Origin of the sequence: Devosia nitrariae, from assembly GCF_030160115.1 — a bacterium.
Taxonomy (GTDB): Bacteria; Pseudomonadota; Alphaproteobacteria; order Rhizobiales; family Devosiaceae; genus Devosia; species Devosia nitrariae.
In genome coordinates, this window is sequence record NZ_BSNS01000034.1 from 1 (window position 1) to 56524 (window position 56524).

A 56524-nucleotide genomic window follows, 5' to 3' on the forward strand; every position below is an offset into this window, starting at 1 on the left:
CAGCCAGTAGATCGGCAGCATCAGGAAGATGATGTAGACGGTCGGGACGAGCCAGCGGGCGGTCTTCATCTCAACTCTCCTCGGTCCGCATCATCAGCGTGTAGAAGATCCAGCTCACCGCGAGAACGATCAGGAAATAGACCAGCGAGGTGGCTGCCGCCGGACCGAGATCGAACTGCCCCAGAGCCGTCTTCACCAGATCGATGGACAGCAGAGTGGTCGAACTCCCAGGCCCGCCGCCGGTCAGCACCGACGGTTCGGTGTAAATCATGAAGCTATCCATGAAGCGCAGCAGCACGGCGATGGTGAGCACCCGCTTCATCTTGGGCAGCTGGATGTAGCGGAAGACCGCCCAAGGCTTGGCGCCGTCGATCTTGGCCGCCTGGTAGTAAGCCTCGGGGATCGAGACCAACCCGGCATAGGCCAGCAGCACCACCAGCGACGTCCAGTGCCAGACATCCATGGCGATGAGCGTGACCCAGGCCGAGACCGGCTGGCGCGTGTAGTTGTAGTCGATGCCCATGGAATTGAGGGTATGGCCGAGCAGGCCGATATCGGGCAGCGCCATGATGTTCCACATGGCGCCGACGACGTTCCAGGGTATCAGCAGCGGCAGCGCCATCAGCACCAGGCACACCGACACCCATGTGCCACGCCTGGGCATTGTGAGCGCGATGGCGACACCGAGCGGGATTTCGATCAGCAGGATGGTGCCGGTGAAGAACAGCTGCCGGCCGAGGGCGCCGTGAAAGCGCGGATCGCGCAGCACCTGCTCGAACCAGGTGACGCCGGACCAGAAGAAGGTGTTGTCGCCGAAGGTTTCCTGAACGGAATAGTTGACGACGGTCATCAGCGGAATCAGGGCGTTGAACGCAACGAGAAGCACCACGGGCGTAACCAGGAGCCAGGCACGGTTGTCGGCTGTCTTGTTCATCGCCCTGCTCCTCCGATCAGCCAACCGTCGCGGTAGAGCCGAGTCTGGCCGGGCGCGAAGCCGAGATTGACGGCTCCCGACGGGATCGGTTCGCCCTCGTCGACCAGCAGTTTTATGCTGTGCCCGCGGCTCTCGGTATCGATGATGCGGTAGCGGCCTGCATCGGCGACGTTGGTGACCGTGGCCGGAATGCCCGTGGGCGCGAAGCGCACGAATTCCGGGCGGATGCCGAGTTCGACGACGCCCTCGGCGGCGGCAACCGGATTAGCGACCTCGACGGGCTGGCCGCCAAACAGCGCCGTACCATTCTCGATCTTGGCGGGCAGCACGTTCATTCCAGGGGAGCCGATGAAGTGGCCGACAAAGGTGTGCTGTGGCTGCTCAAACAATTCGACGGGCGTACCGATCTGCACCACCTCACCAGCATTCATCACCACCACCTGGTCGGCGAAGGTCAACGCTTCGGTCTGGTCGTGGGTCACATAGATCATGGTGGTACGCACACGCTGGTGCAGTTCGCGCAGCTTTGAGCGCAACACCCATTTGAGATGCGGATCGATCACCGTCAGCGGCTCGTCGAACATCACCAGATTGACGTCGGGGCGGACCAGCCCCCGGGCCAGCGAGATCTTCTGCTTGCCGTCGGCGGTGAGGCCCGCCGCACGCTGCCGAAGCATCGGGGTCAATTCGGTGAGTTCCGCGATCTCGGCCACACGAGGAGCAATCTCGGCTTCGGCCATGCCGCGATTGCGCAGGGGGAAGGCGATATTGTCGTAGACGCTCATCGTGTCGTAGACGACGGGGAACTGGAACACCTGCGCGATGTTGCGTGCTTCGGGAGAGAGTCCGGTGACGTCGCGATCATCGAACAGGATGCGTCCCCGCGTGGGGCGGAGCAACCCGGACATGATGTTGAGCAGCGTGGTCTTGCCGCAGCCGGACGGCCCGAGCAGCGCGAAGGCACCGCCATCTGCCCATTCGAGATCGAGACGCCGCACAGCCCACTCGACGTCACCCTCGGCAGGGTCGAAATAGGTGTGGGCGAGATCTTCCAGCGTGATCCTGGCCATCAGACACCGCCTTTCACGCGCACGCCATCGGGGGTGAACATCATCGCCTGCCCCAGATCGGCGAAGAAGGTGCCCGTGGAGCCGACCGCGACACGATGCACGCCATGCGACTGGCTGACCCAGGTATCGTTCGGCAGCTCGAAATGGATGACGCTTTCGGAGCCCGAGATCTCGGTCACCAGCACATTCCCGGTCAGCGGCGTATCCGTCTCGCGCCGCCGCTTGATGGCCACGTTGTGCGGCCGCAGAGCCAGCATATAGTCGCCGTCGGCGGCGCTGGCGAGCGGGCCTGGGATTGGCCAGTCGAGGCCTCCCGGCGCCAGCAACCGATGGCCGGCCTTGCGCACCGCGATGGTGTTGATCGGCGGTTCGGAAAAGATGGCTGCGCTCTCGAGGTTCGCCGGCTGGCGATAGACGGTGCCGGTCGGACCGAATTGCCGCACCCGACCCTTGGCCAGCGCCGCCGTGTGGCCGCCGAGCAGGAGTGCCTCGGACGGTTCGGTCGTCGCGTAGACCACAGTGCAGCCGCGACCCGACAGCAGCTTGGGCAGTTCGTCGCGCAGTTCCTCGCGCAGCTTGAAATCCAGATTTGCCAGTGGCTCGTCGAGCAGCACGAGGTCGGCATCCTTGACCAAAGCACGGGCGAGCGCGGTGCGCTGCTGCTGCCCGCCGGAAAGCTCGGATGGCCGGCGGTTGAGCATCGGCGTCAGCCGCAAGAGGTCGGACACGGCCAGCACGCGCGACTTGATCTCTGCGCCATTGACGCCGGCGACCCGCAGGGGCGATGCAATATTCTCGAACACGTCGAAATTCGGGTAGTTGATGAACTGCTGGTAGACCATCGAGACGTTGCGCTGCTGCACCGGCACGCCGGTGACGTTCCTGCCGCGGAACCAGACTTCGCCCTCGGTGGGTCGCTGCAGTCCCGCCATCAGTTGCATCAGCGTCGTCTTGCCGGCGAGCGTCGTACCGAGAAGGATGTTGAACCCCTCATCCTCTAGCGTGAGATCGGTCGGGAAGATGTGGACTTCGTTGCCCACCACCTTCGACACGTTGCGCAGTTCTAACGACATGCAGGAGCTCGCTGGCGGCGGAAGGTTGAAACGCGGCCCCGGAACAACACGCGTCCCGGAGCCGCCACCCTGGGAGGACGCTACTGGTTTTCGGTCCAGCGCTTGACGAGCTCGTCATAGGCTATGGTCTCGCCCGGCGGCTTCTCGTTCTCGAGAGCGGCGTGTGGGCCACCCTCCTTGCCGAGCCATTCGGCCGGATCGACCTCCGGATTCAATCGCGGCCCGCAGCCGCCATAGGTGTTGTTGGCCTCGTCGGCGGCCTGCATGCGGGCCATGGTGGTGTCCATCTCGGCGGCCAGGCGGTCCATGGCTTCCTGGGCCGTGAACGCACCGGAGTTCACGTCACCGATCTGCTGCCACCAGAGCTGGGCAAGCTTGGGATAGTCCGGCACGTTGACCCCCGTCGGGCTCCACAGCACCCGGTCGGGCGAGCGGTAGAATTCGACCCAGCCGCCCAGCTTCGGGGCCCGCTCGGTGAAGCTCTCATGCCGGATGTCGCTGTCGCGGACGATGGTGAGCCCGGTATGGGCCTTCTTCAACGAAACCGTCTTGGAGACGACGAACTGGGCATAGAGCCAAGCGGCGGCCATGCGGTCGGGAGGCGTCGACTTGAACAGCGTCCAGCTGCCTACGTCCTGGTAACCGAGCTTCTGACCATCCTGCCAGTACGGCCCGTGCGGCGACGGCGCCATCTTCCAGAGCGGCGTGCCTTCTTCGTCGACAGTGTTGTTGCCCTCGCTCTGGGGCTTGACCATGTCGGCGAGGAAGGCTGTGTACCAGAAGATCTGCTGGGCCACATTGCCCTGCGCCAGTGCCGGGAGCGACTGGTAGAAGTCATAGTCGGCGGCGCCCGGCGGAGCGTAGGCGCGTAGCCACTCGTCCCATTTGCGGATGGCATAGACCGAGGCCGGTCCGTTGGTTTCGCCGCCGCGGCTGACCGACGCGCCCTGCGGATTGCAGCTGCCCTCCTCCATGCGGATGCCCCATTCGTCGATGGGCCGGCCGTTGGGCAGCCCCGGCGATCCGGAGCCGGCCATCGACAGCCAGGCGTCGGTCATGCGCCAGCCGAGGTCGGGCGCGCGCTTGCCGTAATCCATGTGGCCGTAGATTCGTACGCCGTCGATTTCACGGACGTCCTCGGAGAAGAACTGAGCGATGTCCTCATAGGCCGACCAGTTCACGGGCACGCCGAGCTCGTAGCCGTACTTGGCCTGGAACTGCTCCTTCAGGTCCTCCCGCTCGAACCAGTCGGCGCGGAACCAGTAGAGGTTGGCAAACTGCTGGTCGGGCAGCTGCCACACCTTGCCGTCGGGACCGGTGGTGAAGGAGATGCCCATGAAGTCGTCGAGGTCGAGCATCGGGTCGGTGACCTCGGCGCCGTCGCCTTCCATATAATCGGTGAGGTTCACCGCGCTCTGCAGCCGCGAATGCGTCCCGATCAGGTCGGAATCGTTGACATAGGCGTCATAGAGATTCCGATTGGTCTGCATCTGGGTCTGGACGGCCTGCACGACCTCGCCCTCGCCGAGAATCTGGTGGTTCACCCTGATGCCGGTAATCTCTTCGAACGCCCGCGTCAGGACCTGAGCTTCATATTCGTGCGTCGGAATACCCTCACTCAGCACGTTGATTTCCATGCCGGCATAGGGCTCGGCAGCCTCGATGAACCACTGCATCTGCTCCAGTTGCTCGTCGCGCGACAGCGTCGACGGCTGGAACTCACTGTCAATCCATTTCTCCGCGGCCGCCATGTCGGCGACCGCCGGTGCCGCATACGTCATCACGGCCGCAGTCGCGACCGTGACCAACAGGTTGGTCTTCATTAGGATATCCCTCCCTGAACATCGACGCTCCTCAAGCGTCGTCAGCCTCTTCCTCTAGAAGCTGTTAACCACCATCAAGTGAAAAAAAACGAACGTCAAGTGAAAATATGACTATCGAAGTGAAGCCACTCTTGTATACATATGAACTCAAACAGGAGGATTGACGTGGACCGACTGACGCCACGTCAGGCAGACATTCTGGCGCTGGCCCGGCAGCACGGGCGTGTCGATGTCGATGGGCTGGCACTGCATTTTACCGTTACGCCGCAGACGATCCGCAAGGATCTCAATGAGCTGTGCGACCGGCGGCTACTCAACCGCATGCATGGCGGAGCCACCTACCCCTCCGGCGTCGCCAATTACGGCTACGAGGCGAGGCGCATGCTGGCGGCCGACGGCAAACGCCGCATCGGTCTGAAAGCGGCGGATCTGATCCCCGACCACGCCTCCATCATCATCAATATCGGCACCACCACCGAGCAGGTGGCCATGGCACTCCGCCGCCATGAGGGCATCATGGCGGTGACCAACAACATCAATGCCGCCAACATCCTGCGCGAGGTGCAGAGCGCCGAAGTCGTCATTGCCGGCGGGCTGGTGCGGCATTCGGATGGCGGCGTCGTCGGCGAGGCCGCGGTGGATTTCATCCGCCAGTTCCGGGTCGACTATGCGATCATCGGCGCTTCGGCGATCGATGCCGACGGAACGCTGCTGGACTTCGATTTCCGTGAAGTGAAAGTTGCTCAGGCAATCATCGAAACCGCCCGCGAAACCATCCTGGTCGCCGACGCCATGAAGTTCTCCCGCAAGGCGCCGGTGCGCATCGGGCACCTGGAGCAGATCGACGTCTTCGTCACCGATGAACCGCCACCGCCGGAGATTACCGAAATCTGCCTGGCGGCGGGTGTCAGATTGGAGATCGCCGCCGAAACAAGTGCAGAGCAATCCGTGGCATGACCAAAGCCGGTCGGAACGGGTCTACGACGTCCTGGTGATCGGCGGCGGAACGGCACCGACATCGCCTGCGACGGACCTGTGTGCGGACCGTATGCGAGGTTGAATGCCGCTACAGGTCAGCGGGTTGAGCCGCGCCGCACCAGTTCGGCGTCAACGACGATTTTGCGAGACGGGCTGGTCGGCAGCTCAATGTATTCAAGCAAGAGGTCAGCGGCCAAATCGATCATCGTAGATACTGGCTGGCGAACAGTGGTCAGATCGTAGGCGGCGCCGCCGGCAAGCTGGATGTCGTCGAAACCGGCAACGGCCAACTGATGCGGCACCGCAAACCCAAGTTCACCACGGGCCACATCGAGGGCGGCCATGGCCATCAGGTCGTTACCACAATAAATGGCATCGATCGGCTCGGCCGATGACAGCAGCCTGCGCGCCCCCCGCAGAGCGTCGGTGTAGACGAAGTTTCCGGTAGCCACGGACGACAGGATCGCTCCCCGCTCGCTCAGGCCCTGCTGGAATCCCTCATGCCGCAGCCGATTGGATGTCGAGTCCGGGTGCCCGGATAAATAGGCGAGCCTTCGGCAGCCGCCATCGGCCATAAGGTGGCCCATCCGGCGGGAGATTTCGAAGCTGTCGACGCTGACCGATCCGATCGGCGCGACCGGATCGCCGCTGGTGGTGGATATGCCCGGGCTGAATACCAGTACCAGGGGTATCCCGAGCCCGACATATTTGGCCGCCGTGTCCGGTGACAAGTCATTGGTCAGGAACATGCAACCATCGACGCGATACTCGATCATCCCCGGGAGCGCCGATTGCAGATCGCTCTCGGCGTCGCCGGAGTAGATGAAGCTCTTGAGCCCCTCGCGCTGCAGCCGGCGGGCGAGGCGCTCGAGCGCCACGGCAAGGAACGGATTTTCCAGGCCGCCGGTGATCACCCCGATTATGCCGCTGCGGCGCGTGATCATGCCCCTTACCAGGGCGTTTCGGTGATAGCCGAGCTTTTCGGCAGCACTCAGAACCTTCTGGCGCGTCTCTGCCGAGACGCTGGCGCCTTCGGTCAGTGTACGCGATACGGCCGAGCGGGAGACGCCAGCCAACCGGGCGACGTCGAGCGCAGTAACCCGACGCGGACGAGGAGCGGGACTCGACTTCGGGCTCATGCCACTGCGATTGCGCCGGTTATCAGGCCCGTCGCTTCTTCGGGCGTGGTGTCGGCGATGGGTTTGTCCGCGACCTTGCGTCCGCGGCGCAGCACGACCAGTCGGTCGGCGACGGCAAACACGTCCGGCATGCGGTGGCTGATCAGGACTACGGTTATGCCCCTGTCGCGCAAACGTTTGATCAGATCGAGAACCGTGCCGACCTGTCGCACACTGATCGCGGCCGTTGGTTCGTCCATGAGCACGATCCTGGCGTCAGAAAGGCGGGTACGGGCAATTGCCACCGCCTGGCGCTGGCCGCCCGACATCAGACGCACCTTGTCGTTCGGCCGGGTTTCGGATTGCAATTCCGAGAACAACTCGGCCGCGCGCCGCGCCATGGCGCGGTAGTCGAGTATGCTAAATGGCCCTATCCGGCGCCTGAGCTCGCGCCCGAGGAACACATTGTCGGCGGCCGTCAGATTGTCGCAAAGCGCGAGGTCCTGATGGACGACCTCGATGCCGCTCTGTCGTGCACCGGCGCTGCTGGCAAACCGCACACGCTCCCCAGCGAGGATAACCTCGCCCGCGCTCGGTTGGAAATTTCCTGCAATTATCCGCACGAGCGTCGACTTGCCCGCACCATTGTCGCCCATCAACCCGACGACCTCACCCTGCCCCAGCTGGACATCGATGCCCTCCAGCGCCTGGATGGCGCCGAAGTGTTTGGAAATGTTTTTGAGTTCGAGAATGGGAGGTTTCATTGGGCTTGCCTGCGGCGCACCGCGAACTGGTCGAGAGTCACCGCCGCCACGAGAGTAATTCCGATGACGATCTGCTGGATGAAGGAGGAGACGTTGAGCAGCACCAGGCCATTGGTGAGCACGCCGAGCAATAGCGCTCCGATAACGGTGCCCACAATACTGCCGACACCACCAAAAAGACTGGTGCCCCCGATGACGACAGCGGCGATGACGGTCAACTCGAGACCGCTGCCGGCGACGGCCTCGGCGGAATTGAGCCGGGCGGAGAGCAAAAACCCCGCCAACCCGCACGCGAACCCGCTGATGACGTAGGTGATGAAGACGACACGCCTCGTCGGCACTCCATTGAGGTCCGCCGCTCGCTCATTGCCGCCTGTCGCATAGACGTGCTTGCCGAAGACGGTGTAAGTGAGCACGAAATGAGCAATCAGGGCGGCACCTAAGAAAATGACGACCGGCACGGGCACCATGCCGATCCGTCCTTGTCCCCACCAGGCATAGTCGGCCGAGAAACCTGAAATCGGGCCGCCGCCGGAAAACAGCAGCGCCGCCCCTCGGAATGCCGTCAACCCTCCCAGGGTTACGACGAAGGGCGGCACCTTCAGCCGCGTGATCGCCAAACCCTGCACTGCGCCCCCCAACATGCCGGCGGCGAGCGCCGCAAGGACCACCAGGAACAAGGGATTGGCGGCCGTCGCCGCGCCCCCGAGGGCGAAGCGGTCGTCCAACCCGCCTTTGGCGACATATGCCCCAACCAGCCCCGACAGTGCCAGCAACGACCCGACGGAGAGATCGATCCCCTTGGTCAGGATCACGAACGTCATTCCAATGGCGACGAGGCCGGAAATCGAAACCTGACGAAGAATGTTGAAGACGTTGAGCGGGTGGGCAAAGCGCGGTTCAAGGGCGGTGAACACCGCAATCAGCAACAGCAGGAACAGTGGAGCCGCGTAACGTGCGGCGAACTCGGCGGGGTCGAATCTGCCTACGCGCAAAATGGTATCGGGCATCGGTGACATCGCGTCCTCGAGAGGAGGGCCCGCACTTGCCGGGCCCTCACATGTGTCGGCAACTAGATCTCATCGAGCCGTTCAGCCTCGTCGATATTCGCCTCGGTGATGGCGATGGGCTCGAGCAGTATGAGCTCCTCCGGCTGCTTGCCATCGCGCAGGAACTCCACGAGCGCTTGCAATGCCGTGCTGCTCTGGCCGCCCGGGAATTGCTCGATAGTGGCGGCCAGACCTCCATCACGCACCGAGGCCAACGCTTCGGGCAGGGCGTCGAAGCCGATGATCGGAATGTCCAGCCCCCGCTCCTGGGTGACTTGAATGGCACCGAGGGCCATATCGTCATTGGCCGCCACGATGACGTCCGGCGGTGTGCTCATTCCGGCCAGGAGCGCTTCGGTCACCGAGGCACCTTCCGCGCGCGCAAAATTGGCGGTCTGTTCGGCGACGAACTCGTAACGGTCGGAGACGGGATCGAGCACGTTGTGCAGGCCTTGGTTGCGATCAATGGCTGGGCTGGCGCCGGGCTGGCCCTGCAAGTTGATGATGCGCGCGCCGTCCGGGAACATTTCCATGATCAGGCGACCCTGGGCCTCCCCACCGAGCACGTTATCGGCGCCGACATGAGCGAGAATACCCGGAACGCCCTCCACGCGCCGGTCGATGGTCACGACGGGAATGCCCGCATCAACCGCCTGCTGGAGGGCCGGCGCCATCGCCACGGCATCGAGCGGACTGATGATAATACCATCGACGCCGCGGATGATCGCCGCTTCGACATCGGCGGTCTGTTTGGTCGTCTGGTTCTGACCGTCGGTTTCGATCAGCTCGATGCCGCCTATGCTCTCAGCCTCCTGGCGCAGAGCATTCTGCATGTGAACGAAAAATGGGAACTCCAGCGCCGGCATCGACGATGTGATCGTCAGATCCTGAGCCTGAGCGGCGCCAGCGCCTCCCATCAACGCGGCCAGGAGCACGCCGGAAAACAGAAACTTCGAGCGGAACAACGTCATGACTTCTCCTCCTCCGAAGGCGCCGGTTAGGCAATTTTCTGATGGGCGCCACAACGATATTTCCCGAGAAAACCCCATGCTTTCTCGCATTGCACATGTGTGCAATGAACCCTAACGCGGCTTCGAGCAGGGGGTCAATGCAGCCCTCACTCGCTGGTCCTGCGACTGACGGCTGGTGGCCGGTGCCGCCGGTCGGATTCAGAAGCCGGGTCGTCATTTGCGATTTGCGCAAGCGCCGGCAGGCTGGATAAAGCTTTGACGCCGGCGACGGAAGATGACGAGGAACAATCTTGAAGATCATGTGTCTCAACGCATGGGGCGGGCGGCTCCCCGACCGCCTTCTGCCCTATCTGGAAACCGTTGCTCCCGATGTCCTCTGCCTGCAGGAGGTGGTGGCAACGCCCGCTTCCCCCCGGCCCTGGCTCACCTATCGCGATGGCGACCACGTGCTGGAGCAGCGCGCTGATCTTATGGGCGAAGTCGCCGCGGCCCTGCCGCAGCACAGAGCGATGTTCTGCCCGGCCTCCCGGGGCGCCCTCTGGGACGGCGCCGAGCCGGTCTGGTCGCAATTCGGCATCGCCACCTTTGTGCGCGCTTCGCTCGCGGTCGTCGGGCAGGCCCAGGCGTTCGTCCACGGCGCCTTCTCGCCCGACGACTTCGGCGAGCACCCGCGTCCGCGCAGCGCCCATGCCGTGCGCGTCCATGAGTTCGAGACCGGCCGCACCGTCTCCATCGCCCACATGCACGGGCTGCGCATTCCGGGCGACAAATCCGATTCGCCCGAGCGCCTGGCCCAGGCCAGGCGGTTCGCAGACCTCATCGCCCGCACCGCCGAAGATGGTGACCTCGTCGTTGCCTGCGGCGATTTCAACGTCGAGCCGCAAAGCCAAACCTTCGAGATCCTGGCCGAGCTCGGCCTCACGGACCTCGTCACCACGCGCCGTTTTTCCGGTACACGCACCTCGTTCTATGAAAAAACCGGGCGCTTTGCCGACTACATGCTGGTCGGCGCCGACACAAGGGTTGCCCGCTTCGACGTCGTCGAACAGCCGGAAGTCTCCGACCACCGCCCCCTGCTGCTCGAGATCTGAACAGGCGGTGATGTTGCACCAACCGCCTTTAAATGGTTCAGAGGCCTACAAGAAGTAATAGTCGCCGTCGCCAATCTGGGTCGGGCCGTCTGCCATCTGCACCATTATGAGCCCGTCATTGCCGGGATTGTCGGGGTCTGTCACCTTGTAGATCTGCAGCAGCTGATTGTCGCTGGCATAACGATCGAAGGTCAGCGTTGCATCTCCGCCGAAGCCCAATAGGCTGATGAAGTCCTGCTCGCCGGAACCGGAATGACCGGCCCCATGGAAATCGATGATGTGATCGAAACGACCGTTCGACTGCCGCGGATCGGCGATATCGCCGGCTGCGAAAATGAATGTGTCATTGTCCGCGCCGCCCTGCATGCGGTCCACGCCCTGGCCGCCGGTGAGCTTGTCCCGTCCCCGTTCGCCGCGCAGTAGATCGTTGCCGGCACCGCCATTGAGGGAGTCGTTGTATCGGCTGCCTGTCAGATCGTCGTCGCCGCCCCTCGCTGCTACAAGCACGGCATGATCGCTCGTCTGGTAGCGCACGATGTCGACGCCATTGGTGAGCGACATGTACTCGGGTCCGGCCATGGAGCCGCCGACCGTGATGGTGATCGTTGACAGGTTGCTGTTGCCCTGGCCGTCCGTCGCCATGACCGTGAACGTATCGGTGCCGACGAACCCGGACTGCGGACGATAGTCGAACAGATTGCCGCTGAGAAACGACGCGTGATAGTGGACGCTGCCGAGATAGTCGCCTTCCGGAAATGGGTAGTGATTGCCGTCGAACCGGGTGTCGAGCTCGACAGTGCCGTAGTCGGGCCCATCGACAATGGTAAAGCTCAAAAAGTCGAAGTCTGCGTCGGTCGCTAGGAATTCGACATCGAGCACCGACTGTCCCCCTGCCAAGACCACGTTGAGATCGGAGAGGACCGGCGCGGTGTTGACAAACGTATCGGGCAACTCAACGCCGTCCTCGACGATGATCTGATGCTCGCCATACTGCGTGTTCTGGCCGCTGCCATAGGGAGTGGCGCCTTTATACGTCACCACGAAATCGTCAGAGGATTCGGCGGTTACCGAAACGACGTCCAGGGACAGGAAGGCCGCCTCGGCATGGACGGTGCGGATGAAATTACCGTCGTTGTCGAAGAGGTAGGTATCGAGCTCGGAAACTGTTTCAATCCTGCCGTGGTGGGTGAAGCCGGTGATGGCAAAGAAGCCGTCGAACACGTCGACCGATTCCAGTGTTACCCAGCCATAGAAAAAGTCCGGCAGGGCTCCGATGGGATCGGAAACGTCGCCTTGCGCATCGGTCAAGGTGAAGGAGTAGGCGACATGCGGTCCGCCTCCCTCCAAGACAGTCAGTTCGCTGCCATTGCTGAGCGTCGGCATCATGATCCTCTTAACTTCATAGGGGGAGGAGGGCATGGGCACGTTGTGCGAGGCAGGCTACCAAGACACGTAGAGGCCTCCGATGGCGATGCTCAAACAGGGTGTTCAAAGCATGAAGATTGGACCCCTGATTGCGCAGACCTCATCACACTGAAACCGTCTGGCCGAGTTGATCGGCTAATCCCTGAGGATAGAGAGCTATGCCGTCCGGCAGGTGATGGGGATCGAACCACCGCGCGGTCCAGACGCTCATGTCGTTTTCAACGAGATCGACTGCATCCCGCTTGTAATAGGATTCGTCGTGCAGCCGGACCGGAGCGGCAAAGATATACTCGTGACCTACCGCACCTTCATGCACAAAGAGATTTTCGAGCGCGATCCAGGGACCAAGGATGGTGGTGCCGCAATGGAGTTCCTCCTCGAATTCGCGCTCAAGGGCCTGTTCCCGTGTCTCGCCGAATTCGACCGTGCCGCCGGGCGGGCGGATACCCTTGACCTGCCCGTTGTCCTGCTTCACCTCCGCCGCCAGAATCCTGCCCCCATTCCAGATGAGGCCGAGGACTTTTACGCGGATCTTTTCGGGTGGTCTCCACATGGACATGTGACCTCAAGGGATGGTTCGGTCGGTGGGATCCGATCAGCCGGCGTCGACTACCTCGCTACGGCCAAAGGGCGGATGCGGCGCCAGCCCCCGTTCGGCGGTGGACATGGCATTCAGGCTGAACTGGAACCTCTGCCGGCCGAAGGCCGTCCAGTCGATCGTTTCGCTGAGCTTGAGCAGGCCCCAGGCCTTGGCGGCCTTCGGCGGATGCGGCCAGCTTTCTGACAGCGATTGGAGCGTCACATGCGGAATGGCGTCAACGATGGTCAGACTATTCCAATGCACGTGTCCGGACACGCAGATCATGGGCATGCGGGCTTCGCGCAGAGCGGCCTGAATCGGCTCGAGTTCAGGGTAGATCGAGATGCCGTAGTTGGCGTGGAAGTAATAATTGCTGCGCTGCGACTGCCCCGACAGGGGAACGTGCGACACGACGAGCGTAGGCTTTACTGCCTGCCGTACGTGATCGGCAAGCCAATCGAGGTCCCCGTCGGCGAGGCGGAAGGTGTCGCCCTCGGGTAGCCGGTGGATGCGCGTGTCCGCCCGCCATACCAGCACCTGCCAGGAGCCGAGGTCCACAACTTCATGGCCCATTGACTGGTCGAGGATCGCTTCATTCTCCGCAACGCTGAGGAAATCGCGGTCGTGATTGCCGCAGAGGTGCCGGATCGGCACCCGTATAGACGCAAACGCAGCGGCGACCTCGTGCTCCAGCATCAGGTCCGTATCGTGGCTGCGGTCGGCGATGCGGTCGCCGAGATCGATCACCAGATCAGGCTGTTCGGCCGCCACGAACTCGGCGAATTGCGCAAAAAGCTGCAGCGCCTGCGAACTCTTCTTGGTCAGGACATCCTCGCCGTGGTGGATATCGGCAATGAAGGCGATGCGGGGCACGGGCTTGCGTCCTCCTGAAGGCGGCATGCGGGCGTGAGTAGCCCGGCGCGGCCGGCGCGACAAGTGCGAGGTCGCCGTATTGTGCGTCGTTGCACCCCGATCCGCAGGATGCTCAAGCCTAATGCATGCGATCCAGGAAGCGATCCGTTCGATAATTCACGGAACACCTGGGCGATTGGCCTTGGCTTTCGGTGAAAATGTCGCAATAACAAGGAGTTGCAAGTGACCCAACCGATTCGGGGCGCAGCAGGCGCACTGCGTTTTTCTCGAGGAGCCGCAGATGATCAGGACTTCAGGAAAGCAGACCCTGCGTTGGGCTGCCGTCGCCGGTGCGATCGCGGTTTCGGCCGGCGCGGCTCAAGGGCAATCGGGGGTGCCGCTGCTGCGCGTCTATATTGACCAGCCTTATTTCTACGATGTCCTCGCCGAGGGCGTGAGAGAGGAGGGTGAAACCGCCTATGCGCTTGATGTCGTCCTCGAGGGCAAAGAGGTCGGCCGCTCCGAGGTTGTCTACGACTGCGCAAGCGGCGACTATGAGGAAACCGAGATCGATGCGTGGACCGGTGGGGCCAAGGATTTCCTGCCCGCCGCACTCCTGAGCTTTGCGCAGCGCTACTGCTGAGCCTGTTGCCGACGCACAACAGGGGGCGGCAAGCCGAAGACCGTCACATAAACCGGCCACAATTTACCCTGACAAGCGTAGGTGTGCTGAAGCATGGCCCCGGCCGGCGTGCGGACCGCCGGAGCGTTGCCCAGCACCGAGAATTTACCTTTACGCTACCAATTGAAGTGTTTCCTCTCCGGTGTCCCATGGGCTAAGGACGGGCGAACGCAACCGCATCAGGGCTCTTCATATGGATTTTCGCATCTCTCCCGACGACCGCGTAGGCGGGCAGCAGAACCAGCGTGCCGCAAAGAGCGCGCCGGGGCGCAAGGGAGAGCGTGTGGAACCGACGCTGGGCGCGGGGGTGGGCCAGTTCGTTGATGACGAGCGTTCAGGCGGCGTTCCGGGTAAACCGCAAAAGCCTTCCCGACCGCAAAAGCGCGGGCGCGCCAAGCCGGCCAAGGCTGCCAAGCCGAGGAGGAAGCGGCGGGGCGCTGGCGGTTTCATCGTCGGCCTCTTCTACTGGGCGTTCGTTGCCTGCCTCTGGGGCGGAATCGCCGCCATGGGAATCGTGGTCTATTACGGCATGCAGCTGCCCTCGTCCGATACTTGGGCGGTGCCGGACCGGCCGCCCAATATCCGCGTAGTGGCCGCCGACGGACGGCTGATCTCCAATCGCGGCAAGACCGGCGGTGAAGCCATCGGCTACAGCGAGCTGCCCTGGTACGTGCCGGCGGCCTTCATCTCGGCCGAAGACCGGCGCTTCATGCACCACTTCGGTGTCGACCCCCTCGGCCTGGCGGCTGTCCTCATCGAAAGCGTCCAGGCGCGCGGCGTCACCCGCGGGGCCTCGACCATCACCCAGCAGGTGGCCAAGAACCTGTTCCTCTCGCCCGACCAGACGCTCGGGCGCAAGGTGCAGGAGGCGGTGCTCGCCGTCTGGCTCGAGCAGAACTACACCAAGCAGGAAATCCTCGAGCTCTATATGAACCGCGTCTATTTCGGCGCGGGCGCGACCGGCATCGAGGCGGCGGCGCAGACCTATTTCGGCGTTTCGGCGCGCAATCTCTCGCTCGGCCAGGCGGCAATGCTTGCCGGCATCCTGCCCGCGCCCTCGGCCTACAACCCCAAGAACGACCAGCAGCAGGCCATCCAGCGACAGCGCCTGACGCTCAACGCCATGGTGCGTGACGGCTTCATCACCCGCGAAGAGGCCGACGCGGCGGCCGTCGATCCGGACAAGTCGATTCCGACGCGGATTGCCGGCGCCGAATACTATGTGGCCGACTGGGTCGAGAGCCTGATGAACGCCTATCTTGGCGAGGTGCACGAGGACGTGGTCGTCCACACCACCATCGATTGGGATCTGCAGAAGCAGGCCGAGTTCATCGTCAAGGAGTTCGTTGCCGAGGAAGGTCCCAAACGCGGCTTCACCCAGGGCGCGCTGGTCTCCATGGATACGACCGGCACCATCAGGGCGCTGGTCGGCGGCGTCGACTATACGCAAAGCCAATACAACCGCGCCGTCACCTCCCGCCGCCAGCCCGGTTCTGCCTTCAAGCCGTTCGTCTATGTGGCGGCCATGGAAAAAGGCTACACTCCCGAGACGGTCGCCGAGGACGCACGCTTCGACTACAATGGGTGGAGCCCGCGCAACTCGACCAACAAATACGTCGGTCTCGTCACACTGCGGCAGGGTCTTGCCTATTCGCTCAACACCGTTGCCGGGCGGCTGGCCATCGACGTGACGCCGCAGGCGGTGATCGATGTTGCCAACCGCCTCGGCATCTCGGCACAACTGCCCGCGGTACCCTCTATCGCGCTCGGCACCGCCGAGGTTTCGCTGCTCGAGCTGACGGCGGCCTATGCGCCTTTTGCCAATGGCGGCATCGGCGTCATCCCGAACGTCATCACGCGCATCGAGACCAAGGACGGCGAGGTGCTCTATGAAGCGTCCGACGCTGGCCCGGGACGCGTGCTCGCGCCCGAGGTCGTGGCCGAAATGAACGACATGCTGAAGACCGCGGTGGAAGTGGGCACCGGGCGCGGCGCCAATCTCGGCGGCTGGCCGTTCGCCGGCAAGACCGGCACCAGCCAGGAAGCCAAGGACGCACTGTTCGTCGGCTATACCGCCAAGATGGTCACCGGCGTCTGGCTCGGCAATGACGACAATGAGGGCACTCGCCTCTCGGGCGGCAACGTGCCGGTCGCCATCTGGTCGGAATTCATGACCAAGGCGCATGCGGGCATGGAGGTCGCGGACATACCGGGGTACGATTCGGCCAACTCGACTCTCGTTGCCCAGCAGATCATCGATCCTGCGACCGGCCAGCCGGCGATCGATCCGATGACGGGCCAGCCCATGGTGCAGTTCGTCGATCCGATGACCGGCCAGCCCGTGCCCATGCAGGTTGATCCGGCAACAGGGCAGATGATCCCGCAGGCCGCGCAGATCGACCCGGCAACGGGCCAGGTCCTGCAGGCGCAGGCGCCGACGGGCCAGCAGATCGATCCGGTTACCGGCTATCCGATCCAGCAGACCCAGCCGGGCGTGCCGCAGGTCGATCCGATGACCGGCCAGCAGATCGATCCCAACCAGCAGTTCACCCCGCTGCAATGGGAACCCAATGCCCCCCAGCCGACCCCGCAGCAGAGCGAAGGCTCGCAGCGCACCCTGATGGACCTGATCTTCGGGAACTGAGCGGCCGTTACGGCATTCCAATCCCTCCCGATACACTGGCCAGCGGCCGGGATGGGGAGGGTGCTCAGTTCAGGGTGTCGGCCGATGACTGGATCCGTCGATCCGCAGACCCGCATTGCGATCGTCTTTTTGCTGCAGGCGATTACCGCCGGCGCGCTCTTTACCCGAGTTCCCGACATTCAGGCGGGGCTGGCCCTGAGCGAGGCCGCGCTGGGGGTTGCGCTCATCGGCCAGCCGGTCGGCAATCTCGCGACGCTCTTTGTCGCCAGCGCCGTGCTTGAGCATGCCGGTACGCGCCGTATCATGCTGTTCGGCCTGCCGATGCTGGCGATCTGTGCGGGTCTTGCGGCCGTCGCACCGAACAGCATTGCGCTTTTCGCCGTCTTCCTCGTCTACGGCAGCGCCTTCGCCCTCACCAATCTTGCCATGAACGTCGAGGCCGACAGGAGCGAGGCCGCTGTCGGCCGACGTTTCATGAACCGCTGCCATGGCGTTGCCAGCGCTGGTCTACTCCTCACCAGTCTTTTCGGCGCGGTCCTGCGCGGTGCTGGCGTTGCGCCCAGCGAGCATCTCGTTCTTATGACGGTGCCGATCGGTGTCGGCGCCCTCGCCCTCATCCTCCCGCTGCAGCCGGCTCCGCCCCGCCTTCACGACGGCACCCGACCACGCCGCTTCATCGCCATACCGACCATGATGACCCTCCTGCTCGTCGGCTTCGTGCTCTCGGGTGTGCTGCTCGAGGGCGGCGCACGTGCCTGGTCGATCATCTATATGCGCGACAGCTTCACTGCGCCCGATTGGCTCGATTCGCTGGCGCTGTCCGCCTTCCTCGCCACCATGGCCGTCGGGAGGCTGCTTGCCGACGGCTGGACCGAGCGCTACGGGCCGCCCACCGTAGCGCGGGCCCTGATGGCGCTTGCCTGCCTGGGCCTGCTGATCGTGGTCCTGGCGCCGGTGCCGATCGCCGCGCTCTTCGGCTTCGCCCTGATCGGGCTCGGTACGTCCGTGATCTATCCGCTGACCCTCTCGGCCGCGGCCCGCCTCAAGGACCGACCTTCCTCGGAGAATGTCGCGGCGGTCACCATGGCCAGCTCGATGATCGTGCTTGCCGCGCCGGCAGTGCTCGGGTCCATCGCGACGCACTACGGCATCCGCATGACGTTCGCCGTCCTCGTTCCTGCAACGATGCTGTCGTTCGCGCTGGCCTTCGTTCTGTCACCGAAACGGGATTAACAGCCTATTCCCCGTAGGCCTGCGCTTCGCCGCCGGATTTCACTGTGGGCGGAGGCGCAGCCTCCAAGCCTGAAAGCGTCTCCTGCAGTTCGCGCATGATGGCGAGCTTTTGGCTGTCGGAGGCCGTCTGCAGACGCTGGCTGAGGCGCAGTGTGAAGTCGGCGAAGGCGTTGTGCCAGTCCGATTCCAGCTGGGCGACGTCGACCCGCGGCCGTTCGGGCCTGACGATCGCCGCAATGCCTTCGGCCTGGAGTTCGAACATGTCGTCGAGCATGGGCAGCACCACCTGGTCGCCGCCGACGCCCTCGGCGACGAGCGCTTCGCGCAGGGCTGCGCGCTCCTCGTCCTCGCCATGGGTGAGGAAAATGGCGCCGTGGGCCGGCAGGCGCTCCCGGATCCAGGCCATCAGCTCGGAATGGTCGGCATGGGCCGAATAGTTGCCCATGGAGCGGATGGCGGCCCTGACCGGCACCTCATGGCCATGGATGCGCACGTCCCTGGCGCCCGAGAGCAGGATCTGCCCGAGCGTTCCCGGCGCCTGATACCCGACGAAGAGGACCGTGGCGTTGGCGCGCACGAGATTGGCGCGCAGGTGATGCTTGATGCGGCCGGCATCGGCCATGCCCGAGGCCGAAATGATGATCGCTCCGCCGCGGATGGAGTTGATCGCCTTGCTCTCCTCGACCGACTCGACGATGCGGAAGCGCGGATCGTTGAAGAGCTCGTCGGCGGTCAGCTCGGTGTCCTCGAACATTTCCGAATGTTCGCGGTAGACGCCGGTGACTTTGCTGGCGAGCGGAGAATCGAGGAAGACGAGCTGCGGGTCGATCTCGCCGGCCTTGATGAGCGTGCCGATGTCGTGCAGGAGCTCCTGGCTGCGCTCGACGGCAAAGGCGGGGATGACCAGATTGCCACCGCGCGAGAGGGCCGTGGCGATCTCAGTCTTCAGGGCCGCGCGGCGTTGCTCGAGCGAATAGTCGTCGCGGTCGCGCCCGCCATAGGTCGATTCGCAAAGGATGTAATCGAAACCGGCCGGTCCTTCCGGCTCGTTGTAGAAGACCTTCTCGTCCGGCCCGATATCGCCCGAAAACATCAGGCGAACGGATTTGCCGTTGCCGTCGCTGACCTCGACCTCGATGGAGGCCGAGCCGATGATATGGCCGGCGTTCCAGTAGCGGGCCCTGACCCCCGGCCCCGGTTCGACCCACTCGCCGTAATCGACCACCTTGCAGTGCTTCAAGGCCTCGGTCGCGTCCTCCATGGCATAGAGTGGCTCGGCCGGAGCGTCGCCCTTGCGGGCACGCTTCTTGGTCTCGCGCTCGGCCTCGCTCTCCTGGATGCCGGCGCTGTCGGGCAGGAGATATTCGAGGAGCCCGGCGGTGGGTTCGGTCATCCACATCGGCCCGCGCCAGCCCTCGCGGTAGAGCTTGGGCAAGAGCCCGGCGTGGTCGATATGGGCATGGGTCAAAAGCAGGAAGTCGATGGCCTTGGGATCGAAGGGCGTCGGCTTGAGATTGAGATCGCGCACCGTCTTGTTGCCCTGGAAGAGCCCGCAATCGACAAGAAACTGTCCACCCGGATGGACGACCCGATAGCATGAGCCGGTGACCGTGCCCGCGGCGCCGTGGAAATAAAGGGTGACGGTCATCGGCGGCTCCTGTCGTGGCGGGTCGGTGAGCAATAAAGCCTAGTCTTGTCAATCTGTTGAACGCAAGCGGCCGCAGCATCTGCCTGGGGCCGACGTGCTTGGGTGTGTTGGGATTCAGGTCGGGCCGAGGCGAAAATGGCCGTTTTCGAGAACCGGCGCGCAGCGTACCTTGCGGTACGAGAGCACCGGAAGCGCAGGAAACGGGTATCTGCAGACCGGCATCACCTGAATATCGACACCATCTTAGCGCGGGGCGCGCTTGGCGAGGATACGCTGCAGGGTGCGCCGGTGCATATTGAGGCGGCGGGCGGTTTCCGACACGTTCCGGTCGCAGAGCTCGTAGACGCGCTGGATGTGCTCCCAGCGTACCCGGTCGGCCGACATGGGGTTCTCGGGCGGCTCGGGCTTGTCCTCGCCGGTGGCGAGGAGCGCATTGATGACGTCGTCGGCATCGGCGGGCTTGGAGAGATAGTCTATTGCGCCGATCTTTACCGCGGTCACGGCCGTCGCGATATTGCCGTAGCCGGTCAACACCACCGCCCTGGCATCCGGGCGCTTCTGGTGGAGCGCCGAGACCACGTCGAGTCCGTTACCGTCCTCGAGCCTCAAGTCCACCACGGCGTAGGCGGGTGGTTTCTCGGCAACAGCAGCAAGGCCGGCGGCGACGCTGCCGGCGGTGCGCACATCGAACCCGCGGCGGGCCATCGCCCGCTCGAGACGCCCGAGAAACGCCGCATCGTCATCGACAAGCAGCAGGCTCGGGTCGGTTTCCAGGAGATCATCGACTGTACTCATGGCTCTCAGATAAGGCTTAACGCGCGCAAAAGCAAAGCCTTGGCAGTCGTTCACTGGTTCGCCAACGCGGCGCGGGGCCAGACGATCCGCACCTGTGCGTGGCCGCTCGGCGCGATATTGGTAAAGGAGAGCCTGGCGCCGGTGCGCTCGAGCAGGGTCTTGGCAATGAAGATCCCAAGGCCAAGACCGCCCGGCTGCTCGGCGCCGGCGATCTGGGCCTCGCGGGCGCGGGTGGTGAGATAGGGCTCGCCCAGCCGCGCGATCACCTCGAGCGGAAAGCCCGGACCGTCGTCGGTGATGGTCACGGTAATCTCCTCGCCATCCCAGCTGGTGTCGATATTGACCGTCTCGCGGGCGAACTCGGCGGCGTTCTCGATGAGATTGCCGAGCCCGTAGAGCAGGCCGACATTGCGCCGGAAGACCGGCGGCGGGCCGGCGGCCGCCTCGTGATAGAAGAGGATCGCCTTGCCGCGCCCCTCGTGGGGTCGGGCGACTTCGGCGAGGAGATCGGTCAGCGGCACTTCGGCAAACGGGTCGCCGCCGTCGGAGCCCAGATTGCGCAGCTTGCCGAGGATCGCCCGGCAGCGCGCCGCCTGGGCGATGATGAGTTCGACATCCTCGGCCAGCATACTGCCTGGCTCGACCTCGGCGCGCATCTCCTTGGCGGCGAGCGCTATGGTCGAGAGCGGTGTTCCGAGCTCGTGGGCGGCGGCCGCCGCCATACCGTCGAGCGCCGAGAGCTGCTCGCGTCGCGAGAGGGCCAGTTCCGTGGCTGCCAGCGCATCGGCAATCTGGCGGGCATCGCGCGACACGCGCATGGTGTAGGCCGAAATGAACACTACCCCACAGATGATCGAGACCCATATGCCGATGACATAGACGCGGTTGAAGACGATGCGCTCTGCCGGGTCCCAGGGCAGCGGCAGGTGAAAGACAGAAATCGCCGAGGCGATGACGATGGCCAGAGCGGCAATGACAAACGTCACCCGCCGCGGCAGCGAAGTCGCCGAGACAGCAACCGGCGCCAGCAGCAGCAGGGCGAAGGGATTCTGCAGGCCGCCGGTCAGCGCCAGGAGCCCGCCAAGCTGCAGGCAGTCGTAGGCGATCTGGGTTGCGGCAAAGCGCGGCGACGGGCGGTTGGCCGCCCCGAGCCGCACCACCAGCCCGACATTGACCAGCGCCGACAAGGCAATGAGGATGAGGCAGGGCAGGAGCGGCAGCGGGTATCCAAGCCCGAAGGCGACGAACAGCACGCCGATAAGCTGCCCGGTGATGGCGATCCAGCGGATGCGCACCAGCGTATCGAGGCGCAGCGGCCGCCAGACCCGAGGCACGGCAAAAGTGGTCGGCGAAGTCGCGCTCATGGCTGCGTCCGGCCGGCAAAATCGCCCGAACGGCCCGCCGTATGGGCATTGGCCCGGAGCTTTTCAAGAGCAAAAATCGACAGGCACATGCTTGATCCTACCCGGCAGGCGCCCAAATCAAAGGCGTTCGTGACTGGGAGACAAACACCATGAGCACAGCAATTATCAAACCACAATGGTCGCCCATCACCATCGGCCTGATGGTCCTGGGTTTCATCGTCTTCTGGCCCCTGGGGCTGGCGATGCTCGCCTACATCCTCTGGGGCGAGAAGTTCGGCGGCTCGGCCGAGAAGGCGCAGGCCTACTGGAACCAGGGCAAGTCCTGGTGCACGTCGGCCAAGACCCACCACCGCCACGGCGCCATGCGCTCGAGCGGGAACGCCGCTTTCGACGACTACCGCGCGGAGCAGCTGAAGCGCCTCGAAGAGGAGCGCCGCCGGCTCGACGAAGAGATCGAGGCGTTCCACGAGTACATGGAAAACCTGCGCAAGGCCAAGGACCGCGAGGAATTCGACCGGTTCATGCAAGATCGCCGCGGCAACCGCCAGGGATATTACGGGGAAGATCCCAACAATGGCGGCAGCAATTGGGGCCAGAACGGCTGACCCCTCCCCTCCCGGCTCTCCCTGACCGGGGTTTCCTGAAACTGGCGCCCTTTCGAGGGCGCCATTTTTCGTTTGCGCCAGCCGCGAATCGCGGCTTGATACGGCCCATGGCTCTGCTCTTTGCCCGCCCCATTCCCACCGAAACGGTGATCGAGATCGATGGCCGGCCCTTACGCGTTGCGGTGCGCACCCATGCGCGGGCGCGCAACTATCGCCTGTCGATCCCGCATACGGGTCAACCGGTGCTGACGCTTCCGCCCAACGGGAAATGGAGGGAAGCGGAGGCGTTCCTTGCCAGGCACCGCAACTGGCTGGCCGCCCGCCTTGGGCGGAGTGCCCGGCCGGTGGCCTTTGCCGAAGGATCGCTGGTCCCGGTGCGCGGCGTGCCGCACAGGATCGTTGCCACGGGCCGGTTGCGCGGGCATGTCGAGCCGGCCGAGGAAAACGGCGAGGCAGTCCTGCTGGTGCCGGGCGAGGCGGCGCACCATCCGCGCCGCATCACCGACTGGATGAAGAGCGAGGCCCTTTCCGACCTCACCCGGCAAACCGGCTTCCATGCGGCGCGACTCGGGGTGAACGTGCGGTCCATCAAGCTCAGGAGCCAATCGACGCGATGGGGTTCGTGCTCGTCGACGGGCAATCTCAACTACAATTGGCGGCTGATCGGTGCGCCCGGTCATGTGCTCGACTATGTCGCTGCCCATGAAGTCGCCCATCTTGTCGAGATGAACCACTCGCCGGCCTTCTGGGCGACGGTCAAGCGCACCCTGCCCGACATGGAGCACGGCAAGGCCTGGCTCAAGGCGCACGGACGCGAGCTTATGACGCTCGGCGCCTGAATTCCGATTGCTGGGCCTATTTGGGGCCCGGATCCATCAAGGTATGAATGCGATCCGCACCGAGCCGCACGAGCTTCAGCATCAAGGCCTTGCGCCGAGCAGGTGCCAGCGGTGTTTCCGCGCTTTCGCGCAGCACCGCCCCGTCATGCCCGTCAGCCACGATCAGCCCCTCCTCGGCCGGAAAGATATCCGGATCGAGCTCGGGGGGCTTGGCAAAGAAGAAGCGGTCACAGAAATCCTTGTAGTTGGGCCATTTGCGATCGACCTGGAAGTCGACGAGGCTCGACTTGATCTCAACGATCCAGATCTCGCCCTTGGGCCCGACGCCCAGAACGTCCGCGCGCCGGCCATTGGCCAGAGGCACTTCGGCAAAGCAGCACATGTCGTAGGTCTGCCGCAACAGACGCATGACGCCGCGCTGGACCCGCAGGGCGGTCTGCGATTGCCTGAGGTCGGCGATGGGCGGCAGATCGGACACGGCATTATCCAAGCGGCGTTGCGGGCTCCGGCGCGGTTCCGGCCGGCGGCTCCGGGGCCTTGCGCGTCGAAAGGGCGCGCGTCGCGATAAGCCCCAGAACGATCACCGGCAGACAGATGAGGTAAGAATTGCGGATTCCGGAGTACTCGGCAACGAAGCCGAGAAGGGGCGGTGCGAGAAAGAAGACGACAAAGGTCACCTGCCCGAGCGCGGCGACATTGACCGATGCAGGCCGATCGGTGCGTTGGGCGGCGGCCGAGACGGCGAGCGGATAGACGGCCGAGCAGCCGATGCCCATCAATGAGAAGCCCACCAGTGCAAAGACGGCCTGAGGCGCGAAGCCGACTGCAAGCACGCCGAGGGCGGCGAGGCCAAGGAGCGAGACGGCGACGCTGCGCGGTCCGAAGCGCTCGACCACCGGATCGATGAGCAGGCGCGCCAGCGCCATGAAGAAGGCAAAGAGGGTGAGACTGAGGCCACCGATGAACGGTTCGACGGCAAATACGTCACGCATGTAGATCGCCGACCAGTCGATGCCAGCCCCTTCGATGAGGAAGGCGGCGATGCCGATAAGGCAAAGCGGCAGCAGACCGAGACTGGGAAAGGCGAATAGCCCGGCCTTGCCCTGATGCGCGTCGATACGGGCGGGGGCGTTGCGCATGCCGGAAATCATCACCAGGGCGATAACGATGACGACGGCGAGAATGATGCCGGTATGCAGTTGCATGGAAATTCCGGCCTGACGGACGGTCGCGCCGATGAGCGCGGTGACGAAGAAGCCGAGGCTCCAGAAGCCATGGGCACGATTCATGATGCGCTTGCCGAGCTGCGCTTCCGTCCGGTCGGCCTCGACATTGAGGTTGATCTCTAACGCGCCGCCAAGGAGCCCGGCAACGAACAGCGCCGCAAACACCGCCTCGGGGCTATCGAGCCAGGGGATCAGCGCGTAGATCGCCGAGGTGCCGAGGACGGTTGTGAAGGCGGTGACGCGCGCGCCGAGCCGCACGATCAGCGGGCTCGCCAGGGTCAGCGAGATCAACGATCCGATCGACATGCCGATGATGGTCAACCCCAACCGGCTCTCGCTGACACCCAAGGCCTCCTGCAGGTCCGGCAGGCGCGACAGCAGCGCGCCGAGCGAAAGCGCAAAGAGGAGAAAGCAGGCGTAGATACGGTGCTGCGGGCCGATCACTTCAGTCCACCTCGTGCCTGATGGGCTTGTGGCCGAGCGCGCCGGCGGCAAGGAAGCTGAGGACAACGAGCGGCAGCCCGACGCCGAACGAGAAGCGGATGCCGAAGGATTCGGCGATGAGCCCAAGGAGCGGCGGCCCGAGCAGGAAGGCGACGAACGATATCTGGGCGAGGGCTGCGACATTGATCGAGGCGGGCCGATCGGTGCGCTGGGCAGCGGCCGACATGGCAAGCGGAAAGATCGCACTGGTGCCGATGCCCATGAGGGCGAAGCCGAAAAGCGCCATGGGCGCGTTGGTGGCGAAGAACACCAGGAGCGCACCGAGCCCGAGCACAGATAGAAGCGTGCGGGCCACCGCCACGGGGCTGTAGCGCTCGACGAACCCGTCGGCAAAGAACCGCGCGAGCGCTTGGGCGCCGGCGCCGAGCGCCACGGCGAAACCGGCCAGGAACGGCTCGACGGCAAAGACGTCGCGCATATAGATGGCCGACCAGTCGCCGCCGGCTCCCTCCAGAATCATCGCCGAGAGCGTCACTGCGACCAGCACGAGGATCGCCAGGCTCGGCCGGGCGAAGAGCGGTGCCGTGTCGGTGCTCCCGCCGGTGCGATGCGCTGCCGGACTGAACTTGCCGAGGAAAAGGATGGTGGCAACGGTCACGACCGGCACGACACCCAGCAGGTGCACCTGCGCCGAGACCCCGAGCTGAGCAACGAGCGCCCCCACGAGCCCGGCCGCGAAAAACCCGAAGCTCCAGAAGGCATGCGCACGGTTCATGATGCGCCGGCCAATGGCGTGCTCAGTGCGGTCGGCCTCGAGGTTGACGATGATCTCGATGGCGCCAATGGCAAGGCCCACGGGCAGCAGGAGGGAAAAGAAGGCGACGGGCCCGGACGCCGTGACAGCCAGCCAGTAGAGGACCGCCAGGACCGGCAGCAGCACCAGGATGGTGCGTCGTGGTCCGAAGCGCTCGATAACGGGCGTCGCAAAGGTCAGGGAGATCAGCGTGCCGACCGCCGAGCCGATGAGGGCGAGGCCCAACGCCCCCTCGCCGACCCCCATGCCATGCTGGATGTCGGGCAGGCGCGGAAACAGGTTTCCCATGCAGAAGGCGTAGATGAAGAAGGCCGCATAGACCCGGAACTGGGGCGGCAGATCGAGGCCCAATTTCATGATTGAATCGACTCAAACTCGCAAGACCGGCGCGGAGGCTAGAGCAAATCGAGGGCCGGGGGAAGAACGTTGCAATAGATCAGTGGCGGGAATGAAATCGATTTAAACGGCAAAAACGGCCGAATCAGGGGATGCGCTTCTCACCCATGAACAGCGCGGTGCTGTCGCGCATCAGCGCCACGATGCGGTCGGCGACCAGCCGCACCTCGCGGGTATGGCGTTCCTCGTGATGGGTGACGAGCCACTGCTCGGTGGTCAGCTCGGTGATGAGCGGTGCCACCCGGACGAGGCGCGGGTCGCTGTCGGCGGCAAAGCAGGGGAAGATGCCAAGGCCTGCGCCGGAGGCGACGAGCTCGCGCACGCTCATCGCATCATTGCCGCGCACGCCGATGCGGTCGCCGTGATGCGCCTGCAGCCAGCGGGCCGAGGGCGTGTCGGCCGCCTCTCCGGAGGCGCCGACAAAGAGGCCGGCCGCAATGCCATTGATCAACTGCCGGCCGGAATAGAGGCCGTAAGCAACCTTGCCGATCTGCCTGCCGGCCAGCCACTGCTCACCGGGCCGGGCGTTGCGGACGCCGATATCGGCGTTGCGCCGGCCGATATCGACCTTATGGTTGGCGGTGACGAACTCGATACCGATCCCCTCGCCCGCCCGCCACAGCTGGCCGATATTGTGGGCGAGGAATTGCGAGGTCCAGGCGCCGGCCGAGATGCGCACGACCCGCTCACCGAGGGCGCCTTCCTTCCAACGGGTCAGCGAAAGCATGGCTGCTTCCACGTCTTCGGCGCGCTTCAGCAGCTCCTCACCGGCCTGGGTCAGGCGATAGCCGGTCTGCGAGCGGGTAAAAAGCGGCTCTCCGATCTGACGCTCGAGCGCCGTCACGCGCCGCCCGAGGGTGGCTGCGCTGACCTTCGTCGTCTTGGTGGCCGCGCTCAGCCCGCCGAGGCGCGCAACGTCGAGGAACAGCCGCAGGTCATCCCAGCTCAGGTCCATTTTTCATTTCTGCAACAGCCATTGCGATCTTGTCTGTAGATCGGAAGCCCGTCTTTCCGCAAGTATGTCGATCAGCGACAGGGAGTTCCCGCCGCCTTTCCAGCCGGATCGCCAATGATGCAAAGCCACCTTGCGTGGTCTGAATCCGGCTCGCCTTTCAAGAAGGAGAGGATCATGTTCGACACGCTGACCCGCCGGCTCATTGCATGGCGGAAGGAACAGACTGCCATCCGCAGGCTCATGCTGATGGACGACCATCTGCTCCACGACATGGGCACCAGCCGCGACGAGATACGCGACTTCGTGCGCAGCCGGCGCGGCTGCTGATTTCAAAAACCGGGGGAGACGACCATGTCCGCAGCGACCACCATGGAAATCTGGAACGGCCGAACCGTGCCGCGCATCGGCATTGGCACCTGGGCGGCCGGAGGCGGCGTCATCTGGGCGGGATCGAATGAGGCGACCGTCTATGGCGACGTCGACGACGAGCGCTCCAAGAGCGCGATTACGCTCGCCTACGACCTCGGCTGCCGCGTCTTCGATACCGCCGCGGCCTATGGGGCAGGCAACGCCGAGTTGCTGCTCGGCGAAGCCCTTGCCGGCAAGGACGATGCGGTCATCATCAGCAAATGCGGCTACTATGGCGATCCGACAACGCGCCGGATGGCCCCGGAAGACGCTTCGCCGGCCGGCATCCGCCATTGTGTCGAGCAATCACGCAAGCGCCTCAAGCGCGACCGCATCGACCTGATGCTGCTCCACATCAACGAATACCCGATCGACAAGGCCGGAGCCGCGTTCGACACGCTCGGCCACTTGCGCAACGAGGGCAAGATCGGTGCGTTCGGCTGGTCGACGGACCATCCGGAGCGTCTGGCGGCGTTCGTTGGCCGGAGAGGCTTCGTTGCCGTCGAGAACGACTACAACATCTTCGACCGCGCCGACGAGGTCATGGCCATCGCCGAGCGCGAAAAGCTCGTCTCGCTCAGCCGCCTGCCGCTCGCCATGGGCTTGTTGACCGGCAAGTACAGCGGCGGACGCAAGGTTGGAGCCGACGACGTGCGGGCGACCGAGCAGCCGTGGATGAAGTTCTTCAAGGGGGGCGCCGCCAATCCGGACTTCACCCGCAGGCTCGAGGCGGTGCGCGACCTGCTGACGACCGGCGGGCGGACCCTGGCTCAGGGCGCACTCGGTTGGATCCTCGCCAAGTCGCCGGCGGCGTTGCCGCTGCCGGGATTCACCCGTCCCGATCAGGTGCGCGACAATCTGGGCGCGCTCGAGAAGGGCCCGCTGCCGGCCGCCGTCATGGCCGAAATCGACGCCGTGCTGATGCCGGCGTCCGCGCACGCCAATCCTTGAGGAGGAACAGATGACAACGCTTACACGACAGCTCGGCCGCTCCGGCCTTCCCGTCAGCCCCGTCGGCCTCGGCTGCTGGGCCATCGGCGGTCCCTTCATCATGGACGGCCGGCAGGACGGCTGGGGTGACGTCGACGACGACCAATCCGTTCGCGCCATCCACCTGGCCCTGGAGCTCGGTACCAACCTTCTCGACACGGCCGACGCCTACGGCACCGGCCATAGTGAAGAGGTGATCGGGCGAGCGCTCGCTGGCCGTCGTGGCGACGCGGTTATCGCCACCAAGTTCGGCTTCACCCATGACCGGAAAACGAGAACGCTGCTCGGTATCGACGTCAGCCCCGACCATGTGCGTGCAGCCTGCGCCGCGTCGCTCGAACGGCTGGGGACGGACTACATCGACCTCTATCAGATCCATCCCGGCGAACTGGACGACGACGACGCGGCCGATGCAGCGGGCGAGGCCCTGGAAGGACTGGCTCGCTCTGGTGCGATCCGTTTCTGGGGCTGGAGCACCGACAACGTCACCGCAGCGCGTCGCATGCTCAAGTTCCCGCATTTCGTTGCAGTGCAGCAGGAACTGAGCGTCTTCCGCGACGGTCCTGAGATGCTGGCGCTCTGCGAGGTGGAAAACCTCGCCAGCCTCAACCGCGCGCCGCTGGCCATGGGGCTTCTCACCGGCAAGTTCACGCCGCAGAGCCGCCTCGGCGCAGACGACGTGCGCGGCGCCGGCCATAGCTGGGTGCGCTTCTTTGCCGATGGCAGACCCCATCCTGACTATCTCGCCCGCATTGAGGCATTGCGCCAGCTGCTGACAAGCGGCGGCCGCACACTCGCCCAGGGAGCGCTCGGCTGGATCCTTGCCCGCTCACCCACGACCCTGCCCATTCCGGGGTTCAAGAGCGAGGCTCAGATTCGCGACAATCTCGGCGCCATCGAGAAAGGTCCGCTGCCTGCCGCGGTGATGGCCGAGATCGACGCCGTCATGGCCACGAACACCGAAGACGCCTGAGCCAGGCTGATCAATTTAGAGGAGAAAATCCGTGCAAACTGCAACTTTGGGATCTATCGGCCGGGTCAGCCGGCTCACCCTCGGAGGGGGCGGCATCGGGCAGGTGTGGGGCGACACCTCGCGCGAAGAGGCGATTGCGGCACTGCGCCTGGCGGTCGAGGAGGGTATCGACGTCATCGACGCCGCACCCGGCTACAAGGTGTGCGAGGAACTGATCGGCGAAGCCTTCGATGGAAGGCTGCCGGAGGGCGTACGCATCACCACCAAATGCGGCGTCGTGTCGACGCCGCCCGGTGAGGTCTATGGAAAGCTGCGCGCCTCGCTCGAAAAGAGCCTCGAGGATATGCGGCTCGAGACGGTCGACCTCATGTTCCTGCACAACGAGATCTCTCCGGACGACTTCGTCTACCCGGAGGGAAACGAGAAACGGGGGGAATTCGCCAGCACCTGGTCGGTCTATCGCGAAGCGATCATCCCCGCCTTCGAGCGGCTGGTCTCGGAGGGGCTGATCGGTGCCTGGGGCATAACTGGGGTGAGCGTCCCCGAGGCGATCCTCAAGGCATTAAGCGAGGAGCCGCGTCCAGCGGTCGTCCAGGCGGTGGCCAACCTCCTCGATAGCCCCGGCGGCCTCATGCGCCGGGGCATGGCCCCCAAACAGCGTTCGCGCGAGATCATCGCCGCGGCCGCGGCCCAGGGAGTCGGCGTTATGGGCATCCGCGCCGTGCAGGCGGGCGCGCTCACCGACCGCTTCGACCGTCCGATGGATGCGGACAATCAGGACCTGCCGGATTTTAACCGCGCGGCTCCGTTCCGTGACCTCTGCCGGCACTGGGGGGAGTCGCCCGCCATCGTCGCCCACCGCTATGCGCTGGCCATGGAAGGTGTCGATACGGTCGTGCTCGGCGTCAAGAATGTCGCGGAACTGCGCGAAGCGCTCGCCGCTGAGGCTGCAGGGCCGCTTGAGGCCGAAAGGGTCGCCACCATCGATGCGCTCGGCCTGCGCACCTGAAAATCGCACAGCGGCAGTGTCGCCGACACCGCCGCTGTGACAATAATCCCACGCTCGACGCCCGAACATATCCGATGTGGACAACAAATCGGCGGTCTGGACCTGCGCTTTGTCCAGCAAATACTTATGTTGCGACGGGCAGTTGGGCTATGACTCCTCGACAAGAGGAGCAGTAGGGATGGATTGGCGCAGGGCGTGGCGGATACCGAGGTAACGGCGAGGGCGTCCGAGGCGTCGGCGCGCGCGCGCACCGAGGGCGAGACGCTGGTCGTCGCGCTCTCCGGTGCTTGGCGCGCGGCCTATGCGCGGCGTCTGCAATCCGAGCTCGACAAGGCATTGCGCGCGCGCGGCAACAGGCCCCTGCGCTTTGACCTGGCAGAGGTTTCCGAACTCGACACGGTCGGTGCCTGGCTCCTCGTCAAGGCCGCCCGGCAGACCGAGGCTGATGGCAAGCCAGCTGAGTTCGCCGGCGCGAGCGAGCCACACGCCCGGCTGATCGCGCGGCTCGGCGCGACGGAACCGCGTATCGCACCGCGTCCGCCTGGCACACCGTTGCTGCTGGTACCGTTCGTTGCCCTTGGGCGCGTCGTCATTAACGCCTGGAACGACCTTGTCGACAGCCAGGCCATGCAGGGACGGATCCTGACCGCATTCGGCTCGGCGCTGGCGCTGCGCGGCCGGCTGCGCCCGCCCGCCTTCGTCAACCAGTTCGATCTGATCGCCCTGCAGGCCGTGCCGATCGTCGTCCTCATCTCGGTGGTGGTAGGCGCCATCATCACCCAGCAGTCGATCCTGCAATTGCGCCCTTTTGGGGCGCAGATCTTCGTCGTCGATCTCGGCGCGATCCTGATGTTCCGCGAGGTCGGGTTGCTGCTTGCCGCCATAATGGTCGCCGGCCGCTCCGGTTCGGCCATCACCGCCGAGCTCGGCTCCATGCGCATGCGCGAGGAGATCGACGCCCTGCAGGTCATGGGCGTCGACCCTTATCAGGCGCTGATCCTGCCGCGGATGCTGGCGCTCGTCCTCGGCCTGCCGCTTCTGGCCTTCATCGGGTCACTCGCCGGGATCGCGGGCACCGCGGTCGTCGCTCGATACTATGGCGGCGTACCATTCGATACCTTCCTCGACCGCCTGCAGGACGCCCTCAACCTGCAGACCCTGATGGTCGGCCTCGTCAAGGCGCCGGTGATGGCGTTCATCATCGGGCTGATCGCCGCCAACGAGGGCTTCAAGGTCGAAGGCAGCGCCGAATCGCTCGGGCGCCACACCACAGCTTCGGTGGTCAAGGCGATCTTCATGGTCATCGTTGCCGATGGCCTGTTTGCCGTGTTCTTTGCGGCTATCGGGTTCTGAACCATGAGCGAACCGACAACCACAGACGTGGGCGCGGAAAAGACCCCGATCCTCGAGACAAAAAACCTCGTCGTCGGCTTCGGCGACAGGGTGGTGATCGACGGGCTCGACCTCACCGTCAATCGGGGTGAGGTGCTGGGCGTCATCGGCCCGTCGGGCTCAGGCAAATCGGTGACGCTACGCGCCATCATCGGGCTCCTGCCCCACCGCTCGGGCACGGTCAAGGTCTTCGGGCGCGACTACCAGAGCCTCAGCCGGCGCGAGCGGCTGGAGACCGAACAGCGCTGGGGGGTGCTCTTCCAGCAAGGCGCGCTTTTTTCCTCGCTCACCGTCCTCGAGAACGTCGAGTTCCCCATGCGCGAGCACCTGGCGCTGCCGGCAAGGCTGCGCCGGGAGATCGCGCGCCTCAAGATCGAGCTGGTCGGCCTCGGGCCGGAGGCGCATAACCTCTATCCGTCCGAGCTTTCGGGCGGCATGATCAAGCGCGCCGCGCTCGCCCGAGCCCTGGCGCTCGACCCGGAGATCCTCTTCCTCGACGAGCCGACGTCCGGGCTCGACCCAATCGGCGCGGCACGGTTCGACGAACTGATCCTGACCCTGAGGCAGGCGCTGGACCTGACCGTCTACATGGTCACCCACGACCTCGACAGTCTGGCGGCGGTGTGCGACCGCATCGCGGCGCTCGGACGGGGCAAGCTGTTGATGGTTGGCACACTTTCCGACATGCTCGGGGCCGACGACCCCTGGCTCAGGGACTATTTCGGCGGCCCGCGCGCCCGGCATCTGGAGAAGGCTTAAGTCCCATGGAAAACAAAGCCAACTACGCGCTCGTGGGCGTCTTTGCCACGTTGGTCATCGGGGCGCTCCTCGCCTTCGTCTATTGGTTCTCCAATGAGCAGGGCGCCGTCCAGCGCACCACCTACAACGTCGTTTTCGACGGCGCCGTCACCGGGCTCGCGGCGGGAACCGACGTACTCTTCAACGGCCTGCGCGTCGGCACGGTCTCGCATGTGGGCATCGACCCGGAGGATCCGGGGCGGGTGATTGCGCGCATCGACATCGCCGCGGACGCGCCGGTGATGACCGACACGCGGGCCCTGCTCGAGATCCAGGGACTGACCGGCCAGGCCCATGTCCAACTCCTCGGCGGCAGCCCTCAGGCGGGGAGGCTGCAGGCGCAGGCGGGCGAGGCGGTGCCGACGCTTGTCGGCGAGCCTTCGGACCTCCAGGCCATCATGGAAGGCGCACGCGATATCGTGGCCAGTGCCGATTCAACCTTCCAGCGGCTCGACCGGTTCCTCGGCGAGAACGAGGGTCGCCTGTCGGCAACGCTTGCTAACGTCGAATCGCTCTCAGAGGCGCTGGCGAGCTTTGCCGGCGAGGCGGGCGAGGATTCGGATGTGGCCTCGATCATGACCGGGATCCGCGATACGGTCGATTCGGCCAATGCCACGGTGACGCGGCTCGAAAGCTTCGTGACCGAAAACGAACCGCGCCTGGCAACGACACTGGCCAATGTGGAAGAATTCTCGGGAGCGCTCGCCGAAAACGCCGACGGTGTCGAGCGTTTCCTTGCCTCCATCTCGGCAACCAGTGACCAGATCGGCCCGCTTGCGGCCGAAATGCGCTCGCTGACGGCCGAGACACGTAACCTTCTGGCAGCGATCCCGTCAGAACAGGTGACCCAGGCGATCCGCGACACGGTGACCTTCACCGACGCCTTGGCGCGCAACAGCGAGAACATCGACACGTTCTTTGCCGACGCCAGCAGCATGGCCAAAAATCTTTCCGGCGTATCGGAAGGCCTGAGCTCGACGCTAGCGATGATCGACGAGGCGTCCGAGGCCATAGATCCCCAAGTGCTGGCCCGGGCCATGGACAATGTCGACAGGTTCTCGGTGGCGCTGGGCGACAATGCCGGCAAGGTCGACGAGATCATCAACAACACCCAGGAGCTCACCCAGTCGCTGAGCGCGGCCGCAAACCGGATCGATGCGATCGTCGTTCGCGTCGATGCGATGGTCGACACCGAGGGCGGAGATACGCTCTTTACCGAGATCGCCGATGCGGCACGGGCGGTCAGGGTCCTGGCCGAGCAGCTCGATGCACGTACCGCCGAGATCACCACGGGCCTGACCGGCTTTACCACCCGAGGGCTGGGCGAATATACGACCCTGGCCAGCGAGGCGCGCAATACACTGGAGCGCCTCAACAGGGTCCTTGCCAATGTCGAGCGCAACCCGCAGGTGTTCATCTTCGGCGGCCAGACGGTTCGCGATTTCCAGAGGTAGGGGCATGACGGCAGGCATCGACAAAAGGCTGGGACGCAGGGCCTTCATGGGAATTGCCGCCGGCGGGCTCACAAGCCTTCTCGCTGGCTGCTTCGGCCCCAGGCCACTCGTCACCTACGATCTGACCCTTGCGGGCAATGGGCCGGTGCGCCGGCGCAGCACCCGTATGGTGGTTATAACCGAGCCCGATGCGGTGCAAACCTACGCGACCGACAGGATGGTGGTGCGCCAGCCCGGCGATATCCTCAGTTACCTGCCCGATGCCCAGTGGTCGGACAGCCTGACGAACCTCATCCAGACCCGCATGATCCAGGCCTTCGAGGACAGCGACGTGTCCAATGTGGGTCGGCCCTCAGACCAGCTCGCCTTCGAGGTGGTGCTGGCCACCGATGTGCGCGCCTTCGACATCGACGTCACCGCCGGTCAGCAGGCGGTCGTCACGCTCGCGGCACGCCTCATCGACGATATCGACCGCCGCATCATCGCCAACCGCAGCTTCACCGCCAGCGCGCCCATCGCTGAGCTCGACGGCGTCAATGCGGCCCGGGCCTTCGATGTCGCGCTCAACGATGTCGTGCGCCAGATCATCGCCTGGACCGCCATCAACGCCTAAGTTTTGTTGTCCCGACGTTTTTCGCGAAAAGGCGGCACCCATTCCCGGTTCAGTCCTGGGACAGGCTCTTTTCGCCTCCCGCTCCAGGCAGATGGGCTTTAATACTTGGCCGTGGCGTCGCTCGCCGGAAACGTCTCGTCAACCGCCTCGTCCTGCTCGTCCCAGTCCTCAGACTTGTCGGCTACAGCGTCCTTTCCGGCATTGCGAATCTGGACGGGCGAGTCCTTGGGACCGGGCTTCTTGCCGTCCCTGAGGGCAGCGGCGTTGCCGTCGGACTTGGACTTGCCGGGTTTCTTGGCTGTCTTGCTCATCTCGACCTCCATTCTCATGCCTATAGAACTCGTGAACGCACAGGGCAGTTGCAAGGGCGGCATGCTTGGAGTCTGCCACCGATTTCTGCTAGAGAGCGGCGATGACCGAGACGCCGCACAACACCAAGAAGCTGTTCATCAAGACCTACGGGTGCCAGATGAACGTCTATGACAGCGACCGCATGGCGGACGCTCTGGCTCCGCACGGCTATGAGACCACCGCCGAGATCGGTGAAGCCGACCTGGTGCTGCTCAATACCTGTCACATCCGCGAAAAGGCTTCCGAGAAGGTCTTTTCCGAGCTCGGACGCTTGAAGATTCTGCGCGAGGCCCGTCGCGCCAATGGCAAGGACATGAAGATCGGGGTGGCGGGGTGCGTCGCACAGGCCGAGGGCGAAGAGATCATCGCCCGCTCGCCGGTCGTCGACCTCGTCTTCGGGCCGCAGGCCTATCACCGGCTGCCGGACCTTATCGTCAAGTCCGAGAGCGGCCAGGTCGTCGATACGGATTTCCCGCAAGAGGACAAGTTCGAGCACCTGCCGGCCGCAAGGAAAGAGGTCACCATCAAGCGGGGCCTCACCGCCTTCCTGACCGTCCAGGAAGGGTGCGACAAGTTCTGCTCGTTCTGCGTCGTGCCCTATACGCGCGGCGCCGAGGTGTCGCGGCCGGTTGCCCAGGTGATCGCCGAGGCGCGCGGGCTCGTCGAGGCGGGGGTCAAGGAGATCACGCTGCTCGGCCAGAACGTCAACGCCTATCACGGCCTCGACCAGAACGGCCGGTCGGTCGGTCTCGGCGAACTCGCCTTTCTCCTTGCCAAGATTCCCGGGCTCGAGCGCCTGCGCTACACAACCAGCCATCCGCGCGACATGGACGACGCGCTGATCGCGGCCCACCGCGACCTGCCTCTCCTGATGCCTTATCTTCATCTGCCGGTGCAGTCCGGCTCGGACCCAATCCTCAAGGCCATGAACCGGCGTCATACGGCCGCCGAATACTTGACGCTCATTGAGCGCATCAAGGCGGCGCGGCCCGATATGGCCCTTTCGGGCGACTTCATCGTCGGCTTCCCCGGCGAGACCGAGGTCGATTTCGAGGCGACTCTCGCCATGGTGCGCGAGGTCGGCTACGCCTCGGCCTTCTCCTTCAAATACTCGCTACGCCCGGGAACGCCCGGCGCGGAACTCGCGGACCAGGTTCCCGAGGAGATCAAGGCCGAACGGCTGGCCCGCCTGCAGGAGCTGATCAACGCCCAAATGGCCGCCTTCAACCGGTCGTGCGTCGGTAGAACGCTGCCGGTGCTGATCGAGCGACCCGGGCGCAATGCTGGACAGGTCGGCGGGCGCTCGCCCTACCTGCAGGCGGTACACCTGGAAGGCTCCGGAGACCTCATCGGACACATCCTGCCGGTCGAGATCACCGGGGTCGGAAAAAACTCGATTGAGGGGAAATTGTCACGAGACACGCAACGGAAATCTGCTAGCCTTGTTGAGTCTCGCGTGGCGTAATCCGCGCCCGTGAACGGTTCTGATCGTGAACAGTTCTTATGGAGCGCTTCAAGCTTGAGCAGGCATTTGGCACCGACCGCCGACAACGCACTCGCATCCCATCTCGAACTCGCTTTTGAAGACAACCGTCTGGTCGCCCAGCTCTACGGCGATTTCGACCAGAACCTGGCGCTGATCGAACAGCGCCTCGAGGTTTCGGCTAGTCCGCGCGGCAACCACGTCATGCTCAAGGGCCCTGCCTCGGCCGTCGACCAAGCCCGCCGGGTGCTGGAATCGCTCTATGCCATGCTCGAGGAAGGCCGCTCGATCGAGATCTCGGACGTCGACGGCGTCATTCGCATGATCGAGACCGAAGACAGCCAGCTGACCCTGCCGACGCTTGAGCGCAAGGGTAAGGTCAGGATGGCGCAGATCGCCACGCGCAAAGCGACGATCGTTGCGCGCACCCCCGCCCAGGACGCCTATATGCGAGCCATGGATCGGGCCGAGCTTATCTTCGGCATCGGGCCGGCGGGCACCGGCAAGACCTATCTGGCGGTCGCCTATGCGGCCTCGCTTCTCGAGCGCGGCGACATCAACCGCATCATCCTCTCGCGCCCAGCGGTCGAGGCGGGTGAGCGGCTGGGGTTCCTGCCCGGCGACATGAAGGAAAAGGTCGACCCGTACCTGCGTCCGCTCTACGACGCGCTCTATGACATGATGAAGCCTGAGCATGTGGAGCGCTGCATCACCTCCGGCATCATCGAAGTCGCGCCGCTGGCCTTCATGCGGGGACGCACGCTCGCCAATGCCGTCGTCATTCTCGACGAGGCGCAGAACACCACATCGATGCAGATGAAGATGTTCCTGACCCGGCTCGGCGAGAATTCCAAGATGATCGTCACGGGCGATCCAACCCAGGTCGATCTGCCGCGAGGCGAAAAATCGGGCTTGGTGGAAGCCGTGCGACTGCTCGAAGGCGTCGAGGGCATCCATATGGCCCGCTTCTCGGATAAGGACGTGGTGCGCCACGCGCTCGTTGGACGGATTGTCAGGGCCTATGAGCAGGACTTCGAGGCGCGCATGACCGCCGAGCAGAAGGCCGAAGGGATACGCAGCTGAGCGCCGATTTCCCGCTCGAGATCGACGTCATCCGCACCGACGAGGCCTGGCCGGAGGAGCTCGAGACCGTTGCCCATCGCGCAGTGCGGGAAGCCCTTGCCGGCAGCGGTGCGCAGCTTTCAGGGCCGGCGGAGCTTTCGATCGTCCTCACCGACGATGCAGAGCAGCGCGAGCTGAATCGCGAGTGGCGCGGCAAGGATGCTTCGACCAATGTATTGAGCTTCCCGCAGATCGAGCCCTTCGGGCCGGTTGCGGGCATTCTGGGCGACATCACACTCGCCCGCGAAACCGTCGCGCGCGAAGCCGAGGATCTCGGCAAGCCCTTCGTCCATCATTTCACCCACCTCGTGGTGCATGGATTCCTGCATATTCTGGGATATGATCACCTCGAAGAGGCCGAGGCCCTTCAAATGGAGGGCCTCGAGACCCAGATATTGGCGAGGCTTGGGGTGGAAGACCCCTATGCAGACTAGGTTCTGCAGCCCTGGCCTGACGGTTCAGGTTGCAGGCCGACCTTTGAAGAGGACAGATAGCCGCCCTTTGGCGGCAAGAAACGATGACCGACAGCGACATACGCGGGACGCAGCGCGCGTCCGATACACAATCCGAACCTCCCTCTAGCACCGCCCTCGCGGTATCGCGGGGGCCCAGTCTCTGGCAGAGGCTCAAGGCGCTCTGGGCTTTGCGCACCGTCTCGCTGCGCGACGACCTGGAAGTGGCGCTCGATGGCCATGGCGGGGACGAGACCACGGATTTTTCCGAGAGCGAGCGGCTCATCCTCAAGAACGTCCTCAAGCTCCGGCAGGTGTCGGTCGAGGACGTGATGGTCGAGCGGTCCGACATCGAGGCCGTCGAGATCGACGCCACCCTCGGCACGCTCATTGCCAAGTTCCGCGAAGTCGGCCACTCGCGACTGCCGATCTACGAGGAAAGCCTCGACAACATCCTGGGCTTCATTCACGTCAAGGATGCCCTCGGCAGGATCACGGGCAAGGTGACGGACCCGGAAAAGGAAATTCCGGTCAAGCTCAACTCGCCGGCCCTGCGGCAAAAGCTCTCAAAGCTCGGCATCATGCGGACCGCCATGTACGTGCCGACCTCCATGCCGGTTGGAGACCTCCTGCAACAGATGCGGGCAGGACGCGTTCACATGGCCGTCGTCGTCGACGAGTATGGCGGCACGGATGGTCTGGTGACCATCGAGGACCTGCTCGAGGCCGTTGTCGGCGAGATCGAGGACGAGCATGACGAACTGGCGGTCTCACTCATCCGCAAGGTCGGCCCCGATACCTATATCGCGGACGCGCGCGCCGAGCTCGAGGACGTCGCGGCCCTCCTCGGGCCCGACTTCGATCCCAGCGAATATGCCGAAGACGTCGATACGCTCGGCGGCCTCGTCTTCGATCTTGCCGGGTACGTCCCGTCGCGCGGCGAAGTGGTGACGCGCCTTGCCAATTTCGATTTCGAGATCCTCGCCTCCGACAGCCGCCGCGTGAAGCGCATCCGCATCCGCCGCAAGAAGCCGGCGGAGCCCGAGGTGCTGGCGATCACCGATCAGCGCGGCGAAACGGACCGGGCGGCGGCGGAATAGGGCGATCGCCTTTCCCGTTCTGATTGAATCAGAACGGGGCGCTAAATTGTTGAATTGTCGTGTTTTCGAACCGCAAAAGTGGTACCCACTTTTGCTGAAAACGCTCTAGGGGGGCGAGGGATGGCGGTTCACCGGCTGGTTGCGACGGCCTGGCATAACGTGCTGGCCACGATTGCGCCGGTGCTGACCGTTGCCGACGGCGACACGGTGATCACCGAAACCCTCGATGCCGGCGGCAGCGACCGGGACGGCGTCCGACGTTGGCATGGGCCCAATCCGATGAACGGGCCCATCGCGGTCGATGGCGCTGAGCCCGGCGATGCGCTTTGCGTCGAGATCGTGCGCATGAGCCCGATCCGTGCGACGGGTTGGACCAGATCGGTGCTGGCGCCCAATGTCGTCGACCCGCAACGCGCCCGGGACTTGCCGCCGCGGGAGACCGCCACCTGGCTCATCGATGGAGATGCCGGCACAGTGAGGCTCGAGCACTCTCCAGAGGGACTCGAGCACCTCGTCCTGCCGCTTGCCCCGATGATCGGGTGCTTCGGCGTCGCGCCGAGCCTTGGTCAGGCCTTCTCGACGGCAACCAGCGCCAACAATGGCGGCAACATGGACTATCGCGGCTTCGGGCCGGGGTGCCGGGTGTGGCTTCCGGTCTTCGTGCCCGGGGCGCTGTTCTTCCTTGGCGATTGCCATGCGATACAGGGAGACGGAGAGATCGTCGGCACCGGGGTCGAAACCTCTTTTGAAGTCGAGGTGCGTCTCAGCCTCGACAAGCGCCGTTCCCTCGAATGGCCACGCGGCGAGACCGCCGATGCGATCTTCACGGCCGGCAATGCCCGGCCTCTCGACCAGGCGCTCCAGCACGCAACGACCGAGATGCTCGACTGGCTCATGGCCGACTACGGGCTTAACGCCACAGCCGCCAGCCACCTCATGGGCCAGGTGGTGCGTTATGAAGTCGGGAACGTCTACGACCCGGCCTACACCATGATCTGCAAGATCGAGAAACGCTGGCTGCCAAAACGGCGCGGCCAATAAAAGCCCCGGACGATGGCGGGGCTCTTCTGTCGGATATTGTTGTGGCCCAAGGCCCTCAATACCCACGGAGTCATTCCCGCGAAAAGCGGGAACCTCCGTTTCCTTTGCCGGCCCTGCCAACAGAGTTCCCCGCTTTCGCGGGGATGACCCGGTGTTGGCGGGTACCCAAGGTCAACACATCCAGACCTGCTAGACCTGCTCGACGTGCTCGACGCCGGGAACGAAATGCCGCAGCAGGTTTTCGATGCCGCTCTTCAAGGTCGCCGTCGAGGACGGGCAGCCCGAGCAAGCACCCTGCATGTGCAGGAAGACCGTGCCTTCCTTGTAGCCCTTGAAGGTGATGTCGCCGCCGTCCATGGCGACGGCAGGGCGCACGCGGGTCGAGAGCAGTTCCTTGATCACCTCGACGGTCTCGGAATCCTCCTCGTCGAAGAACTCCTCGGTTTGCGCGGCGAGCTCGGCAGCGGTCGGGCCGCCCTCGCCGATCACCGGCTTGCCGGACAGGAAATGGTCCATGATGACACCGAGGATGGCGGGCTTGATATGGGCCCAGTTGGTGTCGTCCTTGGTCACCGAGATGAAATCGGACCCGAGAAAGACGCCGCTCACGCCGGGGACCTCAAACAGCGCGGCGGCAAGCGGGGAGGCCGCCGCCGATTCGCCCGAGCGGAAATCGCGCGGTTCGCCAGGCAGCACGTCGCGACCGGGCAGGAATTTCAAGGTCGCCGGATTGGGCGTGGCTTCGGTCTGGATGAACATGTGGTCTTCCTTGCGGATCGGCGCGGGAATGGCTTTAGAATGCTTCTAAAATAGGGGTGCCGGACGCGTGGCGCAAGGTATTTCGCCTTGCGCATCTTGTCCAGCGCCGCATCCCGCTCTACCGGCAGCGACGAAGCGCCGCGCAGACGGCAAACTAGCCGGGAGCTAGAACCAACACATGATCAGGCTCTTCCGTATCGTCGCGCTCGTCGAAGGCGTTACGACCGTCGCACTCTTCCTTGTCGCCATGCCATTGAAATACGCCTTCAACATGCCGTTCCTGACCCAGCCGGTCGGCGCCATCCATGGCCTGGCGTTCCTCGCCTATATCGGGGCGATGTGGGTCTGCCTTCGCGACTACGACTTCTCGGCCAGGGATTGGGGTCGCACGGCGCTCGCCGCGTTCCTGCCGTTCGGCACCTTCCTCAACGACCCGTTCCTGCGACGCAGGCAGTCGGCAGCCGAAGCCGGCTAGGCGGTCGTTTTTTCGGTATCTTCTTTACCCGGGAGAGCCGCACGTTCCGGGACCATGCTCTCCTTGAGCCGTGGATCGCCGCCGCGGCGCCCTTCCGCCAGCCATAAGGCGCAGTCGGGCGGAAGCATCGTCTGTGCCTTGGCTTCATAGAGGGCGAGATCCTCCTCGCGCGCGACGCCGCGCCAACGACCATTGGTGCCCTTGTAGAGAAAAGTCCGGCTCCCCTCCCGGAAATGCGACCCCGCCATGCCGAGAAGCTGATCGCCGTCGCGGCGCATGGCATCGAAGCCCGCGGCCTCCACCAGCCCGGGCCACTTTTCCGGTGCGATTTCTATCTGCAGGAAGTCCGCGACACGACGCATTTCCCCGGCAAGGTCCTGCTTCATATCACTGTAGTGGACGAAAAGAACATTCGGCCGGGCGCGGCCTTGCCACCAGCTTTTTTCGAACTGGAAGTAAGAAAAATTGGGCAGGCCTTCCCCGTGTTCTGCGTTCAGGCCCTCGGTTATCCACCTGTGAAAGAAATCGGCAGGGTCCGCCAGCACGGGAGGGTAAGGTCGCCCAACCACATCATCCTCGAGGCCGGCTTCGCTCAGCCTTTCGACGGCTGTGCTGGTAAAGCCGGCTACGTGGTTGTGAAACGAGAAGGCGGCATCGCGTCCGTCTCTCCCGACGTGGATATATTTCACCTCGTCGTAAAATGGCAGTCCGTCGAGCGGAAGGTGCGACTTCAAGAACCGGCGGTGCTCCTGCGCCTCGATGTGTGCGATCACGTTCTCGATGGGTGCCACAAAGCGCTGGTCGAGCCAGGGAGAGAGCTCGGCAAGCGACCGCGGCTCCGTCGTCTGAAAGACGAGAAGGCTGACGATCCTCTGCATCCAGGTGGTGCCGGATTTCGGATAGGTGGCGATGACGACATCGTCGGACCGCGGCCTGTAATGGCTCCAGCGCCGGCTGTCGGCGGCCCAGCTGCGGTATTCGCGTGTTGCAGGCTCGAGAAGCATGGCATCCCCCTCGCTTCCCACCCAATGGCAGACAGTACTCCCGCCTTCGATCGGCAGCAATCGGTGTCTTCCAAGGGTTGGAGAAGGAGGGGGCGGCCGAGTCGCTGCAACCGAGGCACCCGCGGATGCGTGCCTATTACGATCGCAACGCCGGCCTGAACCTCATCAAGGCCTAGCAGATGGCGATGATCTCCTCGTCGCTCATGTGGCCCGGCACGATGGTCAGGGGGATGAGCATCGAGTTCGAGCGTGAGGCGAAGTGGGTGACGAGCGGACCCGGCCCGTCGCCCGACTTGGACGCGGCCAGCACGAGGATAGCTATATCGCGGTCGCGGCTGATGACCTCCTCGATCTGCTCGGCTCCGCGCCCCTCGCGGATGACCGATTCGACCTTGACGTCGCCGATGTCGCGGATGCGCCTGAGGCGAACGTCGAGATTGCGCTCCGCCTCCTCGATGGCTTCGGCGCGCAGCACTTCCTCGACGCCGAGGCCATGGAACTCGGGCGGCTCGATGACGCTCATCAACACCACCGTGCCGCCGGTTCGATGCACCCGCCAGGCCGCGAAGGTGACGGCGCGGTCGCATTCCTCGGTCTCGTCGACAACGACGAGGAACTTACGCTTGTACTCGGTTTGGGAAACCACACTCGCCTCCCTGAATTGCACGGTCATGCTGCCACCCACATCGCCTGACGGCAAGCTCAGCCGACGAAGCCGACAATGCGGCGCACGTCGCGCATGGTTTCCTCGGCCAGAGGCCGCGCCCGTTCGGCGCCCTCGGCGAGGATGGAATCGATGGTTGCCGGATCGCCGAGAAGGCGACGCATCTCGCCGGCCATCGGCGCGAGGGTGGAGACGGCGAGGTCGGCGAGTGCCGGCTTGAAAACACCCCAGCCCTTTCCGCCGAACTCGGCCAGGACCTCGGGCTTGGTCTTGTCGGCAAGCGCGGCATAGATGGCCACCAGATTATCGGCCTCGGCGCGGCCCTTCAGACCCTCGATCTCGGGGGGCAGCGGCTCGGGATCGGTGGTGGCACGCTTGATTTTCTTGGCGATCGCATCGGCATCGTCGAGCAGCGAAATACGCGACTGATCGGAAGGGTCGGACTTGCTCATCTTTTTGCTGCCGTCGCGCAGGCTTTTGACCAGCGTCGCAGGTCCGGTGATCAACGGCTCGGTGATGGGGAAGAACTCCCGGTCAAGCCCATTGGCTTCGATCGAGTCTCCATAGTCGTTGTTGAACTTGGCGGCGATGTCGCGTGTCAGTTCGAGGTGCTGTTTCTGGTCGTCGCCCACCGGCACGTGTGTCGCCTTGTAAAGGAGGATGTCGGCGGCCATCAGCGAGGGATAGGCGAGGAGCCCCAGCGAAACGTTCTCGGAATTCTTGCCGGCCTTGTCCTTGAACTGCGTCATCCGGTTCATCCAGCCGATGCGGGCAACGCAGTTGAACACCCAGGCAAGCTCGGCGTGCTGGTACACGCGGCTCTGGTTGAAGATGATGGCGCGCTTCGGGTCGATGCCGGCTGCAAGATAGGCGGCCGTCAACTCACGCGTCGCCCGGCGCAGCTCCTCGGGCTCCTGCCAGACGGTGATTGCATGCATGTCGACGACGCAATAGATGCACTCGTGCGTGTCCTGCAGCGGCACGAAGCGGCGGATGGCGCCGAGGTAGTTGCCAAGGTGCAGGTCGCCCGAAGGCTGGATGCCGGAAAAGACGCGATTGGTGAAGGGCATTTAGGAGTCCGCTTGAGGTTCGGAAAACGCGGTTCAGGGGAACTAGCATCGCCGAGACCCTTCCGGCAAGCCGGGGCACATGATATATAGTATCGATATCATATATAGAGGTGACGATGCGTACTCTGGTCGACATCAACGAACCCCAGCTGCGCCGGCTGGACGAGCTGGCGAAAAAGCAGGGGCAATCGCGCGCCGCGGTCATTCGCGAGGCCATCGACGGTTATCTCGAAAAACGGGCGTCCAAGGGAGCATCGGACGCGTTCGGCCTCTGGGGGAAGGGCGGGGTCGACGGGCTCGCCTATCAGAGGAAGGTGCGCAGCGAGTGGTGAGGGCACTCTTCGATACCAACATTCTCGTCGATTTCCTGAGCGCTGTTCCGCAGGCGCGCGAGGAGCTCGACCGGTACAACCGGAAAGCCATCAGCATCATCACCTGGATGGAGGTGCTGGTGGGCGCCCGGGCCGATGTAGAGGCGGCAACGCATGAGTTTCTTTCTGGTTTCGACATCGTTCCGCTCGATGACTCGGTCGCTGGGCGGGCAGTCGAACTACGCAGGGACTATCGGCTGAAGCTGCCCGATGCGGTCATCTGGGCTTCGGCCGATGTGCATTCGATGTTGCTGGTGACGCGCGACAGCAAGGATTTCCCGGTCGACGCACCGGGGATACGCGTACCCTACTTCCTTTAGGCTCCGCGCCGCAGGCGCCGCAACAACAGGCCCAGGGGCTGCACTCGGGTGATGTGGACGAGGGTGAAATAGACGGCAAGCCCGAAGAGGACGAGAAGTCCGAGGGCCGCGACCTGTCGCAACAGCGGCGCGCCCGAAGCGAAGATATCCTCGGCCCGCCAGCCGAGGACCACGAGCGCCCCAGCCATGAAGAGGCTGATGAGGAGGATGCCGGCGTGGCGCATCCATTCGCCAGCGGTCAGGACGAAGTGGCCGCGACGGGCAAGGAAAACGGCAAGGAGCACCGTGTTGGCCCAGGCCGAGGCTGACGTCGCCGCGGCGATCCCCACGTGCTGGAAGGCGGGAAAGAGCGCCAGTGACAAACCGATATTGATCATGGCCGAAAGGGCGGCGAAGACCGTGGGCGTGCGCGTATCCTGGCGGGCGAAGTAACCCGGCTGGAGCACGCGAATAAGAACGAACGCCGGCAGGCCGATGGCAAAGGCAACAAGCGCATTGGCGGTCTCGAGCGTCGAGACCGCGCCGAACGCGCCACGCTCGAAAAGGACCCTGACGATCGGCACGGCAAGCGCGGCGAGCGCGGTGGCGGCGGGCATCGAGAGGAGCATCGAAACCAGCAGCGACTGCGCCTGGGTGCTGCGCGCCTCACCCTCGCGCCCCGCAGCCAGGTGCCGGGCGAGCTCGGGCAGCAGCACGGTGCCGATGGCGATACCGATGATGCCGAGCGGCAGCTGATAGAGCCGGTCGGCGTAATAGAGGTAGGACATGGCGCTGTCGGCGCTGGAGGCGATGATGGTGCCGATGAAGATGTTGATCTGCGTGATGCCACCGGTCATGACGGCCGGTACGGCCAAAAGCCAGAAGCGGCGCACCTCCGGGTCGAGCCGCGGCAGGGCAAGATGCGGCACCATGCCGGTGCGCCGGAGCGCCAACCAGACGGTGGCGAGCTGCGCCAAGCCCCCGATGATGGTGGCAATGGCAACCCAAACGGCGGCGGCAGCCAGGTCCTCCACGGCAAGCAGGAAAAGCGGCACCAGCGCGGCGATGGTGGCGATGTTGAGGATGACCGGCGCGAAGGCGGCGGCAAAGAACCGCCCGAGGCTGTTGAGGATCGCCGCATAGGCCGCCATCAAGGACATGAAGGCGAGGTAGGGAAAGAGGATGCGGGTGAGGAGGACCGTCAGCTCGTACTTTTCCGCGTCGCCGACAAAGCCGGGCACGAACGGCACGAGCACCCATGGCATAAAGAGTTCGGCGAGGATGGTGACGAGGACGAGAACCGTGACCAGCCAGGCCATGATGCGGGCGGCGAAAGCCCGTGCTTCCTCGCGCCCGCGCTGCTCCAGCGCGCCAGAGAACATGGGCACGAAGGCGGTATTGAAGGCCCCCTCGGCAAACAGGCGTCGGAAGAGATTGGGGAAGCGGAAAGCGGCGACGAACGCGTCGGCGGCCGGCCCGGTGCCGAGGACGGCGGCCATCAGCGCGTCGCGCACGAACCCGGCGATGCGCGACAGCAGGGTGAGGCCGCCGACTGACAGAAAGTTGCGGTAGAGGCTCATGGGGCTGCGTTCCGCCGTCCCAGAAAACGCCGCTGGGGCGCGGCGCCCCTATCCATTGGCAACTTTCGGCGCTCGCTCCTCGCGCTTGAGCGAAAGCACGCGCATCAGGGTGTCGTGGATTTTCTTCTGGCGGGATTTGCTCATGATCTTCTGGCCGGTCAGGTCCGTGACGTAGAAGACGTCAACGGCCTTCTCGCCATAGGTGCCGATATGGGCCGAACCGATGGTCAAATTGAGGTCGGAGATCTCGCGGGTCAGAAGGTGCAGAAGCCCGATGCGGTCGAGGCCGGAGACTTCGATGACGGTGAATTTTTCCGAAAGGTTGTTGGAGACCATCACCTCGGCAGGCAGCGAGAACGGCTTCAGGCGCCGGTTGTGGCGGCTTTCCTTGCCGAGGTCGATGAGGATCTGCCGCTTGCCCTGCAGGAGCTGCTTTACCGTGTCGATGATGCGGGTTGCACGTACCTTCTCGTCCTCGTCGGAGGTGAACGCGCGGCGCAGCCGGAAGGTGTCGATGGCGCGCCCGTCGCGGGTCGAGAAGATCTGCGCCCCGATGATCGAGGCGTCCTGCATGGTGCAGGCGCCGGCAATGAGCGACAGGAGCCGCGGGTGGTCGGGCGTATAGAACGAGACTTCGGTGATCGACTCGAACGCCTTGATGCGGATGGAGCCGGCAAAGGCATCGCCCGCCATGTCGGCCTGGCGGATCATCCGGGCGTGCTCGACCTGCAGTTCGGGCTCGGCGCGCAGCCAGTAATGGTCGTAGTGGCGGCCGATATACGCCTCGACGTCGGCCGGCGGCCAGTGGGTCAGCGCTTCGCGCAGGGCTCTGCGGGCGTCCTCGACGCGGTCGGACTGGGTGACCTGGGAGTGTCCGCCCGACAACAGCGGCTCGGTGGCGAAATAAAGGGCCCGCAGCAGCGAGCCCTTCCAACCGGTCCACACGCCTGGTCCAACGGCGCGGATGTCGCAGGCCGTGAGGATCATCAGCAGCGCCAGGCGCTGGGGGGACTGCACGACCTCGGCGAAAGCCTTGGCTGTCTCGGGATCCTGAAGGTCGCGAGCCTGGGCGATCTGGCTCATCAGCAGGTGGTGCTCGACAAGCCAGGCGACCGTGTCGGTCTCGGCCGCAGAGAGGCCGACACGCGGGCAGAACCGGCGCGCGATACGCGCTCCGGCGATCGAATGGTCCTCCGGGCGCCCTTTGGCGATGTCATGGAGGAAGAGCGCGACGTAGAGCAGCCGCGTATCGTTGAGCTGCGGCAGGAGCTCATGGGTCAGCGGCAGCTCGTCGCGCAGGCCCCCATTGGCGATCTCGGCCATGACCCCGACGGCGCGGATCAGGTGCTCGTCGACCGTATAGTGGTGATACATGTTGAACTGCATCAGGGCGACGATCTTGCCGAACTCGGGCACGAACTTGCCCAGGACCCCGCTTTCGTTCATTGCCCGCAGGATGCGCTCGACATATTGCGGGGCAGTGAGGATGGTCAGGAACCAGGCGTTGGCCCTCGGGTCGGCGCGCACTGCATTGTCGATGAGGCGCAGCGACCGGCGGACCGCCTTGATCGCATCGGGATGCAGGTGCAACTCCTGCCGTCCGGCCACCAGGAACAGCTTGACGAGATTGACCGGGTCCTTCTCGAAGATGTCGGGCGCGGCGATGTTGAGGCGGCCGGAATCGATGACGAAATCCGTCTCACCCTTGATCTTCACCTTGCCGCGGCGGAATGGGGCGAGCACGCGCCCGACAAGGTCCATGTCCTTGGCATGGGCGATCTCGAGGCTCGTGCAGAAGATGCGCGTCAGGTCCCCGACGTCCTTGGCAACGAGGAAATAGCGCTTCATGAAGCGCTCGACGCCCAGCATGCCCAGCCGCTCGGCATAGCCCATGCGCCGGGCGAGCTCTGGCTGCACGTCGAAGGTCAGCTTCTCGTCGGCCCGGCCGGTCAGGAAATGCAAATTGCAGCGCACAGCCCAGAGGAACTCCTCGGCGCGCTGGAACAGGCGGTATTCGGACTGGTCGAAGACGCCTTTGTCGATGAGCTCGTGGGCGTTCTTGACCCGGTAGAAGTACTTGCCGATCCAAAAGAGCGTGTTGAGGTCTCTGAGGCCTCCCTTGCCGTCCTTGATGTTCGGTTCGACGACGTAACGGGTATTGCCCATCTGCCTGTGCCGCTCGTCGCGCTCGGCCATCTTGGCGGCGATGAATTCGGGACCGGTCTTGGGCATAATCTCGCTCTCGAAGCGAGTCACGAGCTGGTCGAACAGCGATTTCTCGCCCGTCAGGTAGCGCGCCTCGAGAGTCGCGGTGCGTACCGTCATGTCCGAGCGGGCCATGCGGATGCACTCGTCGACCGAACGCACGGCGTGCCCGACCTTCTGACCGAGGTCCCATAGCATGTAGAGGATGTATTCGGTGACCTGCTCGCCCCAGGGCGTTTGCTTATAAGGGAGGATGAAGAGCAGATCGATGTCGGAGCCGGGCGCCAGCGTGCCGCGTCCGTAGCCGCCGACGGCAGCCAGCGCGATGGTCTCGGCGCCCGAGGGATTGGTCATCGGATAGACGCGGGTGGTGGCGAACAGGTGGACGGCGCGGATGATCTCGTCCTCGGCCGCCGAGAGGTTCTGGGCGCAACGCGTGCCCTTGCCGGTTTCGATGAGCTCGGCCTCAGCCCCGGCTCGCGCCTCGGCGAGCGTCTTGCGCAGATGAGCGAGAACGGCGCTACGCGCGGCAGCCGACTTGGCGTCGCCGTCCGCGACCAGGGCGTCGAGCTCACCGATCAGCGTATCGGCGGCTCTGAGGGCAAAGCCCGGTTTTCGGACCTTCAATTCAGCTTCGGCGAGCGTCATCGCGGCGTTTCTTCAATTGGTAGAGGAGCTCGATAGCTTGCTTGGGCGTGATGTCGTCGGGGCGGATGGCATCGATGAGATCGGCGACCGGATCGGATTTGGGCTCGGCCTTGACTGGGGCGGCCGGCTGATGCGCAAAGAGCGGCAGATCGTCTAGCACGCCTCCGAACTGACCGGAAGGGGCGGCGCCCGCGGCGCGTTGTTCCAAAAGGGTAAGCACGTGGCGGGCCCGGTTCAAGACCGGTTCGGGCAACCCTGCGAGCCGGGCAACCTGGATTCCATAGGAGCGGTCGGCCGCGCCCCGGCCAACCTCATGCAGGAAAACGACTTCTCCCTCCCACTCGCGCACTTTCATGGTCACGTTCACCACCCGGCTCAAGGACTTTTGAAGGCTGGTAAGCTCATGGAAGTGGGTGGCAAAGAGCGCGCGGCAGCCGGTGGTTTCGTGCAGCGACTCGACCGTCGCCCAGGCGATGGAGAGCCCGTCGAACGTCGCCGTGCCGCGCCCGATCTCGTCGAGGACGACGAGGGAGCGGCGGGTCGCGCGGTTAAGGATCGCCGCGGTCTCGACCATCTCGACCATGAAGGTCGAACGACCGTGGGCGATGTCATCGGAAGCACCGACCCGCGAGAACACCCGGTCGACGACGCCGATATGGGCCGAAGCGGCGGGTACGAACGAGCCCATCTGCGCCATGATGGCGATGAGCGCGTTCTGCCGCAGGAACGTCGACTTGCCGCCCATGTTGGGACCGGTCACCAGCCAGAGCCCGCCGCCGACCTCGATTTGCCCCGAAAGGTCGCAGTCGTTGGCAACGAAGCTTTGGCCGTCGCCTGAAACCATTTCCTCGACCACCGGGTGCCTGCCCGCCTCGATGCGGAAGGCAAGGGAATTGTCGATCTCGGGCCGCACATAGCTGCGGGTGGCGGCCAGATGCCCGAGGGCCGCGGCCGCATCGAGCTCAGCCAGCGCGTCGGCCAGGCCGCGCAATTGTCCGGTGCGTGAGAGGATTTCAGCCGAGAGCCGGGCGAAGATCTTGGATTCGATCCCGAGCGCCGCCTCGTGGGCGCGCGCGATGCGGCCTTCGAGCTCGGCGAGCTCGGTGGTGGTGAAGCGCATGGCATTGGCCAGCGTCTGCCGGTGGATGAAATTTGCCCGGTGCGGCTCCTCCAGGAGCTTGGCGCCATGGCCGGCCGGCACTTCGACGAAATAACCGAGAACGCCGTTGTGGCGGATCTTCAAGGACCTGACGTCGGTCTCCTCGATGAGCCGGGTCTGGAGGGCGGCGACCACGGCGCGGGTCTCGCTGCCCAGTGCCCGTTCGGCATCGAGATCACCGTCATAGCCCTTGCGCACGAACCCGCCATCGCGCGCAAGGAGCGGCACGTCGTCGTCAAGGGCAAGAGCGAGCTCGGAGGAAAGGTCCTGTGGTGCGGCGGACAGCACTTCACCGAGGCGCGCCAGCTCCTCGGACAGATCGCCAGCTCCGATAAGCCTCTGCCCCAGCGCCGCGGCCGCCGCGATGCCCATGCCGACGGCGGCAAGATCGCGCGGGCCGCCGCGCTCGAGGGCGAGGCGGGTGAGCGCCCGGGCGATGTCGGGGGCGGATTTGAGCTCGGTGCGCAGGCGCGCGGTCAGCATGGTGTCCTCAGCCAGCCGCTCGACGGCATCGAGGCGCACATTGATCGCGGCCGCGTCGGTCAGCGGCGCGGCGAGGCGCTGGGCGAAGAGCCGGGCGCCGGCGGCGGTGACGGTGAGGTCAAGGCAATTGCGCAGCGATCCTTTCTGGCCGCCGCGCTGGGTTTCGAGCAGCTCGAGAGACGAGCGCGTCGCCTGGTCGATGGCCATGAGGCGCGCCGCGTCTTCGCTGGTCGGCGCGCGCAGGGCTACGGCCCTGCCCTTCTGGCTCTCCTCGACATAGGCAAAGAGGGCTCCGAGCGCCGATCGGGCGGCGCGCGAGTAGGCGGTCGGGTCAACGCCATCGCCCCCCAGCGCTTCGCGCAGACGCAGCGTTGCCGCTTCGCTGTCGAAAGCCTCTGCCGAGACGATCGAGACCGCGGCAGCAAGCACCGGCGACAGCAGGTGCCGCTCGAGGAGGAGGGTGCGCGTCGCCTCGGTCAGGACCAGCTCGGCAGGACCGATGCGGGCGAGCTCATCGGCAATGGTCTCGGCGGTGAGATCGGCGACATGCGTCTCGCCGGTCGAGACGTCCGCCCAGGCAAGGCCGAAATCGGTTTCGCCATGACGGACCATGGCAAGGCTGGCGAGGAAATTGGCGCCGCGGGCGGGCAGCAGGTCGTCTTCGGTCAGCGTGCCGGCGGTGACCAGCCGCACGACGTCGCGCTTGACGACCGATTTGCTGCCGCGCTTCCTGGCCTCGGCCGGGTCCTCGACCTGCTCGCAGACGGCGACGCGATGCCCAAGGGAGATGAGCTTCTTGAGGTAGTCCTGGGCGGCGTGGATCGGCACGCCGCACATCTGGATGTCCTCGCCCAGATGCTTGCCGCGCTTGGTCAAGACGATGCCGAGCGCCGCCGAGGCGATCTCGGCGTCCTCGAAGAAGAGCTCGTAGAAATCGCCCATGCGGTAGAAGAGGAGGTAACCCGGATTGGCCGCCTTGATCTCGAAATACTGCGCCATCATCGGCGTCAGGGCGGCGGACGAGGGTTCGGCGTTCTGCGGCTTTATGCGGGCCTCGTGCATGCGCTCAGGGTCGTTGCGAGGGAGCGGCAACGCTATGGCAGTTGCCATGCGCGCACAACCGGGCGGATGGAGCTTTTCGGCAGTTTTTACTGGAGCGATGCGATCTGATGAGTCAAATCGTGCGCGCTCTAGCTTTCTGTTTGTCGCGGGGATTTTTCGCGAAAAACCGGTACCCATCCCTGATCACGTCTGGGACAGGCTTTTTCGCATCCCGCTCGTGAAAAAGGGCGGGCAGCGCCCGCCCTTAGCTCACATCTCGTAGCGGTCGCTCGGATCGCGCACCGGGCGATAGGTGAAGTAGGAAAAGTCGGCGGGCTGTGCCGTGCCGTTGAGATCGTTCGCCGCCATGCCGACGAACGCTCCGGTGAAGGAGCCGTGCTCGGCATGACCGCCGCACTCGTCAGAGAGTACCGAGGCGTCAAGCACCGGGCCGATCGGCTTCAAGTGCTCGCCTTCGAGCGCGTAGTAGAACTGGAGCCTGGGGCCGCGGATGGTCAGCGCCAGGCGCACCGGATTGTTGTTCGGGATCGGGACCGGTTCGGCGGGGAAGCGCAGCTTGCCATCCGGGAAGCTGATCTCCGAACTCATCAGGAGAAGTTCGCGCTGACCGTCGGAATGGGCAGTGACGGCGAGGTAGAAGAAGTTGTAGCGGCTGTAATAGGCGGTGAGCCCGGCCATCTGCCGCTCGTCGACCGGCGAAAAATCCACTTCGGTCTCGGCGTCGTAGGAAAAGTGCGTCTGCCGGCGGGCGACGAGCGCCTGTTCGAACCAGGAACCGATGGACTCGCGCCCGAAAAGGCGCAGCTTGCCGCCTTCGAGCTCGAAGATGCGCTCCGTTTCCGGGGTGCGCAGCCACTGGAAGTCCATGTCGAGAGTGCCGGAGGCAAAGTCATAGCGCTTTTCGGCCCAGTAGGCGTCCTCATCGCGGGTGCCGGGCACATCGACATGAAGCGCGGGCACGTTGGTGCCGTGCTTCAGCCAGAGCCAGTCGTCGTCGCGCCACTCGGCCTCCTGGATAGCGGTCTCGCGGCCCAGGACGCAACGGCGCTTCTGGGTGGTCGGGCGCCCGGTCAGGTGGACGATATAGGTGCGCCCGTCTGATGTCTCGACCCAGTCGCCGTGCCCGGCGCGCTGCAGGGGATTGAGCGGCTTGTCCTTGGCGGTGACGACGTAGCTTTCCGGATGGGTTTCATAAGGGCCGTCGATGGTGTGCGAGCGGGCAAAGGTCACGGCATGGTCGTAGCCGGTGCCGCCTTCCGCGGTCATCAGATAGTACCAAGGCTTGCCGTCCTTGCCGGCGCGCTTGTAGAGGTGCGGCCCTTCGACGAGCTTCAAATCGGTGCCCTGGTAGATGTTCTTGATCGGGCCGACGAGCTTCTTCTGATCGTGGTCGTATTCCTGAAGGGCAATGCCGGCAAAGAGCAGGGGCCGTACGCGATGGTCCCAGAGCATGTTGACGAACCACTTGCGTCCATCGTCGTCGTGAAAGAGCGACGGATCGAAGCCCGAAGAGTTCATGTAGATCGGGTCCGACCACGGCCCTTCGATCGATGGGGCGGTGACCAGGTAGTTATGTGCGTCCTTGAACGAGCCGTCCTTGCGCTTGACGTCGGTGTAGATCAACCAGAACTGGCCGTCGGCGTGGGACAGGCACGGCGCCCACACGCCGCAGCTGTCCGGATCCCCGCGCATGTCGAGCTGGCTCTTGCGGGTCAAGGGCCTGGTAACGAGCTCCCAGTTGGCCAGATCCTTCGAATGGTGGATCTGCACGCCCGGAAACCACTCGAAGGTGGAGGTGGCGATGTAATAGTCCTCGCCGACGCGGCAGATGGAAGGATCCGGGTTGAAGCCGGGCAGGATCGGATTGGTCAGAAGCGGCATGAAAGTCTCTGGCTGGAAGGGATGACCGCCGCCTCGGGGCGGCGGTCAGTTGCTGGAGCGGGATGCAAAAATGGGGACCGGTTTTTGCCAAATATCCCGCGACGAAAAGAAGCCAGAGCGCAATGCGATTTCATATCAAATCGCATTGCGCTCCAGGATCAGTTCAGGAACTCGTCGACGTTCTCGGCGGTCACCCGGTCGAGACCGGTGTAGATGATCTCGTCGACCGTCTCGCCGTTCTTGATGGCGAGAAGCGTATCCATGGCAACCACACCCATCTCATGGGGGCGCTGGCCGACGAGCCCGTGGGCGTAGCCTTCGCTGAGCAGCTCGAGCTGGACAGGAAGCGTGTCGGCCACCACCAGTGCCAGCGCCTTGGAGTCGACATCGGCCTTGAAGCCGTCGACGAAGTTGCGCCAGCCGTCGGGGGCGAACATTGGCCAGCCGCCGACCGGCACGATGGCGCCGAGGTCGGGATTGGCGGTCTTCAGATCCGCCGCCTGCTGCACGGCAAGAGCGATGTCGTCGTTGGAGAACGTCGGCGATCCGGGCACTTCGGTCCACTCGGAACCAGCAAGCGCCTCGCGCACGCCCTCGACACGTTCGGCAAGATTGGGCGCGGCCGCACCGCCCGAAATCATGCCGTAGGTGCCCCCTTCAGGCTTGATCTCCAAAAGCAGCTCGCCGAGCGCTACGCCGAACTCCTTGTTGTTGGTGCCGACATAGGCGGTGCGCTGCGAGTCCGCCGCATCGCTGTCGAAGGTGATGACGGCGATCCCCTGCTCCACCGCCCGGTTGATGACGGTCGTTGCCGCCGCCGTATCGGAGACGGAGATGGCAAGGCCGTCCACCCCTTGGGTGATGAGGTCCTCGACGATCTGGGCCTGGGTTGCCGCCTCGTGCTCGACTGGGCCGAGATAGATGCACTCGACATTGCCGAGCTCTTCGGCACGGGCCATGCAACCGTCGCGGGTCAGGTCGAAGAACGGATTGTTCATCGCCTTGGGCACCACGGCGAAGCGGTATGTCTCCTGGGCAAGGGCAGTTCCCCCGAGCATGGCCGTCGCAACGGCGGCTACGCCCAACAGTCTCGTCAGTTTCATATGCTTCCTCCTCCTCTTGTCCCGTGGCTTTGTGCCGGCGGGAACGATCTGGACGACGGGCCATCCCGCCGGCCGACACCGCGACGGGTTCAGCCGTTGCGCAGCGATCTCAGGCGGTCGACCAGCACGGCCGCCACGATGATGCAGCCGACCAGTGTCTGCTGCCAGTAGGGGTCGACGCGGGCCAGCACCAGCCCGTTGCGGATAACCTCGATCAGCACGCAGCCGATGATGGCACCCGACGCGCCGCCGACGCCGCCGGCAAGGTTGGCGCCGCCGATCACGGCCGCCGCAATGATGGTCAGCTCATAGGCCGTGGCAAGGTTGGCGGGCGCCGAGCCCAGCCATCCGGAAATGATGATGCCGTTGAAACCGGCCGCCAGCGAACAGAGCATGTAAACGACGATCTTGACCCGATCGACCGGGACGCCGGTCAGGCGCCCCGCAGCCTCGTTGCCGCCGATGGCAAAGACGTGGCGCCCCCAGGCCGTGTGGTGGAGCGCCAGATACATCGCCATGGCAAGAATCATCAGATAGACGAAGGAAATTGGCACCAGATCGAACAGCCGCCCGGCGGTGAGCGCCAGGAACAGGTCCTTGTCCGGGCCGGTGGGATAGGCGCCGCGCCCGTAGGTCGCCACATAGGCGAGGCCCCTGACGATCGAGAGGGTGCCGAGCGTGGTCACGAACGGAGAGAGCTTCAACTTGGCAACGGCGAACCCGTTGGCGAAGCCGACGGCGGCGGCGGTGGCAAGCCCCGCCAGGATCGCGAGAAGCAGCGCGCCGCCGGGAAAGAGGGCGACCGCCGCCCCGGCCAGGCCTGAAAGCACCAGGGAGGTTACCGTTGCCGAAAGCGCCATGGTCGAGCCGACCGAGAGATCGATACCGCCGGTGATAATGACCAGGGTGACGCCGAGGGTCGCGATGGCGATGAAGGAGAAGTTGCGCACGATGTTGGAAACGTTGCCGGGAGTGAGGAAGTTGGGCGAGGCGAAAGCCATCACCACCACCAGCACGATGAGCGCGGCCAGCACATAGGCCGACTGCGAAGCAAGAAATCCCTTCTGCCAGAAACGGACGCGCCCGACGTTGGAGAAGCCGCTGATCGTTTCAGCCATCACGCCGCCTCCTTGGCCCCGGTAATGAGCGCCGTCACCTCTTCGGGCGATGTCTCGCCGATCGGCTTGTCGGCTACCTTGTTG

The 56524-nt window shown here is 64.5% G+C and carries 53 protein-coding genes and 1 pseudogene (1 of these 54 cut by a window edge); 23 read left to right on the forward strand and 31 right to left on the reverse strand.

The genetic code is table 11. The annotated features are described in order from the left end of the window. Window positions 1–70 precede the first annotated feature (70 nt). The 4 genes from QQK18_RS26800 to QQK18_RS26815 form a co-directional block, all read right to left on the reverse strand. The gene (locus QQK18_RS26800) at window positions 71–934 is read right to left on the reverse strand and encodes a carbohydrate ABC transporter permease (protein ID WP_284343488.1); all 864 of its coding nucleotides are present in this window, start codon (window positions 932–934) and stop codon (window positions 71–73) included. Then, window positions 931–2004, reverse strand: coding sequence for an ABC transporter ATP-binding protein (locus QQK18_RS26805; protein WP_284343489.1), 1074 nt, complete (start codon window positions 2002–2004; stop codon window positions 931–933). Before QQK18_RS26805 ends, QQK18_RS26800 begins: the two co-directional genes overlap by 4 nt. After that, on the reverse strand, window positions 2004–3077 hold the full coding sequence (locus tag QQK18_RS26810) for an ABC transporter ATP-binding protein (RefSeq protein WP_284343490.1): 1074 nt from the start codon (window positions 3075–3077) through the stop codon (window positions 2004–2006). The genes QQK18_RS26805 and QQK18_RS26810 overlap by 1 nt, the downstream gene beginning before the upstream one ends. Before the next feature lie 80 nt (window positions 3078–3157). Then, the gene (locus tag QQK18_RS26815) at window positions 3158–4900 is read right to left on the reverse strand and encodes an ABC transporter substrate-binding protein (RefSeq protein ID WP_284343491.1); all 1743 of its coding nucleotides are present in this window, start codon (window positions 4898–4900) and stop codon (window positions 3158–3160) included. 141 nt (window positions 4901–5041) lie between these two features. On the opposite strand from QQK18_RS26815, the gene QQK18_RS26820 reads away from it, so the two are divergent. Continuing rightward, complete coding sequence (locus QQK18_RS26820) at window positions 5042–5857, forward strand: DeoR/GlpR family DNA-binding transcription regulator (protein ID WP_284343492.1); 816 nt, start codon at window positions 5042–5044, stop codon at window positions 5855–5857. Window positions 5858–5973: 116 nt separating this feature from the next. Here QQK18_RS26820 and QQK18_RS26825 read toward each other — a convergent pair whose 3' ends face one another. From QQK18_RS26825 to QQK18_RS26840, 5 genes and pseudogenes are all read right to left on the reverse strand, one after another. Further along, the gene (locus QQK18_RS26825; RefSeq protein WP_284343493.1) at window positions 5974–6822 is read right to left on the reverse strand and encodes a substrate-binding domain-containing protein; all 849 of its coding nucleotides are present in this window, start codon (window positions 6820–6822) and stop codon (window positions 5974–5976) included. 27 nt (window positions 6823–6849) lie between these two features. After that, a pseudogene (locus QQK18_RS27645) lies at window positions 6850–7017 on the reverse strand (LacI family DNA-binding transcriptional regulator); the annotation flags it as partial. Further along, a complete protein-coding gene (locus tag QQK18_RS26830; RefSeq protein ID WP_284343494.1) occupies window positions 7014–7760 on the reverse strand; it encodes an ATP-binding cassette domain-containing protein in 747 nt (248 codons plus the stop codon). The gene QQK18_RS26830 and the pseudogene QQK18_RS27645, both read right to left, overlap by 4 nt. Further along, window positions 7757–8770, reverse strand: coding sequence for an ABC transporter permease (locus QQK18_RS26835; RefSeq protein WP_284343495.1), 1014 nt, complete (start codon window positions 8768–8770; stop codon window positions 7757–7759). The genes QQK18_RS26830 and QQK18_RS26835 overlap by 4 nt, the downstream gene beginning before the upstream one ends. A 62-nt stretch (window positions 8771–8832) precedes the next feature. Then, complete coding sequence (locus tag QQK18_RS26840) at window positions 8833–9870, reverse strand: substrate-binding domain-containing protein (protein WP_348523259.1); 1038 nt, start codon at window positions 9868–9870, stop codon at window positions 8833–8835. Between the two features lie 200 nt (window positions 9871–10070). On the opposite strand from QQK18_RS26840, the gene QQK18_RS26845 reads away from it, so the two are divergent. Beyond that, the gene (locus QQK18_RS26845) at window positions 10071–10871 is read left to right on the forward strand and encodes an endonuclease/exonuclease/phosphatase family protein (protein WP_284343496.1); all 801 of its coding nucleotides are present in this window, start codon (window positions 10071–10073) and stop codon (window positions 10869–10871) included. A 45-nt stretch (window positions 10872–10916) separates the two neighbouring features. On the opposite strand, the gene QQK18_RS26850 is transcribed toward QQK18_RS26845, so the two are convergent. The 3 genes from QQK18_RS26850 to QQK18_RS26860 form a co-directional block, all read right to left on the reverse strand. Next, complete coding sequence (locus QQK18_RS26850; protein ID WP_284343497.1) at window positions 10917–12254, reverse strand: Ig-like domain-containing protein; 1338 nt, start codon at window positions 12252–12254, stop codon at window positions 10917–10919. A gap of 145 nt (window positions 12255–12399) precedes the next feature. After that, window positions 12400–12855: an NUDIX hydrolase gene (locus QQK18_RS26855; protein WP_284343498.1), complete on the reverse strand. Its 456-nt coding sequence runs from the start codon at window positions 12853–12855 to the stop codon at window positions 12400–12402. A 36-nt stretch (window positions 12856–12891) separates the two neighbouring features. Beyond that, window positions 12892–13749: a metallophosphoesterase family protein gene (locus QQK18_RS26860; protein WP_284343499.1), complete on the reverse strand. Its 858-nt coding sequence runs from the start codon at window positions 13747–13749 to the stop codon at window positions 12892–12894. A 280-nt stretch (window positions 13750–14029) separates the two neighbouring features. Here QQK18_RS26860 and QQK18_RS26865 point away from each other — a divergent pair, with 280 nt between their 5' ends. From QQK18_RS26865 to QQK18_RS26875, 3 genes are all read left to right on the forward strand, one after another. After that, window positions 14030–14371 carry a hypothetical protein gene (locus QQK18_RS26865; protein ID WP_284343500.1) on the forward strand — a complete coding sequence of 114 codons (342 nt, stop codon included), beginning with the start codon at window positions 14030–14032 and terminating at the stop codon, window positions 14369–14371. Window positions 14372–14603: 232 nt separating this feature from the next. Continuing rightward, a complete protein-coding gene (locus tag QQK18_RS26870) occupies window positions 14604–17054 on the forward strand; it encodes a transglycosylase domain-containing protein (protein WP_284343501.1) in 2451 nt (816 codons plus the stop codon). Window positions 17055–17138: 84 nt separating this feature from the next. Next, window positions 17139–18287, forward strand: a complete 1149-nt coding sequence (locus QQK18_RS26875) for an MFS transporter (protein ID WP_284343502.1) — start codon at window positions 17139–17141, stop codon at window positions 18285–18287. 4 nt (window positions 18288–18291) lie between these two features. On the opposite strand, the gene QQK18_RS26880 is transcribed toward QQK18_RS26875, so the two are convergent. The 3 genes from QQK18_RS26880 to QQK18_RS26890 all read right to left on the reverse strand — a co-directional run bounded on the left by QQK18_RS26880 (window position 18292) and on the right by QQK18_RS26890 (window position 22094). Then, window positions 18292–19935: an MBL fold metallo-hydrolase RNA specificity domain-containing protein gene (locus tag QQK18_RS26880; RefSeq protein WP_284343503.1), complete on the reverse strand. Its 1644-nt coding sequence runs from the start codon at window positions 19933–19935 to the stop codon at window positions 18292–18294. Between the two features lie 243 nt (window positions 19936–20178). Then, entirely contained in the window at window positions 20179–20730 is a 552-nt protein-coding gene (locus QQK18_RS26885; protein ID WP_284343504.1) for an ActR/PrrA/RegA family redox response regulator transcription factor, read from the reverse strand. A 50-nt stretch (window positions 20731–20780) separates the two neighbouring features. After that, the gene (locus tag QQK18_RS26890; protein ID WP_284343505.1) at window positions 20781–22094 is read right to left on the reverse strand and encodes an ActS/PrrB/RegB family redox-sensitive histidine kinase; all 1314 of its coding nucleotides are present in this window, start codon (window positions 22092–22094) and stop codon (window positions 20781–20783) included. A 149-nt stretch (window positions 22095–22243) separates the two neighbouring features. Here QQK18_RS26890 and QQK18_RS26895 point away from each other — a divergent pair, with 149 nt between their 5' ends. Together QQK18_RS26895 and QQK18_RS26900 are read left to right on the forward strand one after the other, a co-directional pair. Then, window positions 22244–22699, forward strand: coding sequence for a DUF2852 domain-containing protein (locus QQK18_RS26895; RefSeq protein ID WP_284343506.1), 456 nt, complete (start codon window positions 22244–22246; stop codon window positions 22697–22699). Between the two features lie 107 nt (window positions 22700–22806). Next, window positions 22807–23538 (forward strand): M48 family metallopeptidase, encoded by a 732-nt coding sequence (locus QQK18_RS26900; RefSeq protein ID WP_284343507.1) that lies wholly within the window; start codon window positions 22807–22809, stop codon window positions 23536–23538. Between the two features lie 16 nt (window positions 23539–23554). On the opposite strand, the gene QQK18_RS26905 is transcribed toward QQK18_RS26900, so the two are convergent. The 4 genes from QQK18_RS26905 to QQK18_RS26920 form a co-directional block, all read right to left on the reverse strand. After that, complete coding sequence (locus tag QQK18_RS26905; RefSeq protein ID WP_284343508.1) at window positions 23555–24016, reverse strand: MmcB family DNA repair protein; 462 nt, start codon at window positions 24014–24016, stop codon at window positions 23555–23557. Between the two features lie 4 nt (window positions 24017–24020). Continuing rightward, a complete protein-coding gene (locus QQK18_RS26910) occupies window positions 24021–25208 on the reverse strand; it encodes an MFS transporter (RefSeq protein WP_284343509.1) in 1188 nt (395 codons plus the stop codon). A 1-nt stretch (window position 25209) separates the two neighbouring features. Next, window positions 25210–26379 (reverse strand): MFS transporter, encoded by a 1170-nt coding sequence (locus QQK18_RS26915; protein WP_284343510.1) that lies wholly within the window; start codon window positions 26377–26379, stop codon window positions 25210–25212. Between the two features lie 124 nt (window positions 26380–26503). After that, window positions 26504–27373 carry a LysR family transcriptional regulator gene (locus QQK18_RS26920; protein WP_284343511.1) on the reverse strand — a complete coding sequence of 290 codons (870 nt, stop codon included), beginning with the start codon at window positions 27371–27373 and terminating at the stop codon, window positions 26504–26506. Between the two features lie 174 nt (window positions 27374–27547). Here QQK18_RS26920 and QQK18_RS26925 point away from each other — a divergent pair, with 174 nt between their 5' ends. From QQK18_RS26925 to QQK18_RS26960, 8 genes are all read left to right on the forward strand, one after another. Continuing rightward, a complete protein-coding gene (locus QQK18_RS26925) occupies window positions 27548–27700 on the forward strand; it encodes a YjiS-like domain-containing protein (RefSeq protein ID WP_284343512.1) in 153 nt (50 codons plus the stop codon). A gap of 24 nt (window positions 27701–27724) precedes the next feature. Then, window positions 27725–28732 (forward strand): aldo/keto reductase, encoded by a 1008-nt coding sequence (locus QQK18_RS26930; protein ID WP_284343513.1) that lies wholly within the window; start codon window positions 27725–27727, stop codon window positions 28730–28732. 10 nt (window positions 28733–28742) lie between these two features. Continuing rightward, the gene (locus QQK18_RS26935; RefSeq protein WP_284343514.1) at window positions 28743–29744 is read left to right on the forward strand and encodes an aldo/keto reductase; all 1002 of its coding nucleotides are present in this window, start codon (window positions 28743–28745) and stop codon (window positions 29742–29744) included. Window positions 29745–29775: 31 nt separating this feature from the next. Further along, on the forward strand, window positions 29776–30753 hold the full coding sequence (locus tag QQK18_RS26940) for an aldo/keto reductase (protein WP_284343515.1): 978 nt from the start codon (window positions 29776–29778) through the stop codon (window positions 30751–30753). Between the two features lie 195 nt (window positions 30754–30948). Next, window positions 30949–32106 (forward strand): MlaE family lipid ABC transporter permease subunit, encoded by a 1158-nt coding sequence (locus QQK18_RS26945; protein ID WP_284343516.1) that lies wholly within the window; start codon window positions 30949–30951, stop codon window positions 32104–32106. A gap of 3 nt (window positions 32107–32109) precedes the next feature. After that, a complete protein-coding gene (locus QQK18_RS26950) occupies window positions 32110–32904 on the forward strand; it encodes an ABC transporter ATP-binding protein (protein WP_284343517.1) in 795 nt (264 codons plus the stop codon). Window positions 32905–32909: 5 nt separating this feature from the next. Then, window positions 32910–34397: an MlaD family protein gene (locus QQK18_RS26955; RefSeq protein WP_284343518.1), complete on the forward strand. Its 1488-nt coding sequence runs from the start codon at window positions 32910–32912 to the stop codon at window positions 34395–34397. A 4-nt stretch (window positions 34398–34401) separates the two neighbouring features. Then, window positions 34402–35010 carry an ABC-type transport auxiliary lipoprotein family protein gene (locus tag QQK18_RS26960; RefSeq protein ID WP_284343519.1) on the forward strand — a complete coding sequence of 203 codons (609 nt, stop codon included), beginning with the start codon at window positions 34402–34404 and terminating at the stop codon, window positions 35008–35010. 98 nt (window positions 35011–35108) lie between these two features. Here QQK18_RS26960 and QQK18_RS26965 read toward each other — a convergent pair whose 3' ends face one another. Further along, on the reverse strand, window positions 35109–35321 hold the full coding sequence (locus QQK18_RS26965) for a hypothetical protein (RefSeq protein ID WP_284343520.1): 213 nt from the start codon (window positions 35319–35321) through the stop codon (window positions 35109–35111). 101 nt (window positions 35322–35422) lie between these two features. Between QQK18_RS26965 and miaB the strand changes: the two genes are divergently transcribed. From miaB to QQK18_RS26990, 5 genes are all read left to right on the forward strand, one after another. Further along, window positions 35423–36826 (forward strand): tRNA (N6-isopentenyl adenosine(37)-C2)-methylthiotransferase MiaB, encoded by a 1404-nt coding sequence (miaB, locus tag QQK18_RS26970; RefSeq protein ID WP_284343521.1) that lies wholly within the window; start codon window positions 35423–35425, stop codon window positions 36824–36826. Window positions 36827–36880: 54 nt separating this feature from the next. Beyond that, window positions 36881–37927 (forward strand): PhoH family protein, encoded by a 1047-nt coding sequence (locus QQK18_RS26975; protein WP_284343522.1) that lies wholly within the window; start codon window positions 36881–36883, stop codon window positions 37925–37927. 29 nt (window positions 37928–37956) lie between these two features. Continuing rightward, the gene (ybeY, locus tag QQK18_RS26980) at window positions 37957–38400 is read left to right on the forward strand and encodes an rRNA maturation RNase YbeY (RefSeq protein ID WP_348523261.1); all 444 of its coding nucleotides are present in this window, start codon (window positions 37957–37959) and stop codon (window positions 38398–38400) included. Between the two features lie 83 nt (window positions 38401–38483). Next, window positions 38484–39518: a hemolysin family protein gene (locus QQK18_RS26985; RefSeq protein WP_284343523.1), complete on the forward strand. Its 1035-nt coding sequence runs from the start codon at window positions 38484–38486 to the stop codon at window positions 39516–39518. Window positions 39519–39638: 120 nt separating this feature from the next. Then, complete coding sequence (locus QQK18_RS26990) at window positions 39639–40559, forward strand: acetamidase/formamidase family protein (RefSeq protein WP_284343524.1); 921 nt, start codon at window positions 39639–39641, stop codon at window positions 40557–40559. A gap of 189 nt (window positions 40560–40748) precedes the next feature. On the opposite strand, the gene QQK18_RS26995 is transcribed toward QQK18_RS26990, so the two are convergent. Next, window positions 40749–41318, reverse strand: coding sequence for a NifU family protein (locus QQK18_RS26995; protein WP_284343525.1), 570 nt, complete (start codon window positions 41316–41318; stop codon window positions 40749–40751). 178 nt (window positions 41319–41496) lie between these two features. On the opposite strand from QQK18_RS26995, the gene QQK18_RS27000 reads away from it, so the two are divergent. Then, window positions 41497–41793 (forward strand): DUF3817 domain-containing protein, encoded by a 297-nt coding sequence (locus QQK18_RS27000; RefSeq protein ID WP_284343526.1) that lies wholly within the window; start codon window positions 41497–41499, stop codon window positions 41791–41793. Here the strand turns inward: QQK18_RS27000 and QQK18_RS27005 are convergent. The 3 genes from QQK18_RS27005 to trpS form a co-directional block, all read right to left on the reverse strand. Then, on the reverse strand, window positions 41790–42797 hold the full coding sequence (locus QQK18_RS27005) for a sulfotransferase domain-containing protein (RefSeq protein WP_284343527.1): 1008 nt from the start codon (window positions 42795–42797) through the stop codon (window positions 41790–41792). The two genes, QQK18_RS27000 and QQK18_RS27005, sit on opposite strands and share 4 nt — an antisense overlap. Window positions 42798–42969: 172 nt before the next feature. Continuing rightward, a complete protein-coding gene (locus tag QQK18_RS27010) occupies window positions 42970–43470 on the reverse strand; it encodes a universal stress protein (RefSeq protein ID WP_284343528.1) in 501 nt (166 codons plus the stop codon). A 29-nt stretch (window positions 43471–43499) separates the two neighbouring features. After that, complete coding sequence (gene trpS, locus QQK18_RS27015) at window positions 43500–44531, reverse strand: tryptophan--tRNA ligase (protein ID WP_284343529.1); 1032 nt, start codon at window positions 44529–44531, stop codon at window positions 43500–43502. Window positions 44532–44647: 116 nt separating this feature from the next. Here trpS and QQK18_RS27020 point away from each other — a divergent pair, with 116 nt between their 5' ends. Further along, on the forward strand, window positions 44648–44863 hold the full coding sequence (locus QQK18_RS27020; protein ID WP_284343530.1) for a ribbon-helix-helix domain-containing protein: 216 nt from the start codon (window positions 44648–44650) through the stop codon (window positions 44861–44863). Next, window positions 44857–45222, forward strand: a complete 366-nt coding sequence (locus QQK18_RS27025) for a type II toxin-antitoxin system VapC family toxin (protein WP_284343531.1) — start codon at window positions 44857–44859, stop codon at window positions 45220–45222. Before QQK18_RS27020 ends, QQK18_RS27025 begins: the two co-directional genes overlap by 7 nt. Here QQK18_RS27025 and murJ read toward each other — a convergent pair. The 7 genes from murJ to QQK18_RS27060 form a co-directional block, all read right to left on the reverse strand. Continuing rightward, window positions 45219–46781 (reverse strand): murein biosynthesis integral membrane protein MurJ, encoded by a 1563-nt coding sequence (gene murJ / locus QQK18_RS27030; protein ID WP_284343532.1) that lies wholly within the window; start codon window positions 46779–46781, stop codon window positions 45219–45221. The two genes, QQK18_RS27025 and murJ, sit on opposite strands and share 4 nt — an antisense overlap. Window positions 46782–46829: 48 nt before the next feature. Then, window positions 46830–49634, reverse strand: a complete 2805-nt coding sequence (locus QQK18_RS27035) for a [protein-PII] uridylyltransferase (RefSeq protein ID WP_284343533.1) — start codon at window positions 49632–49634, stop codon at window positions 46830–46832. Further along, window positions 49615–52338: a DNA mismatch repair protein MutS gene (gene mutS / locus QQK18_RS27040; protein ID WP_284343597.1), complete on the reverse strand. Its 2724-nt coding sequence runs from the start codon at window positions 52336–52338 to the stop codon at window positions 49615–49617. The genes QQK18_RS27035 and mutS overlap by 20 nt, the downstream gene beginning before the upstream one ends. Window positions 52339–52587: 249 nt before the next feature. Continuing rightward, window positions 52588–54219: a glycoside hydrolase family 43 protein gene (locus QQK18_RS27045; protein ID WP_284343534.1), complete on the reverse strand. Its 1632-nt coding sequence runs from the start codon at window positions 54217–54219 to the stop codon at window positions 52588–52590. Window positions 54220–54377: 158 nt separating this feature from the next. Then, the gene (locus tag QQK18_RS27050) at window positions 54378–55322 is read right to left on the reverse strand and encodes a sugar-binding protein (RefSeq protein WP_284343535.1); all 945 of its coding nucleotides are present in this window, start codon (window positions 55320–55322) and stop codon (window positions 54378–54380) included. An 89-nt stretch (window positions 55323–55411) separates the two neighbouring features. Beyond that, window positions 55412–56440 (reverse strand): ABC transporter permease, encoded by a 1029-nt coding sequence (locus QQK18_RS27055; RefSeq protein WP_284343536.1) that lies wholly within the window; start codon window positions 56438–56440, stop codon window positions 55412–55414. Further along, window positions 56440–56524 carry the 3' end of an ATP-binding cassette domain-containing protein gene (locus tag QQK18_RS27060; protein ID WP_284343537.1) on the reverse strand. The gene runs 656 nt beyond the window's last position, so only the last 85 of its 741 coding nucleotides appear in the window; its start codon lies off the right edge, out of view; the stop codon is at window positions 56440–56442. Before QQK18_RS27060 ends, QQK18_RS27055 begins: the two co-directional genes overlap by 1 nt.

Bases quoted from the DNA above. Each gene is read 5' to 3' on its own strand.
- QQK18_RS26800 (WP_284343488.1), bottom strand. From the start codon at position 934: ATGAACAAGACAGCCGACAACCGTGCCTGGCTCCTGGTTACGCCCGTG.
- QQK18_RS26805 (WP_284343489.1), bottom strand. From the start codon at position 2,004: ATGGCCAGGATCACGCTGGAAGATCTCGCCCACACCTATTTCGACCCT.
- QQK18_RS26810 (WP_284343490.1), bottom strand. From the start codon at position 3,077: ATGTCGTTAGAACTGCGCAACGTGTCGAAGGTGGTGGGCAACGAAGTC.
- QQK18_RS26815 (WP_284343491.1), bottom strand. From the start codon at position 4,900: ATGAAGACCAACCTGTTGGTCACGGTCGCGACTGCGGCCGTGATGACG.
- QQK18_RS26820 (WP_284343492.1), top strand. From the start codon at position 5,042: ATGAACTCAAACAGGAGGATTGACGTGGACCGACTGACGCCACGTCAG.
- QQK18_RS26825 (WP_284343493.1), bottom strand. From the start codon at position 6,822: ATGATCACGCGCCGCAGCGGCATAATCGGGGTGATCACCGGCGGCCTG.
- QQK18_RS26830 (WP_284343494.1), bottom strand. From the start codon at position 7,760: ATGAAACCTCCCATTCTCGAACTCAAAAACATTTCCAAACACTTCGGC.
- QQK18_RS26835 (WP_284343495.1), bottom strand. From the start codon at position 8,770: ATGCCCGATACCATTTTGCGCGTAGGCAGATTCGACCCCGCCGAGTTC.
- QQK18_RS26840 (WP_348523259.1), bottom strand. From the start codon at position 9,870: ATGCGAGAAAGCATGGGGTTTTCTCGGGAAATATCGTTGTGGCGCCCA.
- QQK18_RS26850 (WP_284343497.1), bottom strand. From the start codon at position 12,254: ATGCCGACGCTCAGCAATGGCAGCGAACTGACTGTCTTGGAGGGAGGC.
- QQK18_RS26855 (WP_284343498.1), bottom strand. From the start codon at position 12,855: ATGTCCATGTGGAGACCACCCGAAAAGATCCGCGTAAAAGTCCTCGGC.
- QQK18_RS26865 (WP_284343500.1), top strand. From the start codon at position 14,030: ATGATCAGGACTTCAGGAAAGCAGACCCTGCGTTGGGCTGCCGTCGCC.
- QQK18_RS26870 (WP_284343501.1), top strand. From the start codon at position 14,604: ATGGATTTTCGCATCTCTCCCGACGACCGCGTAGGCGGGCAGCAGAAC.
- QQK18_RS26875 (WP_284343502.1), top strand. From the start codon at position 17,139: ATGACTGGATCCGTCGATCCGCAGACCCGCATTGCGATCGTCTTTTTG.
- QQK18_RS26880 (WP_284343503.1), bottom strand. From the start codon at position 19,935: ATGACCGTCACCCTTTATTTCCACGGCGCCGCGGGCACGGTCACCGGC.
- QQK18_RS26885 (WP_284343504.1), bottom strand. From the start codon at position 20,730: ATGAGTACAGTCGATGATCTCCTGGAAACCGACCCGAGCCTGCTGCTT.
- QQK18_RS26890 (WP_284343505.1), bottom strand. From the start codon at position 22,094: ATGAGCGCGACTTCGCCGACCACTTTTGCCGTGCCTCGGGTCTGGCGG.
- QQK18_RS26895 (WP_284343506.1), top strand. From the start codon at position 22,244: ATGAGCACAGCAATTATCAAACCACAATGGTCGCCCATCACCATCGGC.
- QQK18_RS26900 (WP_284343507.1), top strand. From the start codon at position 22,807: ATGGCTCTGCTCTTTGCCCGCCCCATTCCCACCGAAACGGTGATCGAG.
- QQK18_RS26915 (WP_284343510.1), bottom strand. From the start codon at position 26,379: ATGAAATTGGGCCTCGATCTGCCGCCCCAGTTCCGGGTCTATGCGGCC.
- QQK18_RS26920 (WP_284343511.1), bottom strand. From the start codon at position 27,373: ATGGACCTGAGCTGGGATGACCTGCGGCTGTTCCTCGACGTTGCGCGC.
- QQK18_RS26925 (WP_284343512.1), top strand. From the start codon at position 27,548: ATGTTCGACACGCTGACCCGCCGGCTCATTGCATGGCGGAAGGAACAG.
- QQK18_RS26930 (WP_284343513.1), top strand. From the start codon at position 27,725: ATGTCCGCAGCGACCACCATGGAAATCTGGAACGGCCGAACCGTGCCG.
- QQK18_RS26935 (WP_284343514.1), top strand. From the start codon at position 28,743: ATGACAACGCTTACACGACAGCTCGGCCGCTCCGGCCTTCCCGTCAGC.
- QQK18_RS26950 (WP_284343517.1), top strand. From the start codon at position 32,110: ATGAGCGAACCGACAACCACAGACGTGGGCGCGGAAAAGACCCCGATC.
- QQK18_RS26955 (WP_284343518.1), top strand. From the start codon at position 32,910: ATGGAAAACAAAGCCAACTACGCGCTCGTGGGCGTCTTTGCCACGTTG.
- QQK18_RS26960 (WP_284343519.1), top strand. From the start codon at position 34,402: ATGACGGCAGGCATCGACAAAAGGCTGGGACGCAGGGCCTTCATGGGA.
- QQK18_RS26965 (WP_284343520.1), bottom strand. From the start codon at position 35,321: ATGAGCAAGACAGCCAAGAAACCCGGCAAGTCCAAGTCCGACGGCAAC.
- miaB (WP_284343521.1), top strand. From the start codon at position 35,423: ATGACCGAGACGCCGCACAACACCAAGAAGCTGTTCATCAAGACCTAC.
- QQK18_RS26985 (WP_284343523.1), top strand. From the start codon at position 38,484: ATGACCGACAGCGACATACGCGGGACGCAGCGCGCGTCCGATACACAA.
- QQK18_RS26990 (WP_284343524.1), top strand. From the start codon at position 39,639: ATGGCGGTTCACCGGCTGGTTGCGACGGCCTGGCATAACGTGCTGGCC.
- QQK18_RS26995 (WP_284343525.1), bottom strand. From the start codon at position 41,318: ATGTTCATCCAGACCGAAGCCACGCCCAATCCGGCGACCTTGAAATTC.
- QQK18_RS27000 (WP_284343526.1), top strand. From the start codon at position 41,497: ATGATCAGGCTCTTCCGTATCGTCGCGCTCGTCGAAGGCGTTACGACC.
- QQK18_RS27005 (WP_284343527.1), bottom strand. From the start codon at position 42,797: ATGCTTCTCGAGCCTGCAACACGCGAATACCGCAGCTGGGCCGCCGAC.
- QQK18_RS27010 (WP_284343528.1), bottom strand. From the start codon at position 43,470: ATGACCGTGCAATTCAGGGAGGCGAGTGTGGTTTCCCAAACCGAGTAC.
- trpS (WP_284343529.1), bottom strand. From the start codon at position 44,531: ATGCCCTTCACCAATCGCGTCTTTTCCGGCATCCAGCCTTCGGGCGAC.
- QQK18_RS27020 (WP_284343530.1), top strand. From the start codon at position 44,648: ATGCGTACTCTGGTCGACATCAACGAACCCCAGCTGCGCCGGCTGGAC.
- murJ (WP_284343532.1), bottom strand. From the start codon at position 46,781: ATGAGCCTCTACCGCAACTTTCTGTCAGTCGGCGGCCTCACCCTGCTG.
- QQK18_RS27035 (WP_284343533.1), bottom strand. From the start codon at position 49,634: ATGACGCTCGCCGAAGCTGAATTGAAGGTCCGAAAACCGGGCTTTGCC.
- mutS (WP_284343597.1), bottom strand. From the start codon at position 52,338: ATGCACGAGGCCCGCATAAAGCCGCAGAACGCCGAACCCTCGTCCGCC.
- QQK18_RS27045 (WP_284343534.1), bottom strand. From the start codon at position 54,219: ATGCCGCTTCTGACCAATCCGATCCTGCCCGGCTTCAACCCGGATCCT.
- QQK18_RS27050 (WP_284343535.1), bottom strand. From the start codon at position 55,322: ATGAAACTGACGAGACTGTTGGGCGTAGCCGCCGTTGCGACGGCCATG.
- QQK18_RS27055 (WP_284343536.1), bottom strand. From the start codon at position 56,440: ATGGCTGAAACGATCAGCGGCTTCTCCAACGTCGGGCGCGTCCGTTTC.